General features: G+C 42.5%; 49 protein-coding genes (1 of these 49 running past the window's edge). 36 read left to right on the top strand and 13 right to left on the bottom strand.

Annotated features, from left to right (window positions below; genetic code table 11):
- The 13 genes from M0R33_RS19075 to M0R33_RS19015 form a co-directional block, all read left to right on the top strand.
- Positions 1 to 370, top strand: partial view of a hypothetical protein gene (locus M0R33_RS19075; protein ID WP_292573060.1) — the final stretch only. It extends 905 nt beyond the left edge of the window; 370 of the gene's 1,275 nt are visible here — the last part of the coding sequence; the start codon falls outside the window, past its left edge; the stop codon is at positions 368 to 370.
- Positions 371 to 412: 42 nt separating this feature from the next.
- The gene (locus M0R33_RS19070) at positions 413 to 1,516 is read left to right on the top strand and encodes a hypothetical protein (RefSeq protein ID WP_292573058.1); all 1,104 of its coding nucleotides are present in this window, start codon (positions 413 to 415) and stop codon (positions 1,514 to 1,516) included.
- 73 nt (positions 1,517 to 1,589) lie between these two features.
- Positions 1,590 to 2,180: a hypothetical protein gene (locus M0R33_RS19065; protein ID WP_292573055.1), complete on the top strand. Its 591-nt coding sequence runs from the start codon at positions 1,590 to 1,592 to the stop codon at positions 2,178 to 2,180.
- A gap of 90 nt (positions 2,181 to 2,270) precedes the next feature.
- Complete coding sequence (locus M0R33_RS19060; RefSeq protein WP_292573052.1) at positions 2,271 to 2,792, top strand: hypothetical protein; 522 nt, start codon at positions 2,271 to 2,273, stop codon at positions 2,790 to 2,792.
- A gap of 143 nt (positions 2,793 to 2,935) precedes the next feature.
- Positions 2,936 to 4,090: a hypothetical protein gene (locus tag M0R33_RS19055; RefSeq protein ID WP_292573049.1), complete on the top strand. Its 1,155-nt coding sequence runs from the start codon at positions 2,936 to 2,938 to the stop codon at positions 4,088 to 4,090.
- A 105-nt stretch (positions 4,091 to 4,195) separates the two neighbouring features.
- Entirely contained in the window at positions 4,196 to 4,795 is a 600-nt protein-coding gene (locus tag M0R33_RS19050; RefSeq protein ID WP_292573047.1) for a hypothetical protein, read from the top strand.
- Positions 4,796 to 4,864: 69 nt separating this feature from the next.
- Positions 4,865 to 5,992, top strand: a complete 1,128-nt coding sequence (locus M0R33_RS19045) for a hypothetical protein (RefSeq protein WP_292573044.1) — start codon at positions 4,865 to 4,867, stop codon at positions 5,990 to 5,992.
- 338 nt (positions 5,993 to 6,330) lie between these two features.
- Complete coding sequence (locus tag M0R33_RS19040) at positions 6,331 to 7,251, top strand: hypothetical protein (protein WP_292573040.1); 921 nt, start codon at positions 6,331 to 6,333, stop codon at positions 7,249 to 7,251.
- A 50-nt stretch (positions 7,252 to 7,301) separates the two neighbouring features.
- Positions 7,302 to 8,717 (top strand): hypothetical protein, encoded by a 1,416-nt coding sequence (locus M0R33_RS19035; protein ID WP_292573037.1) that lies wholly within the window; start codon positions 7,302 to 7,304, stop codon positions 8,715 to 8,717.
- Positions 8,718 to 8,787: 70 nt separating this feature from the next.
- Entirely contained in the window at positions 8,788 to 10,188 is a 1,401-nt protein-coding gene (locus M0R33_RS19030) for an F-box protein (protein WP_292573035.1), read from the top strand.
- 56 nt (positions 10,189 to 10,244) lie between these two features.
- A complete protein-coding gene (locus M0R33_RS19025; protein ID WP_292573032.1) occupies positions 10,245 to 11,564 on the top strand; it encodes an F-box protein in 1,320 nt (439 codons plus the stop codon).
- Between the two features lie 137 nt (positions 11,565 to 11,701).
- The gene (locus tag M0R33_RS19020; protein WP_292573029.1) at positions 11,702 to 12,814 is read left to right on the top strand and encodes a hypothetical protein; all 1,113 of its coding nucleotides are present in this window, start codon (positions 11,702 to 11,704) and stop codon (positions 12,812 to 12,814) included.
- 219 nt (positions 12,815 to 13,033) lie between these two features.
- Positions 13,034 to 14,077: a hypothetical protein gene (locus M0R33_RS19015; RefSeq protein ID WP_292573026.1), complete on the top strand. Its 1,044-nt coding sequence runs from the start codon at positions 13,034 to 13,036 to the stop codon at positions 14,075 to 14,077.
- Between the two features lie 67 nt (positions 14,078 to 14,144).
- On the opposite strand, the gene M0R33_RS19010 is transcribed toward M0R33_RS19015, so the two are convergent.
- Positions 14,145 to 16,013: an aminotransferase class I/II-fold pyridoxal phosphate-dependent enzyme gene (locus M0R33_RS19010; RefSeq protein WP_292573023.1), complete on the bottom strand. Its 1,869-nt coding sequence runs from the start codon at positions 16,011 to 16,013 to the stop codon at positions 14,145 to 14,147.
- A gap of 25 nt (positions 16,014 to 16,038) precedes the next feature.
- On the opposite strand from M0R33_RS19010, the gene M0R33_RS19005 reads away from it, so the two are divergent.
- The 7 genes from M0R33_RS19005 (at position 16,039) to M0R33_RS18975 (ending at position 23,981) form a co-directional block, all read left to right on the top strand.
- A complete protein-coding gene (locus M0R33_RS19005) occupies positions 16,039 to 16,485 on the top strand; it encodes a hypothetical protein (protein ID WP_292573021.1) in 447 nt (148 codons plus the stop codon).
- Between the two features lie 64 nt (positions 16,486 to 16,549).
- The gene (locus M0R33_RS19000) at positions 16,550 to 17,626 is read left to right on the top strand and encodes a hypothetical protein (protein ID WP_292573020.1); all 1,077 of its coding nucleotides are present in this window, start codon (positions 16,550 to 16,552) and stop codon (positions 17,624 to 17,626) included.
- Positions 17,627 to 17,663: 37 nt separating this feature from the next.
- Positions 17,664 to 18,668, top strand: coding sequence for a hypothetical protein (locus tag M0R33_RS18995; protein ID WP_292573018.1), 1,005 nt, complete (start codon positions 17,664 to 17,666; stop codon positions 18,666 to 18,668).
- Positions 18,669 to 18,706: 38 nt separating this feature from the next.
- Positions 18,707 to 19,768 carry a hypothetical protein gene (locus tag M0R33_RS18990; RefSeq protein ID WP_292573016.1) on the top strand — a complete coding sequence of 354 codons (1,062 nt, stop codon included), beginning with the start codon at positions 18,707 to 18,709 and terminating at the stop codon, positions 19,766 to 19,768.
- Positions 19,769 to 19,852: 84 nt separating this feature from the next.
- Positions 19,853 to 21,121 carry a hypothetical protein gene (locus tag M0R33_RS18985; protein WP_292573014.1) on the top strand — a complete coding sequence of 423 codons (1,269 nt, stop codon included), beginning with the start codon at positions 19,853 to 19,855 and terminating at the stop codon, positions 21,119 to 21,121.
- A 93-nt stretch (positions 21,122 to 21,214) separates the two neighbouring features.
- The gene (locus M0R33_RS18980; protein WP_292573012.1) at positions 21,215 to 22,552 is read left to right on the top strand and encodes a hypothetical protein; all 1,338 of its coding nucleotides are present in this window, start codon (positions 21,215 to 21,217) and stop codon (positions 22,550 to 22,552) included.
- A gap of 73 nt (positions 22,553 to 22,625) precedes the next feature.
- Entirely contained in the window at positions 22,626 to 23,981 is a 1,356-nt protein-coding gene (locus M0R33_RS18975) for a hypothetical protein (protein WP_292573010.1), read from the top strand.
- A 134-nt stretch (positions 23,982 to 24,115) separates the two neighbouring features.
- On the opposite strand, the gene M0R33_RS18970 is transcribed toward M0R33_RS18975, so the two are convergent.
- Both M0R33_RS18970 and M0R33_RS18965 read right to left on the bottom strand, forming a co-directional pair.
- Complete coding sequence (locus tag M0R33_RS18970) at positions 24,116 to 24,643, bottom strand: hypothetical protein (RefSeq protein WP_292573008.1); 528 nt, start codon at positions 24,641 to 24,643, stop codon at positions 24,116 to 24,118.
- Between the two features lie 65 nt (positions 24,644 to 24,708).
- Complete coding sequence (locus tag M0R33_RS18965) at positions 24,709 to 25,386, bottom strand: deoxynucleoside kinase (RefSeq protein WP_292573005.1); 678 nt, start codon at positions 25,384 to 25,386, stop codon at positions 24,709 to 24,711.
- Between the two features lie 575 nt (positions 25,387 to 25,961).
- On the opposite strand from M0R33_RS18965, the gene M0R33_RS18960 reads away from it, so the two are divergent.
- Positions 25,962 to 26,498, top strand: coding sequence for a hypothetical protein (locus M0R33_RS18960; RefSeq protein WP_292573003.1), 537 nt, complete (start codon positions 25,962 to 25,964; stop codon positions 26,496 to 26,498).
- A gap of 188 nt (positions 26,499 to 26,686) precedes the next feature.
- Here the strand turns inward: M0R33_RS18960 and M0R33_RS18955 are convergent, their stop codons facing one another.
- Complete coding sequence (locus M0R33_RS18955) at positions 26,687 to 28,825, bottom strand: hypothetical protein (RefSeq protein ID WP_292573000.1); 2,139 nt, start codon at positions 28,823 to 28,825, stop codon at positions 26,687 to 26,689.
- 100 nt (positions 28,826 to 28,925) lie between these two features.
- Between M0R33_RS18955 and M0R33_RS18950 the strand changes: the two genes are divergently transcribed.
- Positions 28,926 to 29,990, top strand: a complete 1,065-nt coding sequence (locus tag M0R33_RS18950; RefSeq protein ID WP_292572998.1) for a hypothetical protein — start codon at positions 28,926 to 28,928, stop codon at positions 29,988 to 29,990.
- 271 nt (positions 29,991 to 30,261) lie between these two features.
- On the opposite strand, the gene M0R33_RS18945 is transcribed toward M0R33_RS18950, so the two are convergent.
- Complete coding sequence (locus M0R33_RS18945; protein WP_292572995.1) at positions 30,262 to 32,517, bottom strand: hypothetical protein; 2,256 nt, start codon at positions 32,515 to 32,517, stop codon at positions 30,262 to 30,264.
- A 101-nt stretch (positions 32,518 to 32,618) separates the two neighbouring features.
- On the opposite strand from M0R33_RS18945, the gene M0R33_RS18940 reads away from it, so the two are divergent.
- From M0R33_RS18940 to M0R33_RS18920, 5 genes are all read left to right on the top strand, one after another.
- A complete protein-coding gene (locus tag M0R33_RS18940) occupies positions 32,619 to 33,161 on the top strand; it encodes a hypothetical protein (protein ID WP_292572993.1) in 543 nt (180 codons plus the stop codon).
- 54 nt (positions 33,162 to 33,215) lie between these two features.
- The gene (locus M0R33_RS18935) at positions 33,216 to 34,250 is read left to right on the top strand and encodes a hypothetical protein (RefSeq protein WP_292572990.1); all 1,035 of its coding nucleotides are present in this window, start codon (positions 33,216 to 33,218) and stop codon (positions 34,248 to 34,250) included.
- Between the two features lie 282 nt (positions 34,251 to 34,532).
- Positions 34,533 to 35,372, top strand: a complete 840-nt coding sequence (locus M0R33_RS18930; RefSeq protein WP_292572988.1) for a hypothetical protein — start codon at positions 34,533 to 34,535, stop codon at positions 35,370 to 35,372.
- A 72-nt stretch (positions 35,373 to 35,444) separates the two neighbouring features.
- On the top strand, positions 35,445 to 36,368 hold the full coding sequence (locus tag M0R33_RS18925; protein ID WP_292572986.1) for a hypothetical protein: 924 nt from the start codon (positions 35,445 to 35,447) through the stop codon (positions 36,366 to 36,368).
- A 37-nt stretch (positions 36,369 to 36,405) separates the two neighbouring features.
- Positions 36,406 to 37,194, top strand: coding sequence for a hypothetical protein (locus tag M0R33_RS18920; RefSeq protein WP_292572983.1), 789 nt, complete (start codon positions 36,406 to 36,408; stop codon positions 37,192 to 37,194).
- Between the two features lie 69 nt (positions 37,195 to 37,263).
- Here the strand turns inward: M0R33_RS18920 and M0R33_RS18915 are convergent, their stop codons facing one another.
- Complete coding sequence (locus tag M0R33_RS18915) at positions 37,264 to 38,193, bottom strand: TIM barrel protein (protein WP_292572980.1); 930 nt, start codon at positions 38,191 to 38,193, stop codon at positions 37,264 to 37,266.
- Positions 38,194 to 38,238: 45 nt separating this feature from the next.
- On the opposite strand from M0R33_RS18915, the gene M0R33_RS18910 reads away from it, so the two are divergent.
- Entirely contained in the window at positions 38,239 to 38,814 is a 576-nt protein-coding gene (locus M0R33_RS18910; RefSeq protein WP_292572976.1) for a hypothetical protein, read from the top strand.
- Positions 38,815 to 39,005: 191 nt separating this feature from the next.
- Complete coding sequence (locus M0R33_RS18905) at positions 39,006 to 40,382, top strand: DEAD/DEAH box helicase family protein (RefSeq protein ID WP_292573077.1); 1,377 nt, start codon at positions 39,006 to 39,008, stop codon at positions 40,380 to 40,382.
- Here the strand turns inward: M0R33_RS18905 and M0R33_RS18900 are convergent.
- Positions 40,379 to 40,642, bottom strand: a complete 264-nt coding sequence (locus M0R33_RS18900) for a hypothetical protein (protein WP_292572974.1) — start codon at positions 40,640 to 40,642, stop codon at positions 40,379 to 40,381. The two genes, M0R33_RS18905 and M0R33_RS18900, sit on opposite strands and share 4 nt — an antisense overlap.
- A gap of 277 nt (positions 40,643 to 40,919) precedes the next feature.
- Between M0R33_RS18900 and M0R33_RS18895 the strand changes: the two genes are divergently transcribed.
- Positions 40,920 to 42,419, top strand: a complete 1,500-nt coding sequence (locus M0R33_RS18895) for a hypothetical protein (protein WP_292572973.1) — start codon at positions 40,920 to 40,922, stop codon at positions 42,417 to 42,419.
- 93 nt (positions 42,420 to 42,512) lie between these two features.
- Positions 42,513 to 43,034: a hypothetical protein gene (locus M0R33_RS18890; RefSeq protein ID WP_292572970.1), complete on the top strand. Its 522-nt coding sequence runs from the start codon at positions 42,513 to 42,515 to the stop codon at positions 43,032 to 43,034.
- Positions 43,035 to 43,329: 295 nt separating this feature from the next.
- On the opposite strand, the gene M0R33_RS18885 is transcribed toward M0R33_RS18890, so the two are convergent.
- Positions 43,330 to 44,010, bottom strand: a complete 681-nt coding sequence (locus tag M0R33_RS18885; protein ID WP_292572968.1) for a hypothetical protein — start codon at positions 44,008 to 44,010, stop codon at positions 43,330 to 43,332.
- 223 nt (positions 44,011 to 44,233) lie between these two features.
- On the opposite strand from M0R33_RS18885, the gene M0R33_RS18880 reads away from it, so the two are divergent.
- The gene (locus M0R33_RS18880) at positions 44,234 to 45,580 is read left to right on the top strand and encodes a protein kinase (protein WP_292572965.1); all 1,347 of its coding nucleotides are present in this window, start codon (positions 44,234 to 44,236) and stop codon (positions 45,578 to 45,580) included.
- A gap of 118 nt (positions 45,581 to 45,698) precedes the next feature.
- Here the strand turns inward: M0R33_RS18880 and M0R33_RS18875 are convergent, their stop codons facing one another.
- Positions 45,699 to 46,307: a hypothetical protein gene (locus M0R33_RS18875; RefSeq protein WP_292572963.1), complete on the bottom strand. Its 609-nt coding sequence runs from the start codon at positions 46,305 to 46,307 to the stop codon at positions 45,699 to 45,701.
- 173 nt (positions 46,308 to 46,480) lie between these two features.
- Here M0R33_RS18875 and M0R33_RS18870 point away from each other — a divergent pair, with 173 nt between their 5' ends.
- On the top strand, positions 46,481 to 48,421 hold the full coding sequence (locus M0R33_RS18870) for a hypothetical protein (protein WP_292572961.1): 1,941 nt from the start codon (positions 46,481 to 46,483) through the stop codon (positions 48,419 to 48,421).
- A gap of 69 nt (positions 48,422 to 48,490) precedes the next feature.
- Here M0R33_RS18870 and M0R33_RS18865 read toward each other — a convergent pair whose 3' ends face one another.
- The 3 genes from M0R33_RS18865 to M0R33_RS18855 all read right to left on the bottom strand — a co-directional run bounded on the left by M0R33_RS18865 (position 48,491) and on the right by M0R33_RS18855 (position 52,373).
- The gene (locus M0R33_RS18865) at positions 48,491 to 51,376 is read right to left on the bottom strand and encodes a hypothetical protein (RefSeq protein WP_292572958.1); all 2,886 of its coding nucleotides are present in this window, start codon (positions 51,374 to 51,376) and stop codon (positions 48,491 to 48,493) included.
- Positions 51,377 to 51,443: 67 nt separating this feature from the next.
- A complete protein-coding gene (locus M0R33_RS18860; protein ID WP_292572956.1) occupies positions 51,444 to 51,941 on the bottom strand; it encodes a hypothetical protein in 498 nt (165 codons plus the stop codon).
- Complete coding sequence (locus tag M0R33_RS18855) at positions 51,942 to 52,373, bottom strand: hypothetical protein (RefSeq protein WP_292572953.1); 432 nt, start codon at positions 52,371 to 52,373, stop codon at positions 51,942 to 51,944. It abuts the gene before it with no gap.
- 192 nt (positions 52,374 to 52,565) lie between these two features.
- Here M0R33_RS18855 and M0R33_RS18850 point away from each other — a divergent pair, with 192 nt between their 5' ends.
- The 3 genes from M0R33_RS18850 to M0R33_RS18840 all read left to right on the top strand — a co-directional run bounded on the left by M0R33_RS18850 (position 52,566) and on the right by M0R33_RS18840 (position 55,610).
- On the top strand, positions 52,566 to 53,309 hold the full coding sequence (locus tag M0R33_RS18850) for a hypothetical protein (protein ID WP_292572952.1): 744 nt from the start codon (positions 52,566 to 52,568) through the stop codon (positions 53,307 to 53,309).
- Between the two features lie 64 nt (positions 53,310 to 53,373).
- Positions 53,374 to 53,796 carry a hypothetical protein gene (locus tag M0R33_RS18845; protein ID WP_292572950.1) on the top strand — a complete coding sequence of 141 codons (423 nt, stop codon included), beginning with the start codon at positions 53,374 to 53,376 and terminating at the stop codon, positions 53,794 to 53,796.
- Positions 53,797 to 54,293: 497 nt separating this feature from the next.
- Positions 54,294 to 55,610, top strand: a complete 1,317-nt coding sequence (locus M0R33_RS18840; protein ID WP_292572947.1) for a hypothetical protein — start codon at positions 54,294 to 54,296, stop codon at positions 55,608 to 55,610.
- Between the two features lie 143 nt (positions 55,611 to 55,753).
- Here the strand turns inward: M0R33_RS18840 and M0R33_RS18835 are convergent, their stop codons facing one another.
- Positions 55,754 to 56,545, bottom strand: a complete 792-nt coding sequence (locus M0R33_RS18835) for a hypothetical protein (RefSeq protein ID WP_292572946.1) — start codon at positions 56,543 to 56,545, stop codon at positions 55,754 to 55,756.
- Between the last annotated feature and the right edge of the window lie 1,126 nt (positions 56,546 to 57,671).

Genomic DNA, 57,671 nt, shown 5'->3' with positions numbered 1-57,671 from the left:
TGGCGAATCGTTATTTGGATTATCCACCATTTGTACAAAACAAGAATATTATTCGGCTCTCATACGTTTTGATGCCGGAGATAATTCTTGGCACGATGTTTATCGAATGAGCTACGATCACGAGAAAATAAACATATACAATATTCAAGGCTTAGTTAAGTGGAATGGTAAGCTCGGCGTAGCCTCGACGCCTTCGGCGGAGCTCCACGTAATAACTTACCATTGGTTTTATGGATTGAGCATCGCAACTGTCAATTTAGATTTAACTGACCGCAACACGAGAAGTATTTCCCCGGATGATCCAGAGGTACTCAGCTGTGTGACTTTGCCTGTGCCATTCGCGCGCGTATTGACAATGTTCACGAATTGAAAATTATGTGTCTTTTTTTGAAATAATGCACATATGAATCATATGGCAGCCACTGCTCATTTTGCCGCGAATACCAATCGCGCGCGAGCTATTCAGCTCATTGCGGCAATCACGCAAGAAGAAAGCCCGCTCGCACTCATTTCGCCTTTTGAATTGCGATGCATCTTCGAACAATTTGCAAAACCACTAATCATCATCGGCGCGACAAAAGTGGATGTCGGCAAATTATCGCCAGAAGAAACGCGCGGATATATGGTTCATAGCGGCATTGCGTTATATAATTTAGATTTGTACACAATTGACGGCACATTGCAAGATATTCGCCGTGAAACAATTTCGACAATGCAAATAAGTGGTCGACCAATTAATAGATTATTCTTTGCGCGATGTGATCGTACTTTATACACGATCAACTCCGTTCCTCGCGGGTGGGCTGCTGGCTATCAGGTCGCATCTAAAATCGCAAAAAGTGTCGGTGTCTGGGAAACTGAATACTTCTCGCGTAGAACAACGCGCACATCTGGTCCAGCGCCGATTTTCATGTCATACAAAAATAAAATATATGCTATTAATCTGTATAATAGTTTTAAAACGCGCAACCAAATTAAATTCTTCGATCCGGACATTCGTCATTGGCAAATATTAACATTTGCGGATAAAAACTTGCTACAAAGTACCGCCGATCGCGAAATATCGTATCCATGCTTTGCGGGAATGATAGGTGGAAGATTGTACCGTTTTCAGAATCGAACTAATATATTGCACTTATTTGATATTGACGCGAGAGAAATGAATGAAATAACGACGAATCGCGTGATTGACTTTGATTTCGCATATGAAATGATAACCATTGGAGAATTATTATTCGGATTATATACTTTTCGCAGGGATGGTCATTTTACTATCGCGCGATTCGATCCGCGAAATAATACGTGGAGCCTGGTGGAATTCCGCAGAGATGCGCATATGATTGTTCATCAGAAGGATCGCATCATGCTTGTTAACCGGCATCAACAGCTGTGCTTAATCTTATGCAGAGGTGATTCATCGGTTGAACTCGTGGCGATAGATCCAGAAAGCGGCACAGTTACCTCTGAGACAATATCGGCAAAAATCGCAAATCCAATATTCGCGTACGCAGAATAGGTGTCTGCAAAGCGCTGACACCGAGGAGCCGTTGATATTTTTTTGATTTTAAGCACAACCAAAAAAGAAATACATGGATTCGCTCGGCGCGCTCCATATTGTCTGCATTGAAAACAAAGAGTCGAGAAATGGTCACGCATATCTTGCGATTTGTCATATCAGTCGCGCAGGTTTCAGTATCGAACGGCTTGCCAAAGTGAGCCTCAATAATAAACTATTTCTTGATTCGCTATTCATATTTATGGATAATGCACTGTATGTATTCGATGGCAATTTAATCGATAACGATTTACTTTGGAAACCGGAAACACAATATCCAATATGTGTCGCTAAATTTACGTATGATGGAATATGGAAAACGGAATACAATGTCGTCATTAGTGAACGAGAGGAACGCGATCTCAAGTCAAATGGATGCTATGGATACAATTCATATGATGCATCAGTATCCATAGAGCTTGATTGGAACGGACTTCTTTGCAACGTGGATGCGCGCAGTGGAAAATCAATCAAAATTAAAACGCGCAATCCTAAAACTGCGAAAGTTAAGCTATTCGTATTGCCGAAAAGATTTACAAATCCGATATTGGAGTTCGGCGAAGCCTCGACCTCGCCGGAGGCTCGAGCACGAAGTGCGACCGCTTCGCTGGAGTTCGTTCCTTGAAACAAGCGGAAGATTTTAAACGCGTATTACGCATGGGTATCTTTTTTTTTGATTTTCGTTTCTATATAATCAAAAGGAGGCAATTTAACAATGGCATCAACTTCGAGTGAAACGCTTAATATTCTCTGCGTTGACGGAGGATATACCAACAACGATTATGTGTATCTCGTAATATGCCATCTCAATCGCGATGAATTCAGCGCTGAAGTAATCACAAAAGTACTTATTAATGAAAAAATACTCAGCGCGAAACGTTTCGCGTTCGCAAACGATGCTTTGTATATATTTGAAAACAAGTCGCTTGTTGATTTGGACGTACGCCCTAAATGTATTGCCAAAATTGTTCGCGACGGCACTTGGAAAATAAAGCGTGATCCTATCATCGACGAGCAAGAGGAACGCGATCTTAAACTGGTTGAATTCAACTGCAATTTGGGTCCGAAATCCACACTGACCTTTCCAAAACTTAATTGGAATGGTCTGCAGTGTGAAATTGCGTCTTCTTTTGGCAACGCAATCAGGATTAAGACAATCAATCCGAAGACCGCAAAGGTCGAGAAATACGCTCTGCCAGAAAGTCTATCTCACGTGATATTCATGTTCACTTCTTAAAATGCGCTGACAATCTTCAGAACGCATTAACATCTTTTTTTGATTTCTGCATAATCAAAAAAAGAAAGCCGTGGCAACGTTGCGTCAAAAAACATCTTCGCATTGGCGCATTCTTTTTGAATACCTACAATATAAATTAAATAATGGAAGACAGTTCTAAAATTTGCCACTCTAAGGTTATCCAAGGCGATGCCTCAGGCACCATTGAGGAAAGCGCGCCATCGCGCCCAGAACCACACATCGCGCCACATGCAGCGAACTCCCGCGAAGGGGTCGCTGCTTCGCAGTGCTCGACCCCTTCGCGGGAGCCTTCGGCGAACTCAGATAACGTTAAGTCACTTAATATTCTTTGCATAGTTGACAATAGAGCGAAGAATTTACTGATACTCGCCATATGTAGAATACGTGATGGAAAGTATTGCCTCGATCTAATTACGTGCGCGCCAGTGACCGATCCACTGTTCGCGGAATCCACGGTCTTTACATGGGTGAATGGTTCGCTTATTGCTATTATAGGCGAATTGCCACTGGAAACGCATCCAGATCGCTTAATCAAATTCACAAAGTGTAGCGAGAATGACTGGACAGAAGAAATATTTGATTCTGATTTACTTGTCCCGCGATGCGCAAATTTAGTTTCAATTGCGCATGAAGGGTCAGTTTTTATTATTGGAAATGTCGGTGGTAGAATATCTATCGGCGAACACAATAATTGCGATGGTGGTATACGATATGATGATAATTGCGCCGAATGGCAAAAATTAATAGCCGATGGAAAAACGTATCAAGATACTCCAGTTGAACAAATTACAGCTGGCATGATAGGTGGAAAAATATACATCTTTAATTTCAATATCGAAGAGTTCCGCGTGGTTAATCCTACAGATAGAAAAATCGAATTAAAGCTTTCCAATCGTGGGTTTGTGTTTAAACGTTCAAACGGTCTTGCTAATATTGGAAATTTGTTATTCGGGGTGTGTCAGAAACGGCGAAAAGATGGCGATTATGCAGAGTTCCTAATGCGATTTAAACCGGCGGACAATTCATGGGAGCCGCTTTATCAGCTACATGATTACGATCAGCATAAACCATTGCCAAATAGAAATTCAACATGCATCGCTGAATTTAACGGAAAAATGTGCGTGATATCGAGCGAATCATTGAGCGATGTTTGTCAATCAACGCCACAGCAACTACGTCATGTTATCCTCGAGGAAATTGACGCGGATGGTTGCCATTCTCGCGTATCCTATTTACCGGAAAATTGCCTTTGTGCTCGGCTTGCTTTTATTGCTTAACGGAGCGAGATGAATTTCAAATAATGGCGAAATTAGTACTGCTCAACGTAATCCGCAGGATATTTTTTTGATTGCCGGATATAATCAAAAGAAGATCCACATAAAATGGCAGCAAGCATCAAATGCAGCACGCTTAATATTATCTGCATTGAAGATGCGAAACTCAAGGATAATCACAAGTACGTCGTGATATGTCGGCTCAATCACAGCGGACTCGAAACGAAAAGAATCGCCGAATTAAATATCGAAAGCGAAATGTTCGGAGACGCGATTTTTACTTTCGGAAATGATACGCTATATATTTTTAGTGATAAAACTGACACATTATGCATTTCTGATGACGTAATCTACGATGATCTGCCCATCGAGCAAAAAGTGCGCCGCGCTAAATGCATCGCTAAATTCGCGCTCGGCGTAGCCTCGACGCCTTCGGCGGCACTTAAAAACGCGTGGAAACTGGAACGCAATCCAACTATAACCGAACAAGACGTATCAGATATTAAAACATTCGGTTGTTATGCTCGGTGCTATTATGGCAGCTCATCAATCACTTTAAAAATCGATTGGAATATGTGCCAATGTCGCGTCAAAGCGCTGGCGGGCAAATCCATCAAGATTAAAACGTACGATCCAAAGACGGCGAAAATCGAGAACTTCGCGTTGCCGAAAAGTTTCTCAACCCCGATATTAATCTTCGTATCTTGAGACTTGCATTCTTGCGGAGATTTTTAAACGCATCTTTTTTTTGAATAATGTTTCCATAAAATCAATCAGATGGCAGTTTACTTTTCCAAAGATTGTCGCGCTCAAGCGACCCAATTCACTGCGGCAATTACGCAAGAAGAAAGCCCAATATCGTACCTCAATCCATACGACGCACAGTGCATATTCGAGCATTTACGCAGTGTTAAAACACTCAATATCATTTGCATAGTTAAAGATGAAGAAGATGCAGGTCGCTTACTGCTCGTTCTATGCCAATTTTACGACAATGCGTTTCACGATGATACGATTGTAAACGCACCCGCAGATGACGCCCTCTTTGCAAATTCAACAGTTTTCGCATGGATGAATGGCGCGCTCTACGCGATTCTTAGCAACTTGCCTTTAGAAACGCATCCAAATCGCGTTGTCAAATTTACGAGATGTGGTAAACATGATTGGGACGAAGAAGCCATGGATATTGACCTAAGTGTTCCGCGCTGTGCAAATCTTACACCAATTGCATACGAAAAATCAACTCGGCGAAGCCTCGACCGCGAAGCGATAGCTGCGACCGCTCCCGCGGAGCGATCCGCGGGAACTTTTATCATCGGAGTCTCTGACGGCAACATATTTATCAATGATTATCGCGGTGGCAACAGTCCGCCTCTTGATACGAATTGCGCAGAATGGCAAAGATTGATTGCAGCCGAGAATCACCGGATAGCCAATCCAAATGCAGATGTGGAGTATTTCGCCGCTGGTGTTGTTAATCAAAAATTATTTATATTCGCAGATGCAACAGCGTATGTCCGCGTAGTTGATGCAACCAATGGAAGTTCCGAAGTAAAAACGGCAACTGAAACTGTATACGGGATATCGCACAGATTGGCAACTATTGGCGATTTTCTATTTGGAATATTCCGCATTTCGCCGGGAACAAATAATGAATATCTGGCGCGTTTTGATCCGACAAATAACTCATGGAATCTGATATGCCCGCTTAATGGCGGCGCACATAAACCGTCTTCGACATTCCTTGCTGAATGGGGCGAAAATAATATCTGCATCGTTACGAGCGAAAGTACGCATGAATCGCAGATTACAATTGAGGAATTCGATGTGCGTGACTTCAGTATTCACACAACCACAACTTTGCCGGCGATTTACATGGACGCGAAACTTGCCTTTGTTTCGTGAAACAAAGGCGCAAATCAATCTTTTTTTGATTAAAGCAACCATATAATTAGAACTGAATAATGGCAGAATTAAAGTGGGCGAGATTGATGGTAAGACAACACCTCGTTCGATTCTACTAATTTGGCTCATTTCGAAAAAGAATACTATCTAATTCAGTCGCGTAATGATCGCCAGTTATCGTAACTGAATTCGATACTAATTACCGCGTATGTAACTCTGTTGCGCTTCCCGATAATTGCATAAAAGCAGTATACGCATTTACCACTCTGGACTTTATTATATAGGTGCGCGAGTGGTGTTCTTTTTTTGAATCTCGTACGCGTAATATTTATCAAGAGATGACAACACGCTTGGATTTTCTAACGCCGTTTTGCGAGTGGCTATTAGATAAAGAGCCGCATGGAATCGCGCAGATTTTCCAATTGCGCCTCATTTCGCACGAGTATAACGCAGTGATTGATAATTTTCTCCAAACCAATGCCAGCAAAATAGTTGCGAAAATACTCACGATATATGAACGAGAAATGAGCATTCATCCTCTTTCTATCAATAGCGGACAACCGCCGCCACACATTGGCGAAAGTATGATTGATGAAATAAGCGATATGTTGCCATTTCCTTCGCCGCGAAATTTAGTCGACGCGATGTGGGTCGTCAAAATACCAATAAAATATATCTGCCTATTAATGAGTACTATATTTCCACCGCGCCACACGCGCCATACATTGGGCAAAACAATATTCATGCGGATTATTGCGCAAGAAGAAGATGATGGAATACTGGAAAGTGAGTTACACGGCATGTATTGCGATTCTGTGGCGTTTGATAGCCCAGTGGGCGAAACGACTTACGATTGGAGCGTATTCTTGCCACTTTTCGCAAAGATGAATCATCATATCATTGCGAAAATCTTCGAAAGTGTTTTAAATTCGCGCGTGCGCGTCAATAGCCCAGTTCTGTTCTCGTGGGTTTGGCACGCGATGTTCCATTTCTTGAAAACGAGCAACCGCACCACTGCGGTGGATGGTCTTTGTGTCTTCTGCGATTATAATGTAAATATCCTAAGATTGTTCGCGAAGTCATTTGTATCGTCCGGCTGTAAATTCGGTGATGCGTGCAGCATATTGGCGGATACGGCGCAAATGATTGAAAAAAATCCGCAAAAAGTAAAACCAAGTTTGCTCGATGAGTACGCGAAGGCGAGTTATGTGCAAATTCGCAGTGATATCCCGCCGATTGACTTATCCGCGTATTTCTAATGCCGCGAGTGGAAATCTTTTTTTGAAATGCGCCATTCTAAGCAATAAGCATGGATAACTTCGACATTTGGCAAATTATTCTCGATTATTTTAATGCGCGCTTACTCGCGCATTGCGCGCAGGTGTGCACTACTTTTCGCAAACTCGCACAAGATATATTCGATAGAAAGGCAAAAGAAGCGTATAACGATGTGATAGCTGCAGTTTCATTATTCCGCTCGGAAGACGATGAATCCAGAGGTCAATCTGTATTTTGCGCTTTTGAGCGTTTTGGCGATTGGTGCCCCGAACACTGCGCAGAATTCATGCGCGGCAGAATAGACTTCGATAAATACGTACCACCGAAAGATAATCACGCTCAGGATGACAATCACCCATTCAATACGATGACAGTATTTCTTGATAACCATTTATTCCCATCGATAGATGCCGCACGCGGTGTGACCGGAATTATCACCGCGCTCAATGGATTTTTGCGCGATCCACGGATAATGCGCTGTGACCGCCCACATCAATTTCGCCCCAGATGCTCGATATTCACGACGTTTTGCGCTGATGTTCTATCCAAACGCATAACTATTCAAAATGCGGATGTTGTATTGCAATTTCTCGATGATATGCCTTGCAAAAAAACAGCATATATATTCGACAGAATTATAAGCAACGCCGTAATGATACAGTACAGAGATAAGTTCGCGCGAAGCGCTCGAGCCTTCGGCGAATTCGTCGTAATTTCTCTGGAAGCAGAATATCACGAAGCCATAAATCTCCCGCTCGAGAATTGGGCACTTCTCGATAAAGTTCTCGCATTTGTGAAAACATCCAAAACAGGAAAAATCGAAGATACAGATGGGCAAGTTTTCCCGAGCGATTCTCCACATCCACTCTTCGCAATTTATAATTTCATGCATAATCAGCCATTCATCGAAAAATACGAGCCGCATATTCCAGAAAAATATCAACATCGCATTCCTGAATTTATTTCCTATCATGGCGGTAAAATATCTGATTTAGAAGCGTTCGCAACTCGGAAATCTTACGCGAGATTTGATGCGATTCACACTTTGCGATTCGCATTAGATTATCTTCCATACGCCAATATCGTAGATTGGGCAACATCGCGAATCATTGCAGACCATGGAGAGAATGAAGCAAGGAAAATAATAGCGAATTATGTTGAGTCTGAAGAAAAAATTAGACAAAGATTGCCAGAAAATCGCATATGCTGGATATTGCGGATAGTCAACTTTGAATCTGTGGAAAAAAGCGAACACTTTGTGCGCCGTATTCTGCATCTCCAAACAGTTTCAGCAGAAACAGCGAATACGGCAGCCGCATTTATACGCAGAAATAATATTTTGGCAATCGCACAATTCAAAGCAGATTTTGCAACATTTGTCGAGCAACTAATTGGAACGCCAGAAGCAAAAGCTATTCTCACACGCGAACTGTTTGATGCAAAATAGCCAGTGGTTCGCGCGCCAGATGTAGATTTTTTTTGAATCTACTTGCACTTAAAATTATCGTAGCATCATCATGGACAATTTCAGCAGTTGGCAAATTATCTTCGAATATCTCGACGCGCGCTCGCTTGCGTGCTGTGCGCAGGTATGTACGATGTTTCGCACTATCGCGAAAGATTTATTCAAAAGAAAGTCGAAAATCGCATATGACGAGCTGATTGCATTTCTCGTCGAAAATCATGATAAAACTGAGAATCACCTATTGTACTATGGCGTACACAACATATTCGACACTCTTCCTAGCAATGACATTATCGGTCATTTTGGCGAATGGTGTCCGAATCGCTGTGCGAAACTCTTGATATTTGCGATATCGCAAATATCGCCCGCGGATGGAACAATCAATCGCGAATTCTACTTTTTAGAAAATAATATTTTCCACAAGATATGGAAGTATCGCGGTATTATAAGCATGATTGCCGCACTGAATAAGATTTTAAATTCGCCGCAAATAATGCGCTACGATGCGCAGCGACCCAATTTCACAATTGCATCATTTTGCGCGAAAGTATTATCATTTCGCATCACATCGCAAAATGCGCTTCGTATTTTGCAATTCCTCGATGCCATGCCATGCAGCAAGACTGCGGATATATTTGACTATGCGATAGGGCACGCCATCTTTTTACAAAATGGATTGCACCCGTATACCGGAGTTACAATAGAAGCGGAAGTGGATATACTCGATAAAGTGCTCGCATTTGTAAGTACATCAAAAACAGAAAAAATAAAAGTTGCCGCTGGAATGCCATCATTATTCGACGAACCACATCCACTCTTCCATATTTATAATTTCTTACATAATCAACAGTTCATCGAGAAGTACGAGCCGCAAATACCGATGGAATATCGGTATCGCATTCCGGAGTTTATTATCTATAATTCCGGCGGAGTACCGGAATTGGAAGCGCTCGTTTCTCGGCGAAATTGTCATTTTGACGACGTAAACACATTGGAATTCGTATTAGTTGATAATCAACAAGATAACTACGATATTGCAGACTGGTTAGTTGCGCGCATCACTACAACCCATGGAAAATGCATTGCGAAAAAAACAATCGCGCATGTATTGCGCCATGAAACTTTCCAGTATAACATGCCAGAAGAGCGCATATGCTGGATATGGCGAAATGCAAGTTTTGACGCAGCAGAGAAAAATCTACGATGCGCGCGATACATATTGCGCGCGAATATTCATCCCTCCGTAGAATTCGCAGAAATTGCCGCCGCATTCGCGCGCGAACATAATCTTTTCTTGAATGAAGTCTTTAAAAATGAACTCACCGCGCATTTCGCCAATCATCCGGAGATTTTGGCAATTTTCAATCGCGCAGAGAGCGCCGATACGAGCTCCCCCGGAGGGGTCGAGCCGAAGGCGAGCTCGCCTTCGGCTCGACCGCTGCGCGGGAGCTAAACACGCGTGTAGTTTATTTTTCTTTTTTGAATCTGTGCAATCTCCAGGACAATAGAATGGATAACTTTGATAACTGGCGATATATTCTTGATATGCTCGATGCGCGCTCGCTCGCACGTTGCGCGCGAACATGCACTGTTTTTCGCGACTACGCGAGAGATTTATTCGAAAGAAAGGCGAAAGAGGCATTTAATGAAATGCTTCTTGCACTTCCGCATTTGTCCTATTCATACAGCGAAAAACCATCCGAATCTGTGGCAAACGCAGATTTAATTGCGCGCTTTGGCGAATGGTGCCCAGAACGCTGTGTTGATTTTGCTGATGCGTTTCATGAAATACAGAAAAATCGCCCAGATGCGATGTATTATTCATTACTATTATCGCTTCCATTCATTACTATTATGGAATTTTATCTCGTTCCTTCAATCGTCGAATCGCGAGGAATGCCATTTCTTCTGCGCGTGGTAGATAATTTTATTCACGATACGCGCATAGTAAATTTCGGTTATCCTGATGAATCAAATGCATGGAGAAGACCCCGGTTAATGCATGCTGCAATGTTAGTATCCAAGCATATTACAGAACAAAATGTATCTCTTGTGCTGAAGTGGCTCACGACAATGAGAGGTGTTAATACAGTAAAAATATTTAATTTCGCGATTCAAACCGCTGCAGAGCAAGAAAATGAATTGCTATTGGAAAAAGTTATGTCTGCAGTGTCATCTTCCTCATTACACGGAAAACACGATTATTTCTTCCCGGGACATCGTCTTGTACTGCAAATAATATGCAAAAGCATTGAATCAATAGATAAATATGGTAAATATATCTATCATGGATACATTCCAGATGCTGTTGGCATTATTGCGGCAGAATGTGATGTCAATCGAATGTGCGCGCTTGCCAAATTTCATCCAGCGCGTGTGGAAGGTTTTGCAGTTTTCGGCGCACTGAGCATAGGCAAATTCGAATTTGCCGAACAAATAATCGGCATGGTTGACACACTTAAAGATTTTCATCGTCGCCAACTAATTTCAGTGATTCAGAATTTCATTGCTTACCAAGCCAAATATGATATGGATTTTGGGCGAACAATAACCATCGGTTCGCCAGAGGCAACAGCGCGATATGCCGCGCTACGCTGGATTTTGCGAACTGCGGAATTTCAAGATAAACAGCACCTCATATCGAGCGCGAATGCACTGTTAAATGAGATGTGGTGTTTGCCATTTATCAATGAAATAGTTATATTCTTGAAAGAGCGCGGTTTGCTCGCGGATAACGATTTTATGGAGCATAACAAAGAAAAGTTCGATGATATCACACGCCGAGTACCAGAATTCGCGAATATGCTCGCTCGCGCAAAGGCGGAATAAACGCGCGTTTATCCTTTGCACAAAAGGCGAATATTCACAGCCAGACATCGCCGCTGAGATTCGTTCGATATGCAAGCTATCCGCTAACTCAAAAAAATACTCATTTGCACGCGTTTTTCCACGGGTATAGTCTTTTTTTGAAATTTAATCATCAGTTTCAATCAATGTCGAGCGCGATTTTCCGCGAAGCAAAGCGCAAACAAATCGCCACTGTATTCGCGCTCGGGCAAATTAGCCCGGAAAGCCCGCTATCATTGGCTGGTCTTCCGTCATTTGGCTTCTTTTTCAAATTTCGCCAATATATCGCAGGACCGTTAATATTCAACACATTCGTAGATGTAAGTAAATTCCCAATAGTTACGAACTCGAGAAAATTCGTCTTTCCGAGCGAATTGTGTCCATATTTGCCCGATGAAAATCGTCTATTTTCATTTAGTAACGATAATTGGCTTAGCCTGATTTTGCAGAACATTTCGATTGTGCTCACGAGTTCTGGTGTTCCGTCTGAGGCATTTTTCCTTCGAGAATTTTATTTTGCTCGGCAACGAATATTTTTCGGAAATCAAAGCGAGTTGGTTTACCCAGAACTATCGCCGATTATCCCCGCGCACTTTAGCGATAAAAAAATAATCATCAATGAATATCGCGCAGCTCTAACTGCAGCGATACTGGATCCGCCGCATCGCAACTGTTTGCCGCCGTCAGAATTCGAGAATACACCGCCTTTCAATCAAATGCAATTCTTTGCCGATAAAGCGGCTGGGTGCATTTGTTTCATTGACGGCAATCATGGCGGTGATTATATTAGCATTCCGATTGATGAATACTTCGCAGATTATCGCAATTGTAATATCATTCCCGCGAAAAATGTCGTGTATATTTTTAGAGATAGGTCGAGGCAAGTTTCATGCTTCAGTAAATTTACTCAAAAAATGGAATTTATTCCGCTAATACCGCCATATGATTACCCGATACATCAATCGGCAACTTCGTACAAAGACGATTTATTTGTCGCGGATGAATATGATACATTCCATTTTATTCACGCTGAATGGCGATGGGAAAGTTTGCCGAAGTCGACACAGTATCGCAATGGCGTAGAATATCTGTGTTTTATTCGCGGATATCTATGCGTAATAGGTGACGATGATAATAGCGAGTATTTCGATGGCAAAGAATGGCACAATTTATCAGTTTCATTCCATAATGACGTTCGAAAAATATCTATTCTTGGATGTTACCTGGCATAAATCGCATTTGCGGATTGAAAATCGCGCGGTGGCATTTTATATGGTAGATATCTTTTTTTGAAGCGAGTTGTTACTCAAAAAATGACTTCTATGCGATTGAAGCCGCCATTGATAATAAATGACATTCAAACGACTGCAGTCCATTTTCTGACTTCTCTTAGTTACGAAAATAGTCCGATATCACTCGTTTCGCAAGAAGTAGTATACATCATCTTCGAAATGATGCGCGTAACAAAGACACTCAACATTATTTGCACAATAGCAGATTATTCAAAACGTCAGTCTTCGCTGGTGGTGTGTCAAATCGATAATTGCGGTGACATTCGCTGCGAGACAATCGTGCAAAAGCCGACAAAAGACGAACTCGCCGGAGGCTCGAGCGCGAAGCGCGAACTTTTCCACGCAACTTTTGCGTGGTTGAATAGCGCATTATATGCAATTAATAGTACACTGCCCACGAGACGCAAGCCATATTATGAGAAAATTACAAGATTTACAAGAATAAGTGCGAATCACTGGGCAGAAGAGGAAATGCAGAGTAAATTATGCATTCCGCGCATCGAGCAGATATTATTGACGCATCGAGACCGAATTTACGCATGTGGGCAATCTTATTCTTCGGAGCATGCGAAAATTCCGCCAGAATCGCGGCACGAAAGCGATATCGAACAATTTGACGCAAAAATAGGCGAATGGCAGCCGCTGATTTTCCATAATTACAAAAAAATCGCATTGAATTTCGATGCATTATGTGCAAACAATTTGGTATCTGGCGTGCTTGGAAAAAAGATATTTTGCTTTAAAAATGGAACGCAGGATTTAACTGTATTCGACATCGAGAATAGAAGCTACGAAAAAATAAAGTTAAGTCTGGCATCGAATTTCAAGTACATGCTGAAACAATTAGTCACCATTGGCGGAAAATTGTTCGGCATTCAACGGATTCTCGTTGATGTTCCGCTTCCAGTCGGTGTTCCAATTCAGTTTGCTCGCAAAATATACGAAAATATGATTGTGCAATTTGACGCACAAAGCAATTCATGGCACGATTTGTATTTATTGCAGTGTAAATATGGATTTCTCGATGAGGCGCGTGCAATAATTGGCATCCTCGAATGGAATCAAAAATTCTGTATCATTCTGGAAAGTGTCATCACGCATAATATCGCAATCGAAGTTGCCAATTTTGCAACTGGCATATATGAGCCGCCGATTAATTTGCCAACAACGATAACCAACGCGTTATTCGCATTCACCGCGTGATTTCGCGCATCAATTTCTTTTTTTGCAAAAAATAATTGAGTCACACGTAAAGTGGCAGCTCGCGCGATTACGAATGCGGAATTAATGCAGAGAGACTACTTATTTCGAAGCGATTCTCGGCGAAATTAAAGATTGGCAAATCTTTGTCAATTTCCGCCGATTTGCGCAAGAGTATTCGTATCCCGCAATGTGCTGGCAAATCTGTCGCCGCATTATCGCCAATAGCGATGTGTATTTTTTCCGTAGGATAGAAGTCTGGCTTACAGCAAAATATGATTTCTTTTGCGATTGGCGGCGCAAAATTGCGCGCAATTGTCGCCATATCCGGCATTATCGCGTGACTTTCGTCTATTAAATCTCCGCACGCATCAATTGTGCAAATCGCGCTCGAATCAGCGACAATAAGTGGAATTTGATTCCGCGCGAATATTTTCGCCAATTTTACTGTTCTCGCCAAATCGAACCAGAAATTACTTACCATAATGACTGCATCGTACGAAGTATTGCTTTCGCCATCAAAATCAACATCACATCCGAGCGTGTTAATTATCTCTTTGCGATAATCATCTCCTTCCGCCGCGATACAATAAATGCTGTGAATTTCGTGTTGCGCAATATAGTCACGAATGAAATTTAGCGGCGTCAAAAATTCGCAATGAATGCTACGAAGCAGTGTTAACGCGCTTTTTGTTGAGTTATTTGTAATAATAGTTGGATGAAATGCATCAATAAATCGCTGCGCTTCTTCTGAAATCGCCGATTGCGCATCCGCGCGCAGAGTGCCATCGAGGTCAATTCCGATTGCGCGCGCAGCGCGCAAAATGCATGGTAAATTAATCGCACGAATGATATTTAACACGCGGTCATTTATTTCGCGCGATTGAATGCAAATTCGCACGCAATTGGCAATATCGCGCGACTTATCGCGAATGAGGACGCCCATTTTTGCAAATCGCGCGCAGACATTCGCGGGATTGCGGCAAAAGAGCAAATAGAAATTGCCATTCTGAATATTAAATGCAAATATTTCTGCATTCGAAAAACAAATCTTCGGCAACACTTCCGCAATATGCGCCGATTCCGCGAGATATTGCGCCTTCATTGCCGCGTAAATCTGCGGCTTCCAATGCGGCGAATCATTCAAAGCGAAAAGAGCGGCTTCCATCGCGAATGGCGAAACACTTTTCTCATTGTGCATTTTCCGCAGATATTTCGCAGTATCCCGATGCGCGATAATGTAGCCTATTCTTAGCGCAGCTAACCCGAACAATTTCGAGAAAGTGCGCAGCACAAGTAAATTTGCCGGCATCTCATCGGAAATACACGAGTCTTCTTTCTTTGTAAATTCGATGTATGCCTCATCGCAAACAAAAATAGATTCTGGATGCGCGACGGCAAGCGCAGTAATTTCCGCCGACGGCACGAGGTAACCGAATGGCATATTGGGATTAACAATATAAATCAATGAATTGCCGCGAATCGCATTTGTGGCGCATATTTTTTTCGTAAATTCGGATGTTGATCTGATTTCGCGGCGGTCGATGCTCAGACATCCAGATTGTTCGAAAAATAGCTCCGCGTGCGGATATGTCGGCGTCGGCAAAATCACGCGCGTTTGCGGCGAAATTAGCGCATCACAAATCAATTTAATGCCGGCATCCGATCCGGCAGTCAAGATAATATCTATCGGCGCAGATGGATTTATGCGAGCGTATTCGCGAATTTTCGCGAGAAGATGCGGATTTGTCTGCGGATATTGCGTAACGTTAATGCCAGCGAATATTTCGCGCAAAGGATAATAACCCGCAGCGGATGGATTTTCAAGAATAGCGAGATTGATTAAATTTTGCCGCGAGGTATTCGGTAAAATATACGGCTCGCCTACACAGCGCGGATTTATAGGAAATTGGCAACGTGGCGCGTCGCGTGAAATCATTGCGAGGCAAAATATATAGATAAGTATGAAAACACTTTCAATAACAAACCAATTATTTATTCTTGTTCTGCTTTACATTATCGCGTATGCTTACTCGTTGCAATTCGCAGTCGCGCTTAACGACTGTAACTCGAAAGTCTGCGAGAAATTCAAATCAGCGCATGAATCCTGCCTTCTTGATGTGCCGATGAACATGGGCAATATTCGCGATAAATCGTATTACATCGGGCGAATGACACCGGAAAAATTGAAGCGATTGAGCCACTGTGGGCTATCATTTTGGAGCGCGACTCATTTCTCGCTTTATTGTGCTATTGGAATTTTCTGCCCGGATTTATTCTGGCTTTCCTTCGCAATCGGCTCATTTTTCGAAGTATATGAGCATTTCGTGCTGGATTGCGGTGCGCTCGATGATATCTTCCAAAATACGATGGGATTCTTCGCCGGCAGATTGATAAGATTGGCAATGTAACGATTCCAAATTCGCAGTTACCGCAGATTCTTTTTTTGAATCTTAATTATTATTTCAATAAAGCATGGATACTCACAGAGTTGACGACACTCGGCAAAGTGTTCAGTTAGCGGCAACACAATTTACAGCGTATCTAACGCGCGAGGAAAGTCCGATATCACTTATTTCGCAAGATATAGTGCAAACTATCTTTGAGCAAATAAAACACGTAAAAAAGCTCAATATTGTGTATATCGATGCATTCGATGAACCGTCGACGCTTATTATGATTTGCCAGATTGATGGCGATAATATTCACCACGAGGTCGTTGCGATTTTACAAGAAGATGATGCGTATTTTCGGGGAATGCAATTTGCGTGGTTGGACGATAAATTATATGTATTTCGCTATTATCCTGGAACTAATCAGTATATCTCCAAGCATGTCATAAGATTCACAAAAAGATATGCGGGTTGTTGGCTCAGAGAGGATTTTACGAGCGAAATGTGTGTCGAGCGCGATTTCCCGGTGTTAATTTCCGATCAACATAGATTATATGCCGTTGGCGGTGTAGACAGATATTACGGTCCGTCGGATGATTATAAATACTCGGTCGAATACTTCGATATAGAGACGCTTGGATGGCAGCTATTAATCAAAGGAGCCGTCGCGCCACAATATTATTCTGCCGCATACCATAATTCAGAAATAGCCGGAATTATTGGCAGCAAACTATTTTATTTTGAGACAGACAGCGATCGCGCGGTTTCATTTGATATCGAAACGAGATGCATCGAAAACACGAAAATGCAGAACAGACTTGATTTAAAAGATTCGCACGGCATGCCATTTGTTAATATTGACGGAAAATTTATCGGGGTTCATCGCATCGGTGACAAATTAATATTGATGCAATTCGATGCTGCCGTGAAATCATGGCGCAAATTATGTATTCCGCATGATGACAAACACGAGCCGATAGCATCTTACAAACGCGCTATACCTGTCGAATGGAATGGACAATTCTGCTTGGTTACTGGAAACTGCATCTTTATAATTGACACAAGTTCTGGTGAATGCGATGCTGTGGAAATTCAACAAGAAGATACATGCCAACTTTACTGGAATTCTACAAATCCAGTGTTCGCGTTTACGACTTAAGTCGTTTTTTTGAATTGAACATCAACTACAAACAAGAATGAATGACCTTGCTATTATCGACCCATTATGTTCCGCGCTATTGAGTGAAGATTACGGCTTAGCGCGGGTATTTCAATTGCGCCTACTTTCGCGCGATTTCAATGCGCGAGTTTCGGAATTCCTACGAATACATGTTGGCGAAATTGTCGGCAAAATTCTCACAATATACAAACAGGATGTGTGTCCGGAAATCGCCCACGAGCAACGGTGCTGGACAGACTCGCCGAAGGCTCGACCGCAACGCGGGGACTTATTTTCGGAGCCAGAGTTGCCGCAATTGGATTACTGCCACATTGCGGAAGAAACAATTCGAAATGCCACATTTCCATCACCATCGAATCTCGCAGAAGCGCTTTATCGCGCCGGCTTACCAATCAAACATCTTATTCGCACTATTTACCGCGCATTTTATCTTCAAACTTGCACAATCAATGTGGGCGAATTTACATGCCCGACATTAATCAAATCAAGGCAACAATGCGCGAATGTAGGCGAAAAACTCTTTAAACAATTAATCACACAGAATCGATTTAATATCGACTTATCGGTTGATGACGAAAAACTGGACGATGAAATTGCAATTATTCGGTGTTATTGTCTCGAATCCGGACTTATTCCTGAATCGATTCAGCGTGATTTGCAGAGATTTTTGCCCATATTCACACGGATACATCGCGCGGAATTGCGGCAATTGCGAAAGATGTTAATCAAGAATCAGCGCGAAATTGCCTGCAGTCCCGCAACCATTCATTTAATCGCATGGACATTCATGTATGAGGCGTTTGCTGATACATACAATGAAAATACTATTAATGCGTTGTGTGTTTTCTGCGACTACAACCCGAATATTTTCGAGTTATTCGCGAAGCAAATGGTCTGGCAGCACTATAAGAAGCGCGGCTTATTGCGGTTTTTATCGGACGTGGAAAAACGCATTTACGAAAATCCGCAAAAAATGCTGCCGAGCCCAATGGATAAACCAATAACGTGGAATTCAACATAAGTTCTTTTTTTGAATAGAACAATTGTGTAAATCAAAGAATGTGTGAATACGCGGCAATTATTGACCCGTTGTGTTCTACAATACTAAGAGAAAAATATGGTTTATCGCGGGTATTCCAATTGCGCCAACTTTCGCGCGAATTCAACGCGCGAGTTTCGGAATTTTTGCAAACGCATGTAGGTGAAATTGTCGGCAAAATACTCGCAATAAGTGAGCAACAAATCATCCCTGAAATCGTTAATGAACAGTTCACACTCTTACTCGATGAATTCAAAGGGAGTGCGTCGCAGCCATCTTTGCACTACATATTAGATCTGGATTATCGGCATATTGCTGATGAGGCAGTTCGGCAAATCCTCGACGGCTCCGCCGGAACTTTTCCTTCGCCATCGAATCTCGCGGAAACATTCTATTATGCGGGTTTACCAATCATACATATTATTCGCGCCGTAAACAATGCATTTTACTTTCAGCTTTGGATTCAGACTGATGAACCGGATATAAATCCATCTTCCCGCGAATACTTCTGTTCGAGGCTAAATCCGGTGGAAACCAAACAAAGGCGAATAAAAACTGGTAAAAAACTCTTTCAACAATTAATCGCGCAGAACCGATTCAATATTGATTTATCGGCAGATGACGAAGTATTGGATGAGGAAATAGCAAATATTCGGGATGGATGTCTTACATGGGAAACTGGCGAAAATCCGTCAAATCGTGACCCCTATGGTGGCATTCCGTATCCAATTCTGCAAAACTGGCAGAAATTTCTGCCCATAATCACAAGATTACATCGCGCAGATGTGAGACGACTTCATACTCGAATTATCAAACATCCTCGCTTATATTCACGTGATTCTGAGATTCACTTAGATGCGTGGAGATTCATGAGCCAAGTTCTCGAGATGTGTAACTACGATGCCGCTGAGAGTCTTTGCGTCTTTTGCGATTACAATCCGAATGTATTCTTTCTATTTGCGAAAAATCTGTATCGGGACAAATGGAAAACATGCGGTTTGTTGCGATTCTTAGCCTTCACCGAGAATCTCATCAAAGAAAATCCACAAAAAATGAAGCCGAGTCCCGTTGATGAGTGGTGATCGTGCGATATATCGCGCACATAAATTCGCCATTTTTTTGATTACGTGAATTATCAAAAAATAATCAATCATCATTCTCTCGCAATGGCAGACTTTGGTAGCTCCCGCGAAGCGGTCGAGGCTTCGCCGAGCTGGCAGTGTATTTTTGATATGCTTGATGCGCGCTCACTTGCGCGCTGCGTGCAAACATGCACTACATTTCGCGATTATGCACGGGAAATATTCGAGAGAAAAGCCACGCGCGCATTTTACGATTTGTCATCATTTATGACAAGCCAACATTACGATCAGCAAACAATGGAATATATTTCCTTTGATGATTTAATTTCACAATTTGGCGAGTGGTGTCCCGAGCGTTACGCAGAAGTTATGATGTCATACGAACAAATATCCGAACATAAAAACGAATCATTAATCGCGCATATCTGGCTTTTTCATCAAAAACAAGGACATCTATTATTAGCTGCGATAAATCAATCGAGGGGTACACGCATACTTTTGCGCATCATGCTCGACTTAATTCGCAAATTACGAGAAATAAATATTGATTGTATACCGCAAGATAAGAAAAATGAATTTCTTACTCTTAATGCGGCAGTCTTCATTGCAGATTACCTTACAGAACAAAATGCGAATCTTGTGTTAATTTGGCTTGAAAATCTCCCCGATAATAATATGCTTACCGTATTCAGCCCGTCAATAAATGCGGCATTAATCAGCAAGAACGCAATACTTCTCAAAAAGATTATATTAGCAGTCGCATCTTCGTCACGATGCAAACAAAATTTTTCGCTTCCGAATGAAATGCGCGTAGCAAGAGCGGTGTGTCAAAATGCGCTCACGCTTCAAAAATGCAGAGAATTTATTTCGCTCGAGTCAATATTGAACTTTTTCTGCGAGACCATTGGCGCGAATAAATGCGAAAAGATAAAAATTCTTTTCGCGGCGGATGATTCGCTACTTAGCTCCACCGGAGGTGTCGAGGCTTCGCCGAGCTTGAGCGAATATGCCATTTATTGCGCATTACAAATGTGGGATACGGTTTTCGCGGATTGGTTAGTAGGAAACATTCCATCTCTTCGCGATTTTCACAGTCGCCATCTAAAAGACGTCACGCAACGATTTTACCGATTGATGCCGAAGGATCGAACTATGCGCGCTGGTTGGATTTGGATTTTCCGAAATGCAAAATTTAGCGATGAAAAAAGCGCACTTCATGAAGCAATGAGTATCCAGTACTTAAATACCGAAATTGGATTTATAAACGGATTTATTCTATTCGCATGCGAACATAATTTATTCGCATATCCAGAATTTACACAATATATCCGCAATAGATGCCAGTATTATTAATAAACTGCGATTCATTGCCCAGTGACGCTTTGTCCGCGGGCGGACGAGAGAATTTCATTTTTTTGAATCGCAGTTTATTAACAAAATAATACAATGAATATTTTCGATAATTCACCGGAATATTTTTCAAGTTGGCAGTGTATTCTTAAAGTACTCGATGCGCGCTCATTGGCGCTCTGCGCCCGCACGTGCACAACTTTTCGCGATTATGCGAAGGGGGTATTCGAAAAAAAGCGCAATATCGCATATGGTACAACTTTAAGCTTTTTAATCTTCGAGTTTTGCGATAGGTGTAAACAACCGCCAGATAATGACCTTTATAATAATTCGGAAGATTGGCAAATTCGCGCGCGTATCGTGGGAAGGTATTTTGGTGAATGGTGCCCAGAACGCTCTGCGGAACTTATGATCGCATATTTAGAGGAAAGGGGATTAAAATCCGCCGACACAGAAACAAAAGAGAGCGAAATTTTATACATGAACTCGATAATTGGAGATATTATATTCATCGCGATATTCGAATCGCGAGGAATGTCGGAATTATTGCGCTATACACGCGATTCTATCTGCGAAATGTGCAAGACACTCGATTATAAATCAGATGAACAATGTCGCGAGATGACAAATAATTTCGCGAAATACGCGACGGATCGTATCACCGCGCAAAATGAGCATCTTGTTTTGCCATGGATTGAACATCTCCCCGGTTATTCGTTAGATTTGTTCAATTTCGCGGCAAATACAGCAAGAAAAAATGAAGCTCTTCTTGAGCGCGTTATGGATACGATCGTTAAATCCACATTAGATCTGCGTAATTACGTATTTCCACACATTCATGAATCAAGTCAACGACGTATGGCGCGCATTATAAGTCAAAGTGTTGAAGCAATTAAAAAATACGGGCAATTTGTCTCACCTGATTGCTTGCAAGATGCAGCGCGTATTATTATCGCGGTAAATGGCGATACTGATAAACTGATGGCACTTGAAGAATGCTGTCATTTTCGCGACGACTCCGTGATTTATTATGCGCTTGCCGCTGGGAGATTTAGTCTTGCTGCTTGGATGCTTATGCACATCCGGATACTTTATAATTTCCACAACTGGTCAATGGATCATATCGTGAATCGGTATTATTCCCTCGTAAATGCGACAAAGGAAGGCTGGCATTGGATATTGCAGACAGTATATTGGAATACTTTAGAAAACAATCATATTACTTTGCAAAACGCGAAATTTCTATTGTGCAACTACAGAAGTATCGGCTACATGGATGAAATCATTCTTTTCATTGAAAAACACGATTTATTCGCAAATGCGAAATTCTTGAAGACAGTATCTAAAGAAATTGGCAATATCCGCAATATCAGTCCAAATGCGGCGGAGTTGCTCGAGTGCACTATTCGCGAAAAGAACGCACCGGTGCATTAATTACAATTTGCACTCTCCCCTTTCCGGCGTTGAGTCTCTTTTTTTGAATTGTATCATTTTATAAAATATAGTGATGGATATCAGTAGTAATCCTAATGAAACACTCGTTACAGCATCAAGTTGGCAATGCGTACTTGAATCGCTGGGAACGCGCTCTCTTTCGCGAATCGCAAAAACATGTAAACCATTTCGCAATTATGCGCGCGAAATATTCGAAAGAAAAAACGCAGCCGCATATAATAAGTTGCTTTCTGATATGTTGTCTTGTGATTTCTTTGATAGTGATACTCGTCGCGACATTCCATATGCCGCAGCGCGACAATTTGGCAAATGGTGCCCCGAGCGCTGTGTTGAATTCGTAATAGAATGCGTATCGTCGCCAGCTTTACGCGGACGGCGATATGAACGGCTTGCATTTTCATTACTAAATATAAGTGTTGTGGGCATTATTGTATCTGCGGCAAATTCATCCAGGGGATTCGATTACGCACTGCGCTTAGTAAATGGGTTTATCTTTAATGCGCGAATACAATCTCTTGGTGATGATCAATATGATTTCTGTGGAAATTTTTCACCAGCAGAAACTGGCGCGATGCTTATATCGCGACACATTACGGAGCAAAACGCGTGTATCATTTTGCCATGGTTAGCCACGCTCGCGCAGAGTGAACATGGCGCAACAATCGCAGTGTTCGACGAAATTATCGCAAACGCAATCGAACAAGAAAATGAAATTCTCCTTGATACGATTATTGCGTTTATTTCAAAATTACAACTTGGCGAAGCTTCGCCCGCTATGCGGGCACTCTCTCCCCGAAATAAGGAAGACCAAGAAAATCCATTTACATCTTCACTGCTTAAATGTAGTAATATGAAATTCATCGAAAAATATGAAAAATTTATTCCGAAAGCGGAATTTCCGACGATGGTTCGCGATATTGCCTGGGAATGTGATGCAACTCAGCTGGCGAACTTTTGCCATCGGCACCCTTCATTCCGATATATGGAATCTGTACTATTCAACGCGATACTCGATGGAAAATTCGAAACGGCGGATAGAATGATTATAGAGTTTGACCAATTAAGCACTTTCCATCATGATAGCGTTCGAGAAAAAATGCCAATGTATCATGCACTTACTAAGTGCAATCCGCCAAAAGAATACATAAACTGGATATTGCAAAAAGCCGAATTTAGCGATGAAAGACATCTTTTGGATGATGCGTCATGGGTCGTTTTTAACTGTTTTGACGAAGATTTTACAATCGAAGCAATTGCTTTCATAAAAAAACACAATTTATTCTCGAATCCAGCATTGGTGCGGCAAATTCAGTGGCATACGAATAATATTCGGCTAAACTATCTGCCGAAAATCGCGCAAATGTTGGACAGAGCGATTGCGGAGAATCGCGGCGGAATTCCTATTTAAACAATGGTGAATAATATATGCCAAGCACTTGATTAGTTGACGCACGCATGTCCGCCCGTCTACTAATCTTGTTGCTTGGTCACTTTTTTGTGGCGATTTTCAAAATCGCCACAAAAAATAATGCGACTTCACTGCTAATTTCCTGGGCAAATTTTGCAGCAATGCGTCATTCGCGCAACAAACGCGCGAATTCGCGCAAAACGCGCTTTTGGCGGCGGAGCCACATCTAATTGTTGCGCGGACGATGCACTTGCCGCGCTTGCCGCGCCAGTTTCACTTTGCGATTTGCCGTTTCCCTCGATTATCTCTTGACATTCATTGTGCGTTTTAATATTAATCTTGCAATCGTTAACTCGTTGAAGGCTGATGATAATATAATTCCTAAAATAGAGCACGAAGTAATCATCGCCGATGAAAATTTTTCTTGCTTTTTTTGGGTTGTCATCATTCGGGCTCGTATCAATAACGCCGCTATGAATGCCATATTCTCTCGGAAATGGCATTTGCCGCCTAAAACTTGCATCCGTAAAAAGTTTAGTTTCAATTTCCAAATCATCATATACAATTTCTATAAATCGCTCAAAATATGGCGTTGTTTCGAAACTGGCATCTTCCGCATATACAAAGTCAGTATATTTAAAACGATGAACCTCTCTTGGCATCTTGACTTTTCTTTATTAATCGGAATTCAATTTTTTAGTCACAAAAAAAGATAGTCATCTCGCGATTAAAATGTAATTGGCAATTTGCGAACAATATCAGCGGATTTAATCGCGTCAATAACAGTTGAAAGTGGCAAATAATCTGCATTCCAATCGATTCTCACGACAGGAATACGCGTACGGATATCCTTAATCCAGCTTTCATATCCATCGCGCAGCGAGCGCAAATAATCGAGTGAAACATCCTTCTCACACTCTCTGCCGCGTTTCTGCATTCGCGCAAACGCAGTTTCCGGCGTTACATCCAAATAAAGAATGATATCCGGGCGATGCAGAAACTGGCACATATTAGAGAATAGCGAAGAATAAGTTGCAAAATCCAAATCGGAGATATTTCCGCTATCGTGAAGCATTGAAGCGAAAATAGGGTCTTCGTAAATAGAGCGGTCTTGCACAGATGATTCGCCGCTCCACACGATTGATTGATGTTGCCTGAAGCGCTCGTTCAAAAGATAGACCTGCATAGGAAAACCGAACTTTGCCATATCTTTGTAAAATAATGGCAGATAGACATTTTCTTTCACCGGCTCATAAATCGGCGTAAAATGTAGCGCCGCAGACAACTGCTGAACGAGCGATGTTTTGCCGCTTGCGATTAAGCCGGAAACAGCCAAGAACAGCCGGCGATCGCGATAAATCTCGGCATAATCACCGCGTGGCACATTCACCGAGATTGTCGCCATTTTCGCGCTTATATAAATTCGGGGGTAATTCTTTCAGAATGCGAATTGCGCAACAAAAAAACAATCAATCGACGCGCGTAGCGCGCGAGCCTTCGGCAAGCATAATTCGCGCAATACACGCGTTACTGGAAGATAAACTCACTGCCTGGACGAGTGAATTACGTACGGATGCTCAACGACCTCGGGATTCAGCGCTGCGGCAATTTCGTCACTTGGTCCGCAGCCGAAATCATGGATATGATGCGCTGCTATTGCCTCGGTCTCCGGGTCAACGCCAGATGAAACTCCAGACGGCTGATGCCCTAAAATCGGCGCATCGTGGATAATATGTACGGGGATTGTCTCGTGGTGCTGCGCCATAACGCAAAAACGCTCGCTATAAACACGCTAAAGGCTCTCCTTTTCGTAAAAGCTCCACCGGAGGTGTCGATGCTTCGCCAAGCCCTCAATTCAACACTACCTTTCTAATAAAGATTAACGATTTTCAAAAAAATAATTCAGATGGAATCACCACTGGTCCGTCTTTTTTTTGAAATAACGAACAACGAGAAATACAATCGCTTTCTAAAATCAATATGGAGCCAAAAATCACAACGCGCGTTTTATCGCTTAAAATGCCGCCTTCGTGGCAATATGTCGTATACCATTTTCGCAGCAATTTTGACGAAAAGCCGAGTGATATGCCAATGGAGACGTTCGTAAATTCCGAACTTCCTGAATTTGGCGGCGCTGTGGAGTGTTTCGTCCATTCGCACTTTCAAAGTGCTGACGGCGTTCATATCGAGCCGCAATATGAGCAAAATGGAACATTCCGCAAAATTGTAAACGCGCTCGCATCGCGCGGAGAATTTCGATGCGATAGGCAGACTATCTGCTTGAAATTTCCACGCCAGACGAGTATTGCAAATTCTATTCGTGGCATTGGACGAAGTGGCATAAATACACAATTGGCAAATATTTCCATTATCACAATAAAAGAATTTGATGAAATATCGGTTCTTATTTTGAATGATGAGGATACAATGCGTGGATGCATCTCATCTCATGTTGAAACATGCTGCGAATATCGTTTGAATAATGTCTCGCCGAAAACAGTATGGTGCCAAGTTTAGAACGGAAGTGGAAACTCCCGATGTGCGCTTCGGTTTTACCTCTGGGGCAAGAAGATTTCGTCCATTTATTTTTTGTATGTTTTCACCAGTAAATCCCGCTCAATCGACGAATAATTTTGTACATTTTTGCGCAGATGGTTTATAAACCATCTGCGCAAAAAAATAATCAGCGCCGATAATAGCGGCAATTAATTAATCACGAGCTTAAATGCTAGTCTCTCAAGGAATAATAGGATTCGATCCGTGATTGATTTGTGGCGAAGTATATTGTCCATTAGTGCCCGAATTTCTTCATTTTGTGCAAACACGCGCATACAGGCACAATCTGGCAAAATTGTCACAAAGGAATGAAGTAACATAAATGTATCTGGCGAATTCGTGACAATTGCAGTGGTGAATGCGGTGATAATTTCATAATCGAAGAGAAACGCCAATTTGATGTAATGCCTATCTTCCCATGAATTCGCGGGCGGACAATAATTGCGTCGCGCGTCTGCGATTTGCTCATGCGCAAGATTGCAAAAATCACAACGATTCATGGAAACATAATGCATAAATCTTTGGATTAATGGATCCGCAAGCATAAGTTTACATGCATAATCTACTTCTTTATCTATAGCATTACGCTCGCTTGGCGCTATTCTACCGTTACCCGAAAAGAACGGCTTAATGACACATCGTTTCGCGTAATCTAAATATTCGTCGCGATTTTTCGTCTTATCCACTCGATTTCTGGCATCAATGCATAGATGACATACATCGGAATAGTATCCACCATCTTTTGGTAATCCAATAGCGGAGAATTGCTCCAATATGAATCGACGCTGATCAATGGTGATATGCGAACAAACTGAAAGCATCGCATATTCTCGGGGAAAGACGAGTGATGGCTCTTTTGTTGCCGTTTTGCGCAGAAATTCTATCGCTTTTGGTTTGTGATTAGCGACGGCAAATGCGAAAAACGCTGCATTTGGCGTTTTGAAGACCGGAAATAATGCGCAAACACAGTGTATAATTTTACGCAGCCCACTCGTATGTATATCATCATCAAGCGCGATGCATTTTCCTTCCGCGAGCAAATCTTGTTCGATGCGTTTTCCGTAGCGATCCGGATCGTCATCGCGCATCAGTAATCCACAGCGATCGTCGATAATCCGAAGTAATTCAGCTGTGGTATTGTCCATTTCGTAAACGACGGCAAAGTGATTACCATCTCCAAATTCCTCCATGTTTTTCGATACCCAATCCAATGCAGCGAGGAATGGAATATCCTCATTTAGAATCGCGATTTCATACAACGCGGTGAATAATTGTGGGTGCTGAATAAAATACCCAACATCGAATGCGGAGTCGGGATCGACATACCTATTTATGAGCAAACTGCGGACTACATCATCATCTTGCGGAAGACCATGATCTATACTCCAGTTGTTGACCCGATTCCAAAATCCCCACATTTCGTAAAGAAGGTGCGTATTTCTCGCATGAATAATCGTCTTGAGAATGACGCGTTGATATTGACGCCAAATTATATCACACGCATCATTACTGCCTGAATGCAGTAAACAATGATTCATTTTTTCGAAACTTATTATCTCACTGAATGTTGCGATATTTCCATTTTGAATATGATTACGCAACGTGCTAATACTTTGAAGACAGTGCAATAAGTCAACATTCGCAGGATCACGATACTGAGTTGTTCGCGATTTTCCCATTTCGTATTCGCGCAAAACGCTGGTCAAAATATCGAAATAACATTCGCGCACTCGGATGCCAGCGTTAAGAATGTCCAATATAATTCTGCAAATAGTGTAGCATTTTTTCTTTGTTATTTTTGGATCACCCTTCAGTGTTGCAGCAAATTCGGCGCGATGGAATGCAATCGCAATACCGCAGCATTCAGCGGCGCATTCTGCTGAAAGTCCGCCTTTCGTGTGTAAATTGCAAAATAAACGGACTATTTTCGCAGTTTGGCAATATTTGCAAATGAAAGCTGCAATCGACGAAATATGATTAGTATCAGATCCGACCATTTCGACATAATCGTGAAATACGCCATTGCGCACTGGATGTGAAATGATTGCCCGTACGATCGCACCGATTAATGGCGTACTTACGCGGTTTGCAAATAAAATCTCTTCCCTGCCAGCCTCCCACGTATAGCGTGCCCAAACAATCGAATCCGTGAAAATATGAATTTGCTTACGCATTCTTGCGCAAATTTCGCGCCATTCGCGACAAACGCCGCTCAGAATCGCAATCGGCACACTTTTCGCGGCAAATGCGAGAATCCGCATTTTGACTGTTTCATCCAGCGTTTCCATTACGCACAACAATCGCACTCTTATTGTTTGGACGCATCACAATTCAAAAAAAGAAATGATACTATTCTTTTGAATCTGGACGAACGCCAAAATAGAGCCGATGGATACTTTCCCACAAAATTCATTTTTGATTCGCTATATTCTGCAATTCGCAGACCCATTGACATTATTTCGCTGCCAGCGCGTTTCACACGCGTTTTTAGCAGCGGCAAATGAAACAATCATTTCAAGGAGTGGATTAATGTTTATTTGCAAACTCTTTCGAGAAGCAGACGCTGCGGATGAATGCGAATATCGCGCGACACTGAAAGATTTCGACAATAATTCTCATAAATTCGCTGCGAGTCGCGCGGTTGCTGAATTCGGAAATATGAAACTCATTCGCCAACTAAAACACAGAATGTCATTCTTTAGCGCAATGTGGAATTGTATCTTTCTGCATGCTTGCGAGATTGGTAATTTTGAAGTCATGAAGGGCACGAGAAAATATGGCGCGAAAGTAAATGATGAGATAGGACTTAAATTGGCATTGATTAATTCTAATACTCGTATCATTGATTATCTTATAAAGAAAAATGTTCACGATAAAGATTTTCGCTTCGGTCATATTGTTTATAAAGCAGTGAAGCGCGGGTGTAAATGCGGCGATACTATTTTACAATTCCTTCAAGCATTTTCAAAGAAATATGACTATACATCGCCTAACATCAGTATTGCCGATGCATTTCGGATTGGCAATATTAAATTAATCGATTATCTGTATAAACGTTCTTGTGGATTCACTGATGATCATATTGTTTTAGCATTAGCGGTAATATCCGGCTCCGATGAGCTTATCCAATACGTATTATCGCGTATACGAAGTATACCCCAAGAAAAACGCGACCAGTTTTTTACTGATAATATCCATTATTTCCATAGTGAAAGCAAAGACCTAACGAAACTTGCGCATCTTTTCGATTTGGTCGATGAAATGGTTCATCTTGATTGGTTCAATATAATTACGACATATGCTAGTTCTGGGGATAAAGACGCACTGGTATTTATAGTCGAGAAATGTCGTGGAATATATGAGATTCCATGGGAGCAACTTTTGATGGATAGCTTCATCAGCCCAGAAACTAAGCAATTCATCAGAGAGCGCTTTATTGGCAATGCGGCATGAAAAAACAATCGATAAGAAAAACTATTATCGATTATCTTTTTTGTTCGAATGATGAAATGCACTTATTGCGGCAAATATTTTCTAACAGTGCCTTAATTTCGCAAACGCAGCCTAGAATCGCAATCGGCACACTTTTTGCTGCAATCGCGAGAATCCGCGTTTTAACTGTTTCATCCAGTATTTCCATTACGCGCGAATATTGAACTCTTATTGTTTGGACGCATCACAATTCAAAAAAAGAATCGCTGCTTTTTTCTCAATTCGCAATTTCTCATAGGATTTTCTTTAGCAAATATGAAGTAAATCTTTCAGTCCAGGATTGCTTATAACGGCGAATATTCTCCAAGATTGCTTTAATTTCATCACCCTGAGCGATTGTGTATATATCTTTGTATCTATCTGATGGAAATATCCCAAAGGAATAGAATAATAAAAACACATCCGGCGCGTTTGCGACAATGGCAGTGCTAAGTGCTATTGCAAGCTCGTAATCAAAGAGGAATATTGATTTGATATAATGAGTTTCTTCCCATGAATTTGCAGACGGGCAATAATCGCGGCGTTTCAGCGCGAATTGCTCGAGCGCGAATTCGCATAAATCCGCGCGATTCAACATTGCACATTGTCGCAGAAAATGAATCAATGAATCGCCGATATTAATACGTACCATCGCTTTTTTTAGGTCCGTCATTGCGGCACGCGCTCCGTTCATTAAAGTCATCCCCGGATTCATAATCATCGGAGCCACAAACCCAAATGCATATTCGATGAGTTTTCCAGAAATCGTTTTTCTGGGCACTAAATATTGCCACATGTGTTCATGCGGGAGCGCAAATACAGAGCCATGAAAATAATCATCCTCATCTATTTCCCATATCGCAGGAAAATATTCTAACACTGCTCTGCGCACATTCGCCGAAATATGCGGATATATTTCCGCTTTTGCGTAATCCATATTGAAAGAGACAGTTTCATCTACTTGATTGTTATTAACTAAACTGCGCGTAAATTCCAGGACAACTTTTTTGTTTTGCGCGATAGCAAATATGAGCATCATTTCCACTGGCACGTTTGATATCGGAAATAATATGCAGGGTATCAGTGATTTTTCTATAATTTCGCCATCTGCGGATATTCGCGAGATAAATGGATTATCGACTAATAGAATATGTGTACCTTCTTCAATTTTACCACACAGCGGTGAATAATCAGTCAACACCAATGCGCAGCGATTATCAAGGATGCGAATCATTTCCGCCGCATACTCATCAATATAAATGTTCAGTGTAAGGACACTATCGCACTTGACGGCATTTTTTGATACCCAATCTAATGCCTCGAGAAATGGAATATCTTCGCTTAGTGTCGCTATTTCGCATAATCCCTTAAATACATCATATCGCTGTATGAATGAAGCACTGGACGGAAATATATTATGGAGAAAACTATCTTCCTCATATAAATGTATTAACTCCTCGTTTCTGAATAAATCATGCACGGCATCATAATCATCGCCAAATGTTTGCCTTGCGGATTGATTACCAAGTTGGTCTTGCGTTTTCCAAATCTCATAAAGAAAACGGCTATTTCTTGCTCGAATGATTGATTTGATGGTGATATGCCGATAGCATTCCCACGCGATGCCAATATCCCCACAACTAATAATCGAATCTTGATAGTTTTCGCCATCAGGTAAAGAGTTCCGAATGCGCTGCGCGAATTGCACCATTTGCGCGACTGATGTAATTTCTTTATCTTGAATTAATCTGTTCAGCATGCCGATATTCATCATATTTTTTCTTCCTCTTGAATCGATGGTGTGCAGAAATTGCCGTATATCGCGCCCATCATCAAAATCGTCGAAAATCGCTGTCAATACATACGACTTTTCAAATATGATTTGTTTTGCTGGTTCGCTGATGATCTCATGTAAACCTGCGCGAAATAAATCAATAATAATGCGGCAGATTTCACTCATCTTTTCACGGCATGCTTCTTTAACGGCAAGTTCATCTTTGGGCATAATGTGTTTATCGCTCTTTTTTGCGACGAATTGTAAATCCGCACGGTGATTTATAATCGCCATATCGCAACATTTCGCTGCAATTTCGGCAGCCAGTCCGCCTTTCTCGCGCAAATTGCAAAATAGGTGTACTAATTTACCAACGCGGCAATATTTGCAAAGAAAAGCCGCGAGCGGCAGAATATTACGATTAGGATTATTTCCGACCATTTCGGCATAATCGCGAAATATGCCAGTACGCGTTGGATGTGAAATGATTGTTTGCGCGATATAGCTCATAAGCGGTGCATTTACGCGTGTGGCGAATAGGACTGCATCACTATTCGCGTCCCACACATATCGCGCCCAAATGCGCGCATCAGCGACTCCAACGCGAAGTTGAGTACGAATAACCCCGCAAATATCGCGCCATTCGCGGCAGACACTGCGCAATATTGATATCGGTATGCTGTTTATAGTGAACGCGAGAATTCGCGTTTTGACTGTTTCATCCAGCGTTTCCATTATGAATTTGCGAAGTTCTCTTTATAAATCAAAAAATGCGACGAGGCTTCGCCGAGCGTTTTTCAAAAAATTGAAAGAAAGCGGTCCTAATTACACAACGCATGGCACTAATACAGCCGCTTATAAAATTCACAAAAACACTTTCTGCCCTTGCAGAAGAGCGCAATTGGCTGCTTCAAAATGAGCAATTCGCCCTTGCGGCAATCTGCTTCGAAGTCGAGTTGTTCCTTTCGCCGAAACGCGCTTTAGACTCTGGAATGCCATTCGCAATTACGAAGATTTGTAAAATCACGCCAATGCCATCGGACACAATTTATTATAAATTTGTTGTTCTTGAAAAATGCTGGAAAGAAGACAAACAAGAAATGTCAATCGAAACGGTCGGTATGACTATAACGCCAGAGAATTTCTATATTCATGTTATAAATTTCGCAAGGCGGGAAGATATGGCGCATATTCGCGACCCAGATTGGTTCCGGTGGTTCGCGAAAATCGGCACTCGCATCGTTGGCATTCTTGCAAACGGAAAAAATACGATTACCGGCTTAAAAATTGATAATACTTCCCGTCGCGCGCTATTAACGTGCGTTGAAAATGCCAATCCTGATATCCACGCAACTTGGAAGGTCGAGATAGCTGCATAAAACGCGAGTCTGCTAATTCTTTTTTTTGAAATCAGCCCGGCAAGTTCAATCAATATGTGTGATATCCAGTCGATGGAAGTCAAAAACACGAAAGCCACAGACATATTGCAATCTGCGATTGATGGAATCTGCAGCCAATATGGCTCAATAAAAGGCGCGTGGGATATCGTGACAATTGCGCATAATGTTCGGGAATGCGAATATAGGCTTTCTGAAAACAACAGCGAACATATAACAATTCATGCCGAAATTTTCCAAAAAATAGCCGAACGCTGGAAAACTTTATCCATTATAGAGGCGCGCATTGAGTTAATAAATTTCATGAGATGCTTGCGCTATTTTGATATTTCGAAAAAATTAATCGCCATTCCATTTCGTCAGCTCGTGGAACGCGCCGATTTTACTAATATTGGAAGGATGGCATTTCACGATTTCTTAGAAAATTCACAAGGCACGCAATCGACAGAATGCGAATTAGCCATCGTTGAAATTCTTACATCAATGAAAGCAAAAAATATATTTGCAAACTTACCCACAGTTTTGCGCGCGTGTCGAGGTCTTGGGCATGGACCACTAAATCAATATTATGATGGAATACTTAACTTGCTCATATCTACAGTATTGTCGTCTCCTGGCTCAGAAAGCAAGATTTTCAATTGTGTGAACTTCGCAATTGAAAACGGCGCAGAACTATTCAATGAAAGCGACCCATGGGCAACTATTGATGCTGCGCATCATCTTATTATGGGGTGCGAAAACGACCGTATTGACCCCGATGAAGAAATACAAAACTTGAATTCGCGCGGATCGCTCGATATTGCGATAAGTTTGTCTTGCAATCAAATAGATGTGCCGAAAAACGTAGTCGACCAACTTGCCGGCATTCTCTCAAAATGCATGCCACGCCAGCAAATAATCCAGCATCCGGTCGCAAAACGCATTCTTGCGCAAGCGAAATCGGCATTCGCGCCGATAGTCATCGCCACTACGATGCCAAGCAAAATCGCGGATTCGCCATTTTCAGCATTAGGCGGTGATATATTTCTTACTCGCTGGATATGGGAAAGCATTCATTCCGAACTCTTCTAAAAAAATATCTCTCTTTTTCGAATAATTCGCGCCGATGAGCAAATGTATTAACGATTATCGCAGAGACGCGAGAAGAATTCTTTTTTTGAAAAACAGTTCAATAAGGTCAATTAACGGGGTATGAATCTCGCGGCTGTTAGAAATATTGCTTGGAATGCGCCGAAATACGCATTGGATGCAATAGCATTTACTGATATTATTTGCGATTGTAAACCCGCATCACGGCACACTTACGGCGCACATTCATCATACATTTCAATCCATAAAAATGCATTTCAGAAAATGGCAAAACGCTGGGAGACTCTAACATTCATGGAAGCGCGAGCTGAATTATTACATTTCATGCGGTTTGCAAATCTTTATATCCGAGATGAATTATTCATTGATCCAGTTCTCCGTCTTATCGAAAATACAAAACTCGCCAATGTTGGAACGCTCGTTTTTCGACCATTTTGCATAAATCTAACCAACCATACCGACGTTTCGAAATGCGATATGATGCTAATTGACATTCTTGTCGCTAAACGCGCGAAAAATATATTTCCGAATTTACATTTAGTTTTGCATCATTATCGCGAAGTAACGAATGTTCGTGGATGTAGAGATTTCATTTATTTTCGCGATGGTATATTTGCTTCGCTTATGGATATCTTTTTCGAAAATAAAGACTGCGGCAAAATTGTCGAAGATTGTGTAAACTTTGCATTTGCGAATGGCGCAGAGTTATTCAATGAGAGCAAACCATGGGACACGATAGATAATGCCCGGTTTATCGCGAGATGCGATGAAAAAGTAATGTTATCCGCAAGCGATATCGCGTTTTCATGGTTAGTTTTCCATGACTCCAGTACAATCGCGCAAATAGCAGACTTTATTGAACATGGCGAATCCGCGAATGTGAGTGGTGAGACGAAGGCTCACGTGTTTCAGCGAAAGCAAGCAATACCTGGTTGGCGTTCTGCCGCGAGATGTGTACTCGCGCATGCGAAATCTACGTTTGTGCCGATAGTCGCTTCCTCCGCGATGCCAAGTAAAATCACGGATTCGCCGTTTTCGGCGCTCAATAGTGATTCGTATCTTCTTCATTGGATATGGAAAGGCATCTATTCTGAACTATTTTAGCAACGAAACGCATCTCTCTTTTTTTGAAAAACGCATCCCAGTAAATTTATCAAAGAATAGTCAATTTCCGCAATGGATACGCCGCCGTCAACCATAATACAGCCTGAAGATGTTCAGCAAGCGCTTGCAGCCGCATTACAAGAGCTGAGCAATTCGATTCCGAATTCTGTCGTCGCACGCCAAGCATTGCGCATAGCTTGCTCTAAGAATAGTATAATGGGCGCGATTCTCGCGATTGCAACTGGCGCGCGCAATTATTTCGATGCGCTGGATATTGCGTGTAAATGCGGCTCGCTGAAGTGCGCGGAACTCCCCCGGAGGGGTCGAGGCTTCGCCGAACTCATCCTTCTTGTTCTTGAACAGCCTATAAAAACTATTTTCCTTAATCTTTGCGTACGCGGCGATAAAATCGCAATGAAATTCATCATCGCGCGTGAGGCTTTGCCGAGTCGTTTTCCTGTTTCGCGAGATGAGTGCCTCGAAGGAATGCGTATCGCGCAAAAGAAACGTCTTCTCGATTTTGTAGAGTGGCTTCGCGAAAGATATACGGCGTTTTGCCGCATTACTCCCGGCGAAAGAGAAATTACTGCGGAAGAAATTGAGCCGTTTTCCGACCCAATTGACGCAAATCGCGCGCTGATTGCCGCTGCAAATTCCGGTGATGCGAATGGCATTGTGATTGCCGTGAAAAGTGGTGCGAATGAACTGAATCGCGCACTGTCAATTGCTTGCAGAATGGAGCATTCGCATATTATCGCACTTTTGGCAGAAAGTGGCGCAAATGATTGGAACGAAGGCGCGATGTGCGCGTGCATTGGCGCAAAAAATAATCGAACTCCCCCAGAGGAGTCGAGCCAACGGCGAACCGCAGCGCTGCAAATTCTCAAAGATATGATCGCGCGCGGGGCAAGCAAGATTGGCGTTTATTATGAGATTGCGCTTGCGAACGACATAACTGAAATGGTTGAGTATCTCGATAATATTCTCCAAGATTAATTTCTTTTTTGAATCGCTAACCCTGATATTCAATAACATGAAGAAACATGATACAATTACTACTGATATAGATGCCGCTTATACACTTATGCTCGTAACTATTCCTCGACTTGGTTCAGATTCGTGCATCGGTCTTAATGGTATTGGCAAAGATGTTTTAACTTCTATCATAAAGATACTGATTCCGCCGACACGTGACTATAAAAAATGTTGCTTTGGGAGAGCCATTTATGATTCCGGACCGGATATGTCAAGAAACTCGCCAGATGGGCATAATAATGAGTTGCAATTCATGTGCTCTTATTGCGGATGCACAAGTTGCGAAATATGGAGTCCTAAAACGGCAGGTAGAATTTGCTCGACCGTTACGTCAAACTTTTTGCTACAAGTTGCAACCCACATATCCGAAGAAGGATACTGCATACATCGTGGCGAGCTCGTACATTATTGCAATTCGTATTGTCTTCGCGCAATCGAAGAATTACTTCGCACACATACGATTGTGAGCATAGGGGAAAGTGTCCCTGGTTTCGAATACTTACGGCTCTCTATGTTTATATTTGGACCATCGACACTCAATAAACCGGATGGCATTGGTTCGAAACTTGATTTGGATGTATGGATTGATAAGCCATTCGAAACACTCCATTCGGAGCAAATGAGATACAGAAGTTTAAAAATTTGCAAAGATTCGTTCATTGAAAAACTACAATGTAGCGATTCATATAGGAGTTTGCGTTATATCGCCAGTATGTTACATGATACAATTTCAACACTCGGAGATACAGAGCGGCGCATTGAAGACGTTCTTCGGATGTGCGATTAACGCTAAAGAAATCGGAGATGGGCATCTTTTTTTGCACAAAAAAGAAAACTCGCAGATAAATCGCGCATTTCATTGCCGGCGGCAAACGAGCTGCAAATCTCTATCGATTTCATTGATGCTCTCGCCATTCGCGAGCGTAATTTCTTTTCCAGTTCGCTCAAGAATAACCACACATCCGTAATCATCCGCGAAATCCAGAATCTCCTGGAATCCCGCGTCCAGTGGCGAATCAGCAAATCCGCTCCAAATCGCGCCAGTGCCAATTGCGCAGTGAACATCTCTGCCGGTTCCTATCGGCTCTGTGCTATCATTTAGATGAAACATTATCGGCATATCATCTCGAAGCGCATCTAAATATGCAGACATGCCTTCGCGCGTTGAAATATCGACGCCACATGCCCATAAATGCGCAGTGTCAATGCATAAGCCGAATGCTGCACTATTCGCGGATTCGGCAAATAGCGAATTCACGCGCTGAACGTTTCGCGCGAATCCGTTCTTTGCGGATTCTGTTTCGAAAAATACAGTCGGATGGAAAACAGAAGTCTCATCTTCGCGGCGAATTGTCTGCACGATATTGAGCAGTTTTTGGCGCGCTGCAGTATCTGTATAACATGCGTTTTGCGCATGCATTACAAAATCAGCGCCGAGAACCGCGCATTGCGAGAGTTGCGCGCGAATATGTGCGTAAATGCCGCCTCCGCCATTGCCTCCACCATTGCCGCCGCCGAAGGCGGCGGCGACTTGTTTTCGCCACGGAACATCAATATATGCAGAATGCGCGATTAATTTGGCGCCATGCTTTTCTCGAACTGCCGCGAGTTGCGCAATTTCTGCATCATTAAATAAAATACTCCATTGTCGCGGATTGCTTAAGAAAATTTGCATCGCTGGAGGATTATCGCAATAGTGCTCAACTAAATTATAGGCTTCATCCAGAGTTTCAAAGAATGGGCGCTGCGCAGTGGAGTGCCGACAATGAAAACCAACTGAAGCCATAAGCGTGGATTATATATTTTACCAAAGAAGAGCAATTCAAAAAGAATGACAGATATGCTGGATGATATGACTGCTGGTGCACAAATATTTCATGGCGAATGCGCGCGCGTGCTCTGCGAAGGCGATGAAGAGAATTGCAGCGGCGCGAGAGATTTAACGATTGAAGCACTGCGCAAAATGTGCGCAACTATTGCCGCCACAAATGGATGCCGCGAGAATGATGTGCGCTTTCATTTTGTAAAACTTCTAGACAGCAAAGGCATTACGCGCATTGATGAAATTAAATTGGTGTTTTATTCTATGCCGCTTAGAGAGCCGAGTTTGTCGTTCATAAAAGGGCATTCCATTCGCGTAAAAGTGCCACAATGGATTGTTGATAATCTTAGCGCAACAGACAGTAAATCCGCACAAGCCGCCAGTACAGCGCTGCAGCAAAGTGCTTCGCGCGAATTGAAAACAGATTCAGATACAATAATAAACCCACCGCGCGATACGCAGCCATGTGTGACCCCGCCAGAAGTCGCGCCACCACGGCGCCAAAGGAAGACAACAAAGAAAAGCTCGCCTTCGGCGCGACCGCTGCGCGGGAGCCCGGCGAAATCATTACTCCACTTGAGGTAAATGCGCCAAAATATAAGCCGCCGGCATATTTGCGCACAGAAGGCTTCTTAATCCGGAAAACCGATTTAAATGCCGCATTCGGCGATAGAGTCGGCGAATTTTACGCATCGCTTACAAAGCGCTACGACCCAAAAATAGGCGCTGCGAAGATAGTAAGTGTTTATCGCAATATCCGCGATAAAGGCGGAGAAGTGTTTATTTCTTTGCCCAGAGGAATACGCAGCGCAATTGCAGAACATTTTAATATTCTTGTCGCATTTCCGCCAGTGCGGCGAATCACACAGCCGATTGCGCAAGAAGAATTCCTATATGAATCGCAAAAAGTGCTCTTAGAAGCAACAACTTCTGCGCTTGTGAATAATCCCGCACAAGTTGGCAGCGCAGTGCTGTATTTGCGCGCTGGATGGGGCAAAAGTTTCATTGCGGCGGCGATTATTCGTCGCCTTTGCGTGAAAACGCTCTATATTGTGCCGACAATCGCGCTGGCGGCGCAAATATCAACAGATATGAAAAGCGTCCTTACGCCGCCCATAGAGGGCGAGAAATCGGCGTTAATCGCGAGTGTTATGGATTTCTCGCCGGAGAAAAATGACATTTGCATCGCAGTCATCAATTCCGCTGTGAAAGCCGCGGAGGATAATCCGCGCTTCTTTTCGAATTTCGATTTGGTTATTTTTGATGAGGTTCATCAATATTGCACAGAAAAGCGAATGAGTGTCTTTTGGTGCGCAGCAAAAGCAAGATGGAATCTCGGAATGACCGCAACACCAAATGACCGTCGTGATGAATTTGACTTTATATTTCAGAAGCATCTATCGCCGATTATTGACGCTGCAAAAGTGCCAGGATTCGAATATCCAGAAAACTCATTCAGCTGTTGTGTACAAGTTGTGAATTATTATGGTCCCGAAAATCTCACGCAGAATTTGACGCACGATGCAACTGGCGAAATATTTGTCCACTTTATGTACGAGCAAATGGCGCGCGATGCATTTCGCAATAGATTTATTCTTGAAAAGTGCGATGAATTACTCAAAGATAAGCATAATGTATTCATCTTTGCTGAAGAACGCAATCATCTCGAACTGCTCTATTCGCGCTTTTGCAAAAAACATCCAGAAATCCCATGCGGATATTTTGTAGGTGGGATTTCTGATACAGAGCGGAAAGACATTATCGAAAATGCGCGCGTAATATTCGCCACATATTCATACGGCGGCACAGGAATCTCAGTTGTACGAATGACAGCAGAAATATTCGTGTCGCCGCGTTATTCGGCAATGAAGCAAATTGTGCCGCGAATTATGCGGAAAGGTTCCGATGAAACGAAAAAAAGAGTAATTGTCGATATTGTAGATTCCAAAACGTGTCTAAAACATCAATATTTCAAGCGGCGAACTGCGTATGAATATTACAGCTGCGAATACAGATATTCTGTGATTCACGCGCCGGCAGTTGGCGAAATTGAACTCGCCGAAGGCGCGACACCTCCGGTGGAGCTCGCGCAATGTGCTCGAACCGAAGGCGAGCCCGGCGAAGCCGCGCGCTCTCCGCGCAATGTTGCTTAAATCGCGAGTGCTTTTCTTGCGGCATCTTCCGTTAGTTCGTTATTCTGCCAGAGATTATACAAGAGTTTAAATTCTACTATATTTGATGTCACATTTTCGCGAATGAATTTATCGTAAGTTGGCGCATCATGGACGTAAAACCACTTTGCGAGTGTATCGGCTTTCTCATCCAAAGGAATGAAAGACTCGCGATGTGAGTATTCGCGGAATACAATCAAAATAATGACAACAACCAAAATGCAAATCAAGATTTCACTCATTTTTTATGCCACACGAAGCGCTCCGAGGTCTCCGCAAAACAGCACTCTATATACGAAAGCGCGTTATTTTTTTGGAAAATCTATGGCTCGCGCAAAGCGCTCAGTATTCGCTAAAGGCGGGCTTTGCGAAGGAAAGCCCGTCTTTAAAGCTCCCGCGGAGCGGTCGAGCCGAAGGCGAGCTCAGCGAAGCCTCGACACCTTCGGTGGAGCTCGCTGCGCGGGAGAGCACTGAAAAGGTATGACTTTTTGAAAATAACGCTTCAAAAATTAAAACGTCATGAATAGTAAATGTCCTTCGATAACTTCACAGAGTCTCACCTATAGAGCATTGGCTTTCCGTAAAGCGTATAGTGAGCATATCGTCGCGTTGCATTCGCTCTTTCAAAGAGGTATTTCCAAAGAAAATGAGTCAAAGAGTGGTGGGTCTACTGAGGATTTAGAAACCTTGGCAAGACCCACTGAAGGTATTAAGGTGTTGCCGAGTCTGAAATATCACGTACGGTTACCATTGCCAATCAGTATTTTTGACGAACTTTGTTCAAGTATGTATGCGATTCTGTCACCCCACGAGTCAATACTCCATTGCTTTATTCCTTACGAACCAATATCTATTACAAAATGCGAATTCGCCGGCATGTCGTACGAAATAGCGCCAAACATTTTGCTCCGGATTATTTGCCAGCGGATAGAAACAGCCCAAATTTTAGGGGAGTATTGCGAATTATCTTCGGGGAATAGTATTTTCGAGGCGAAATTACGTTGGCTCGCGAAAAATGCGTCCAAAAATTTCCTGTCATATTTGTTCAGCAGCAGTGATTGCTCGCAGTGTTTCGACCGCCAAATCGCAGTACTAGAACAAAATACGCTTATTGTCATTTTCGCAAATAAGTGGCTGCGCGAGAACTTTTCGCCACGTATCCGCGAAAAGACGCGAATCTATCGAAAAATTGCCCGCGGAAAATCTCCAGATATCGAGCATTTTCATCCGAAAAATATAGATTTCGTAATTAGGATAGCACTAATGGCGCCGAATTACGATTTCGTTCGGAAAATCGCTGCTGGAAGACCATTATCTATTGATGTATTGCTCCACGTTCCTGACATTACGTGTTACGGATATGATACGCATCTATTGGGTATTTATGTAACGGCGTTTTTAGTCAGGAGGAAAGATGTTATGGACGATGTGACATCTATTTTTGATGGACACATTCGCGAAAATGCCGCCGCGGGAATATTGGAAGTGAATCCCACGATTCTCTTGGCGCGTTTATTGCCAAATATACCCGGTACTTTACTCCCTGTTGTGCGCCGAGTAATTAGTGAATGCCCTAGTAAAGCACTGCGCGATTCACTGCCTTCAGATAATCGTTGCGCCGTTGTGTCACCGGATGCGATGCGGAATTGTTCTGCCAATATTAATGCCAGTTTAACGCCTGCAGCAGTTGCAAAAATCACAAAAGAAATATATCGCAGAAATTGTACCGAATATTTCCCATTGTGCGATTATTTATGCCTTGCCAATGAAGACCCAATGGTACGCCAACAGCAAATACTATACAAGATATATTTCTCATTGTTCCGCGCACATGCAATTGAAATCGTGTGTGAGGGTGGTAATATTCATTGGAAAATAAAAGATACAGTTGTATTGGATAATTTGATACGTGGCATAATTACGGCGCCGCCAGAAGCGTCGATGCTTCGCGATGCTTTCACAATTCTGCTAAATAAAAAAATACGGAAATTGCAGTCTAAAATTCTCTGTCGTGCGTGAAAAACAATTCTCTTTGCATACCAATTCGTATCGCCCATTGAAAAAGGCGTATATTCATTTTTTTGAAGTCAGGCGGATGAATCTTATAAAGAAATGCCGGAAATCATAACTAAGGATGATTGTCCAAAAAATGTTCAAATATGCATCGCGATTGGGTTTATTCTTAGAGACCATTTCGAAAATTTCCATGGAAAAACGATTATCCGCGGCGAGTTCATCGAAAATGAAGGAGAGTTAGGGCAGATTTTAGAACATTTTCGGCTAACCATCGAAAGTGGTGGCAGAACTATATTTCAGCGTGTTATTGCGAAACTCGTGCCGCGAATTTTCCAACCAGATTTTGAGATTGTAGAAGGAAAATTTACGGATGATGGAGAAGAAATAATAATCATGAAATATTCCCCGACAGTTCATCCGCGTAATGCAGATGTGCGAATTGGATTCGCTGCTCTTTCCATTTTGCTGGAAAAAGGCGCTATTATTCATCGCATTTTTCAAAAGATAATATCCAAGGAAGAGGGTAAAGAAGAATTATTCATCGAATATAGTGCCGATGAGGAGCATGAAATTATCAAAGAAAAATCAGTTTCCGATATTCTGAAAACCTATTTCTGAAGGGGGACGAAGCGCTAAATGCCCGAGCGAAGCAAGGGCATTTAGCGCTTCGTCCCCCTTCGACCCCCAAAGGCATTGCACACAGATGCTAATCACTAATAGTATTTGCGCAATTTGTCGCCGGTGATTTGCAATATATTCCTCGGAAAACCGCGATTAAAAAACATGCAAATTACTGGAAAATATTCTGGTTATTTTCTATTTTTTGTAACTCATTTTTTCATTTCGATTCACTGCAAATCCTCGGCGACAAATTGCGCATTGCGTATCAAAAAAAGAAATTTGCGACGAGTTTTCAACTTGCGGTGCAAAGAGAAACTCCAGGGGTGTCGAGCCGAAGGTGAGCCGCGCTTTCTGCTTGATTTGCCGCCGCATTTGGATGACTGTCGCTCATTGAATCGAGCGATAAACGTCGTGTTGTCAAATGAAAATCGCCTTGCATCGTAAATAATTCGCCTCCATGTAGAATCAAAATAGGAAAATTTTCATTGCACGATTCGCCGTAATTGCGGCAATCTATAATCGCAAATTGTTCCGCTGAAATGAAATATCCAGAGAACAAACTGTCAACGCATCGCATAATTTTTGAAAGTGATATCGCGCGAAAGAACGCGGTGCATACAAACTGCGTATTATCGCGAAAAAGATGCTCTCCAGCTATTTTATTTGAAAGAATCGCCGCAACTTCGCAGAATTGCTCATTGTCTTTATAATCCGGCAGTATTAACATTGAGTTTTCTTTGATAATCGCGAAAATCTCTATTCGCGCTTGCTGTTTTTTGTCATTGAAAAATATTGGCTGAGATGGACTTTCTTGAATATAATCTATATCAAGTGTGCCATTATTTATCTCGTAGCATACAAAGCGAAAACGCGGTATTTCAAGCGAAATAAAGGCTGAATGCGGGACTCCCGCTATTGCGTTTCGCGAAGTGCCAGGGCGCAAAAAGCACTGACTCTGCGAATTTGCGTCCATTTATATCCGATTGCCCGCCACAATTTCAAAAGAAGAGGCATTTGTCCTTGCTCCAATCCCCAAAAAAGATGCGCGCCACTTGTCTAATGAGTTGCTAATATGGTAATCACACTCTCTTTTGAGGCAATAAAGTGAAATACGATATTCCTCGATATATAGAAGGCTCGAGCACCCAAATATAGACAGCGGGCTAAAGCGCGCGCATTATAAAACAATCTTCAAAATGGAAAAAATAAGTGCCGGCACTTATGGCGCTGTTGTCGCCGTGAATGGTGCAATCGCACAAAAACACTTTTTCAAAACTGCATCTTTGGGCGTTCCCTTAACAGCGCTCACGGAAGCGGCAATTGTGTCATCATTAAATCATCCAAATATCATCGCGTTTAAAGGCGAAAATATCGCGGATGCGGCATCAACACTTGACATGGAATTAGGCAATAAATTGTTCTATTTCCACGAACCAACGCTCAAAGAATGCTTTGGCATGGACGGCAATACACAACTCGATAGAGAATATGCAGCCGCTAATGGAATAAAAGCAGTCATCCCGCCATTTAACGAAGAAAGATTACGCGCGATGCTATACCAATTGCTGAGCGCGACTGCATATATTCACGAAATGGGCATCATTCATCGCGATATTCGACCCGATAATATCGTATTGGTCGGCGATACGCCGAAATTAGTCGATTTTGGCTTAGCTGCATTTTCCGCCGGATATTCTCGCGCTGTGTATACTTGCCCGCCATTTATGCCGCCAGAAACTTATGTATTTTCGCCATATTACACAACTGCAGTAGATATGTGGGCATTGGGAATGACTTTTCTTTGGATGACAACGGGGCTCACGATTCCGCCCAGGAATTTCTCTCAATATAATTGCATTGTTTCTCTCGCGTATATGTTCGGAGTGCCATCACTTTTGCAGCGCGAAATTGCGAAACGCTATGGAGTGATTATTCCTCCTCAATTTGAGGCACAATGGAGCGCTTTTTCGCGCGAGAAGATTGCGAATCACCAATTGCGAAAACTCCTCGGGAGTTTGCTCGAATGCGAACCATCGGCGCGAATTTCGGCGCGCGATGCGCTAAATCATCCGTTTTTCATTGGAGAGCCATATCGCCCTATCTTTATCGAAAGAAGTCCATTTTCTTGCGAAAGTGGAGACAATGGCGCGCGAACGATTTATTGCGATGTTGACAAGTTCGGCAGTGTGTTTCGCGATTTCGAATTGCGCGCAAAAATTCTCAATTGGCGACTAAAGACACTTATCGGCTGCAAAGTGATGTATTATCACGCGATTGTTGACTATCATTTCGCATGTGAATTAAAGGTGCTCTCAGCGACAATCATTTTTCTTGCGCATAAATTGTTCGAGTTTCGCGTATTAGTGCATTTTAAGTGGTCTGGCGCAAGAGATGAAGATATTCTCGCATGTGAAAAGCAACTCGTCAATGCGATTGGCGCGCGAGGACTATTTGTGCTTCTGCATCGATTTTCTCACTTGAACATTCCCGTCAGCGATTTGACAATATCCGGATGTGATAAATTTATTCAATGCAAAAAATGAAGGGGGCTCTCGCCCTCGCTTCGCTCCCACGTTGTGGTCGCTGCTTCGCAGTGCTCGGGCTTCGCCCCCTTCAACCCCTAATTCGATATTTCCGCTACTATATCGGGTTCGTTCTCGATTAAATAACCATCTGCTGCATTCCAAGTGCCAAATTGTCGAATGCTGCATTCTGCGGAGTATCTGCAGGGCTTAATTTTTTTCTCTTTGTATCATATGTTAATTTAACTATTGTTAGAGTATCTGCATTTATCTGCGTGATGGAAAGTAATTTATATGGAGACAAACCAACGTCATCATGATAATATGTGCGAATTCTATCCGCAAGCGCGAAAACAATGCCGAGTGTCATTTCGGAATCAATCGCTGCAAAACAAATGCAATTGTGATGCAGATTATCTGTGTCGCGTAGCACAGATAGGATGGATTGAATCTCCTTTTCGAAATACATTCCATTCTGCACAACGAGTCCGGATATGATTTCTCCATCTTGAAATTTATATACTTTGCCGCTTTCTGCTAAGTCAATATCGCGAAGGAAAAGGCAGATAATTTTGCAAGAGGATATTTGCCGCGAAATCTCCCATTCCAACTGAACGATATGTGGAAGAAGTTGCGCGGGATTGTCAATGTCAAATATAACGCAGTTCGTGTTCTCAATGCCAATCGTCGTGCAACTCGGCATGAGTGTTTTTTCTTTGTGATAAATCCTTTCACGTGCGCAATCCATTCTGTTGATTTTTAGAAAGTCAATATTTCAAAAGAAGGGGGACTCTCGCGCAATGCCCTCGCTTCGCTCGGGCATTTAGCGCTTCGTCCCCCTTCATTTTGAAAATTAATCATCTCAAAGATAATTGTTGCAGATTATAAAAAAGGAAAAGGATTACTTATAAATTCTCTCCAATGGAAGAGGCTCGTTTAAGAGAAGCCTGCATAACTGGCAACTATAAAGCTGCAACGCAAGCGTTAGTGAGTGGCGCAACGAATGTCAATAGTGCACTATTTCTCGCGAGCACTTATGGGCACCACGAACTTGTGCTTTTGATGCTATATAGCGGCGCCACAAATATAAATGATTCATTCCTCAATGCGTGTTCTGCTGGACAATATGAAGTTGTTCGCATTCTTGTGCAATTTGGGGCAAAAGATTTCGCTGCCGGAATTAGGATAGCAAATCTCGCATTATCAAGTCCGATGCAGGCGCGCGGTGCACACCAAATAATCGCACATCTCTATTCGATAATCCAATGCGATATGAAAGCGCTAAATGATGTATTTTTGAGTGCTATCACAGCCGGGCAATATGATACTGTTATCGACTTTGTGAAACGTGGAGCAACGGCGTTCAAAGAAGGGCGAAATTTAGCGCAAAATCTATTGAAAGATGAAAATCGCGCGGATCTCGGCGCAAAAATAATCGCGTATTTAGATGATGTAATCGCTCATCGTAGAGAAAATTTACGCATGATTGATTACGGCGAACTCCCGCGCAGCGATCGAGCCAATGGCGAACTTCCGCGCAGCGGTCGAGGCTTCGCCGAACTCCCGCGCAGCGGTCGAGGCTTCGCCGAACTCCCGCGCAGCGGTCGAGGCTTCGCCGAACTAAATCCATACCCCGATAGTAGAATGCCGGTTTCATATCACGCAAAATTAGAAACACCTTTGGCGAATTTGGGCAAAGATGCACTGACATTAGCGGATGAAAAACTCGATACCCCAACATATCAGCAAATCATCATGGCAAATAACGCACTTTTGTTTGCTTGCCAATATGAAGATATTCGCGCAATTGATGCGGCGATTACAAATGGCGCTGAAAATCTTTCCGAGGCATTGGAAGTTGCGCAAAAGAATGGCAAAGAAGAAAATGCAAAATATCTTATCTCTTGTGGCGCAAAATCGCTTTCAGAACTACAACTGGCGGCAATGGAACACCAAAGTCTCGAAATGGTGCAAATTCCGCCAGAATTACTTGCTCCATCGAAAATTTATTCGCCCCCACAGGAGACAATAGCCACTTTAGATGATGTGCCTCAGTGCGCCGCTGCTGCGGCATGCGCTAATAATACGCAAGTAGAATCCGCGCTCTTCTCGCAAATTGACGAAATTACAGAAAGGGTCAAACAACAAGCGCGGCAATGTAGCGATGCGAATGAATTGCGCAAAAGAATGGCGGAAATCACAACGCAGATACCATCATCATCCACTGAGAATGTCGCAGCGTCACCGAGTCGTTTTCGCGAATTGTGCGAGAATCAGCAAAAACCACTATGGGATCGTTTCGTGGATGCGCGCAAACGTGCTCGTGGAGCCACAACTGGAGCAATTACGTGCGCCGCAGCAGAACCACGCGTAGCGATTGAAAATCGCGCTTTGCCGAGAATCGCAAGTGTTGCGCAAGAGCAATTACCATCTCCAGACCAATTACTTCTTATTTCTTGTATCACTGGAAACATTGGCAATATTAATACAGCAATTGTCGGCGGGGCAAAAGCAATAGAAGAAGGTTTTTATAGAGCATGTGAAGCCGGACAACTCGCCGCCGTAAATGAAATGTTAAGTTTCGGTGCAAAAGATTGGAAAAAAGGTTTATTAATCGCCGTCAAAAATGGATTTGTCGCAATTGCGGATTTACTCTCGAATGTAGAACATGGCAATCTCAATGAAGCACTTTATATCGCGCGGATGAGTAATTTTCAAGAAATGGCGGATATGCTGTCTGCCAAACTCGCGGCAAAAGAAAATCGCGCCCCATCAGGGATGGCAGTCTCTGAGGCACCACAAATTGCGACTTCTGAAGCACCGCAAATGAATTTGCCGGAGAGCAGCCGCGCATTTGTCTAATCTCAGCGATTTTCATCGTGACTCTTTTTTTGAGAAATGCCAAAAAAATAATTCGCGATTTGTGTGCGCTTATATGAAATAACACACGTCGATTACAAATGCGGCATTACCTGCGCCGGCAAACGCACCACCAGTAGGATTCGCTCCAACGCGAACTGTTACGTGCGATGTGTTGGAAACTACGCAAGTTCCAAACACATACGCTGCGTTATCGAAAACCCCACTAAGCGGAATGTATTTATCTTGTGCAGGCGTATATTCTGCGGCTAAATCGTAATCTGCAGTATCATCATTTGTTCTTAGCGTTGCGATTGCGGCTGCTGTTGCAACGCCAGTAACAAATGTTGCTTTCAGATGGACACAAAATCCATTTCGCTCAATAGTGAGAGTTGTATCTTTTGTTGTGCCAACTCCCCATGGACCTGTCCATTTGAGCGGAATACCGGCTGGATTATAATAATTGGACAATCTGCCAACTTGCGCACCAAAGCCAATAGATGCGCAAACAAACGGCTTATCGCAATTAAGCTCTGTTGCTGCGGTTGTAGATAATGTTGCTTGTTGACTCGTTGCATAATTTTCGATTAATAATGTAGATTTTATCGTTGTACAGCCTCCAGCTGGGACAGTTCCGGGCGATGTAATGGTTAAATTCGCTGTAGCACTTTGAATCGTGCAATATCGCGCAATATCATTATTGTCGTAGACGCGGATTCCTACATCGGAGATATCGAATTTTGTAATAGGTTCGACACCAACGGCAAATCCAATAGCGAATTGAATCGCGCCAGGGCTCAATTGCGTGTATGAGGCTTTTACAAATGGGTCATCATCAGCCCAAACGCCGCCACCATCATACAATCCCGCAAAAGAAAGAATTCCGCGCGCATTACTCGCATCTTGATGCAGTCGGGTCTTTATATGAAAGCCAAGCGGCGTTATTGTCGCGACAGTAGTTGGATACACGTTAATGACTGACGAAGCATTAAAATCTATTTCGCCTGGCAACATCATTATGAGAGATGTTTGTAGCGCTGCGTTGTTTGTTGTCCAAACATCAGCAGCATCAATAAAACCATTAAACGAAAGAACTCCACGCGCCGCATTACTCGTTAAATATGTTCCCCCAAGAATAACTCGAAGTCCATCTGGTATGACTGACGCGATTTCTGTTGGCAGAGTATTTGCAACTGCCGCAAGAGCAAAATAAATCGCCGGTTCTGGTATCATTTTGATATACGAGCCTTTTTGCGCAGGAGATAAATCTTCTGGTAAAATCCACGTACCATCGGCAAAATTGATTTTTCCATAGTATGTAAGCACACCATAACTCGTGCCAACACGAAATTGCGACATGTATGAATCAAATGCGCTCGCAAAAAGAACGGCTTCGATACTAAATCGCGTTGCGTATGTTGGCGTAATTGTTACTTGCCCTGTTACATCAGCGATTGATATCTGAACATTACGCGCGATATCGTCCTTCGCGAAGAGAGAGAAATTTGCCGGCGCGAATGATGCGACTTTTGTCGGCGCTGTGGAATCAACGCTATTAGCAAGAAAATCGATTTCGCTAGGCAATAATTCGACGATTGATGCCAATCGCCCAGGCGCAACATGATCCCACTGCCAAACATCGAACGCGTCGTAATATCCATCAAAAGAGATGTATCCATTAGTATTCGCGATGCTGCCAAGATGAATCGAATTGGCGACAAAATATTTCGTAGTAATAATATTGTTGCCGGTTGGCGTGATATTGAGATTTCCGCCTGCGTCAGTGGCTAAATTCGTGTAAATAACGGCACTCGCGGGGAAATGCAAATTAAAATCGCCATCAAATCGCAGCAAATTATTCGTCGTTGTCAGCATGCTCGCGCCTGCATCATCAATAGCAAATGTGATATCTTTCGTTCCATCTGGACTATATATCGCAAAACTGCCCGGAATGAGACTTGCGTGTGTTATCGGCACTCCTGGGGCGATTGCACCTGTCATAAAATCGATTCTGCTCGCCTGCAAATTCAAAAGCGATGTGCCAATTCCGCCGTTTGCGGAAGTCCAAACGCCGTTCAGAAAAGTGCCGTTAAATGCAACATATCCATTTGTGCCGGTAAACGAAAGCGGCGCTGCGTTTGCGAGCCGTAATCCGCTATTTCTCTTTGTGACATCCGTACCAGTTGATTGGTCAATTCCTAATATTCCATTTGCGACATCAAGAGAAAAAGTAGTCGTTACATCGCTTACTCCTGCATTTGCAAATGTGAATATTGGCGTTGCAGATTTTGCGGTCAATGCGGCGAATGTTGGAGTTGCGGCGATTTTCACTGTTTGATCAAGATAACTATCAATCGTCGCGTGTGTTAATGTGCCGGCACCGACTAAATCTTGATGCTGCATCGTATTGCCGGAATGCACATAGCCGACAGCGGGAACTAATTCATAAGTATAAAGAAGTTTCGTGGTTTTATCGAAAACTGTATCGCCTTCTGCTGGAGCATCTTCAAACCAAGTCAAATCCGCGAGATATTCGTAAATTGACCATTGATTCCAGCCGAAGCCGGCAACACTGCAGCAATAGCGATCGCCGACTGCTGGCGCGACTGGAAGACCGCCAGATGCGTCATAAAAATTGAGAATCGCTTGCTTATATGAATCATGGAGAATGAGAGATTCTATCGCATCGTCAACATATTTTTTCCTTGTTAAATCATCATCAGTTGCGGGCGCAACAAGAGAACGAACACCATCATTAAAAGTCTTCATGCCGGCAAATGATTGTGCCGCAATTGACACTGTTCCGCGATTAACTGCTGATGCATCGCCGATTGTTAAGATTTGCGTAATAGTGTTGTAGGCTAACGGCGGAATTGCCGTAATTGCTGCGGCGCCGGGACCCCAAACTTCAGCAAAATAATATTCTTCGGTGAAATTTATTGGCGGTGTTATTGCCATCTTTGTCGTATATATTCTGTCCGTGTATTTGAATTAACAAGGAAATGTGAATCGGCAAAAAAGCAAATTACAAATCCGCGAGAGAAACTCGCGATTCGCTTTTGTGGATTTTCTCGCAAGGATGGAACCGATAGTAATAAAGTAGACTCGTGGCGATTAACGCCGCGAAAACCAACGCAACTGCGATGGATAGCGCAACAACAAGCCAAATAATCCACTGGTGATTTAGCGCACTAAATAAAGTTATGTATCCAGAAATGCGAACTGGTGTTAGATTATCATTTTTGATGCGAATTATAGTTCCATTTGGATAATTACAATCAGCATCAAATGCGAGCGATTTTCCCCGTTGTTCGCCGCACGCATCACTGGATGGTAATACATTATTAGAAAAAGAAATATCAATCAATTCTCGCGCGGATATTGAATATTCCACGCGGCGAATATTTCCAACTACGACAAGCGCGATGCTGTCTTTCGGCTGAGTAGTGTTGTCAAAATCATAGCGGATTTGCCCGGAATTCGCAATGATGAGTGTGATGAATGAGACGATAGATGTCGTCATTTATATTTTGGGGTGATTGATTTTTAATGCGGCAATTACCGCGATTAATTTCGAATTGTTGCGCGCATATCGCAAAAGTTGCGCCGCGAATGGCGCAGGAATTTCATGGATGTTTGCAGCGATAATTGCCGCGATTTTCTCGTCATTCGCGCCACAAGCGGCGAATAATGCAGCATAGAAGACGCGTGAACCGTGCGGAAAATATTGCGCCAACCACGTGACGATTTCTGCCTGATGATGTGTGATGGCAATTAGAAATCCAAATGCGATTTCCTGCGTGGTGCATTTTTCGAAAAGATACTCAGCGAATTCCATAAATCCACATTCACATGCGATGGCGAAATAGCCACCGAATTTCACGGTGTTTGGCGGAATCGCGTCAATTGCCGAATGAATTGAATTTGCAAAACACGCGGATAAGAGCGCGTTCATTTGGCGAAGTATTTCTTCTTTGTTTTATGATATTAGTTTTCAAAAGAAGGGGGGCTTTCGCGCAATTCCCCTCGGCTTCGCCTCGGGGAATTTAGCGCTTCGCCCCCCTTCAACCCCCGATAATGTGAAATTCGCATTGTTCGCGTGCGTTCCTTGTTATTTTAATTTAAGAGCGAGGATTCATTATAACGAATGGCAACACTAAGCCAATTTAAAATCATTGCGCGCCTGGAAGATGAAAAGCATAACGTATTCACAATTAATTCTGGCAAATGCAAAATTAAGATAAATAGTATTTCATTTCGGTTGTCTGATGCCGTTCAAGAAGTGGATTTAGCATTCTTGCTGTATGATGCGGATAGACTTTCTTTAGAGACGATATGCGATGAAAATAACAAATCTGGAGTGTTATATGCCCGCGCAGAGTTCGGCGGAGCCTCGACCGCTTCGCGGGAGTTGCACGGTGGCGGATGTCAATACAATCTTTTGATACAAGGAAATAATGAATTGGAGAGTTGCAGTGGTAGAGTGCGCATCAGATGCGCGATTCGTTATCGTATTGCAGATACATTTTATCGGTTGGCTGATATTATTGATGGACCAATCACGGTAAGTGGCGAATTTATATCGCGAGATTGCGAAAATATGCCGCCGGAAAAAATAATTCCAGTCGCGACATTGCAGATGTACGAAGCATCACGCGCGGGAGATTCACTTGCGGCACTTCTCGAAAGAGATAACCATCCCGTGGTTGTAAGTGCGAAATATTGTGAAAACGCGATGCCGCGAGAATACGTCCCAGCAGCACTATCAAGTACTGCGGATATTTCATACTCGCGATTGAAACGCTATTTCCGCGATAATCCGCAGCGTGCTGTGCGCATTATTGAAGGAACTCTCGATGTGATGCGCGGCACAATCGCGGATTCGCAATGAACGCGCGCAGTGCATTAATTTCTTTTTTTATCAATTTAATGTTGAATTTAGCAAACTTATAATCATGGCGAAATTCGAAATAGGCGGCGAGATGAAACAGTTCAAAATCGCCATAAATGCGAATGAAAGAGATTTTTACACGATTCCGATTACTAATTGTAAATGCGAATTCAAAGTATTGAGCATCGCTTTTTGTTTGGATCGGTATATTCCGGACGTCAACATTTTATTCTTCTTTCTTGATGCGGGCGGCAGTTTAGTAAACCACGATCTTGATGGAACAGATATGGCATTTCATACGGAAATTCGCAACAGTCCGCCCAAAATTAAATTTGATTTTGAAACAACAGCAAAAAATACGATAACGTTACGCAATGGGTGCGCAGCGCTAAGATGCGATGTAAGATGCCCAGATAGAAGTACGCGTAAGCTATTAGATATCGTAGATGGAGAGATAATAATCGAAGGTACATATTGCGAACGCTGAATTGCGGATCCTCTTTAACATGATTTGGCTACCGGACACTCGCCACTTCGCGAAAATAATCCGCCGCAGTTGCGAGAATTAGGCGATATATTCTCATCATTGTTTTTTTCGAAATACACAAGATGAATTCCTATTATAAATCTCATTTTGTAACTACTATAAAGCGGAATGTCGTCGACAAATAATGCGACGATGGTGATGCCAAGTCGCACTGGTGGCGTTATTGGGGCGAAAGTGCCGGTTGATGCGCTGAAATTCCCTTGCCCGAAATGTGGCAAATCTTTCGCGACAAAACACGGCGTTACGCTGCATCAAACGCGGAGCAAAACTTGCCATCGTGACGTAGTTGTTGCTTCAAAGCCATGAACATTAACTTTTGACTCGCGATCGCGCTGTGGGAGTAATTCTTTTTTTGTATATTTTCAATTTCGTAATTTGAACAACACAATCACTTTTCATATAACAATTTTAATCGCGAGAATTTCAGAGCGCAAAAAATGGCAACATCACATGAAGTAATTGTATCGACACTTATTGAGTCAAATGTCGCAATCATTACGACGGAGATTAATGCATGCCGCGTTAATTCATTGGATACTTTTGTAATAAGAGCGCAACAACCGCGCACATTCACTTTGCAGCATGTATTCGTCGATTTCGACAAAGACGCACAGATTCCGCCGAAACTCCAAATGATACTCAATTTCGCTGATTTACCAGAAAGCGAACAATCTGCCGCTGTTGATTTTGTGGCGAATTTCACAAAGAAAAATAATACTTACTCATTTATCCCGGATAAAGAATCGCCAATACTTCTGAAAAAAGGATTTCTGCGCATGAAGTGCATTATCACGAATGCCGATAACGTCAAACTCGCCGAAGGCTCGACGGCGAAGCCGGAACTAAATGGGCAATTGTCCATTTACGGCGAGGTTTCTATCGATCGCAATGAAGCGAATGCAGAATTAGAAAATTTCGTACGCTTGACAAATGGTTGTCCGTTTCACACAACTGGCGATGATTCCGCGAGAGGAGAATCAGACCCATTTACGGATTTGCGAATGCGTCGCATGCTTCGTCGGCGTGGCATTGCTGAAGAGCGCGAATTCTTGAACCCAAAAGAAAGCGAATCATCATATGATGATATTGTAAAGAAACATCTGAATCAAGGTAGCCTGCTGCTACAGCGATGCGCTTATCGCAACGGAGAACCGAATACATTATTTATCTCCTTGCGAAAGCAGATTCAAGATATAGCGGACATTGTCAAAAATCATCATGAATTCGATGATGGAATTCTTATTGCATTAATCGCGGCGTTAAATGCGGCGGTAAATGATGCGGAGAAAAAAACGGCAACCGCGAATGTAGCACTGCAAATTTGCAATAAAAACGCGCAGACACCAAAGGATGCAATTAATCCGCATCCATCTATTGCGCCAGAAAAACAAGCATTTGATGTTGCGGAATACATGGTCAGAGCCACACTCCAACCAGATTCGGATGCAAAAAGCGCGTCTGCAATAAATAATACTGCAGCGCTGCCAACTGGCGATAAAAAAGCGCCGATATTTGATGATGCTACTCGTTTACGTCCGTTTGATGTGCCGGAAAATCAAGAATTTGACTATAAAGGACACCTGTTTAAAATTGGATTCCAACCAGATCCACAAAGCGCACCAACAACCAATAATACCACTGCCGCGGCGCCGCCACAAGTTGACACAACTGATTCCGATGTGAAAATTGATGAAGCGCGGCTAATGGAGAATTTAAGCGAGGCAAAACGCGGAGACCCTGAATATGACCAATAAAGATTTGGCATTCTAATTGCGCGCGAAAATACTCCGGGGTAATTTATTTTTTTCTTTGAATAAACAGCGAGAACAATCGCGTTTGCGATTCTTTTTTTTGTAAAAAAGAAGAAATGTGCCATGAATGGCATGCAAAATTCGCGCTAAAGGAGGCGATGCATAAATGCGTTAATTTGCTCATCTTTTGCAAGTTTTAAATCTTGAAGTTTGATTCCGAATTGTTTAATGAATTTGTACGCGAAATCGTATTGACCATTATCAATCGCAACTTGAACAATTTCTGCTATAGGCAATGTGATGGCAAGAGTTGCGAGCCCGAAGATATATGATGCACTTATTATATTGCCATATTTTGCCGCCGTTTTAAGACTTTCGACATAATCGAGTTTGACATCTATCAATTTAAGTAAATCTTTAAGAAGAGAATCCTTATCGCACTTAATCGCGGCTGAAATCGCACAGCCAAAATTCATCAACTTTCCTCTGCCATCCGACAAGAATGAGAGTTCTTTTAGAAGTTGCGCATTCTGATATTCAGCAGCGCAATATATGAGCGATTCGCGCGTCACGATTACGAACGGATGCGAAATACTCGTAATTTCAATCACCGTATTGATATTGCCACGTTTGCATGCGGTTTTAAAAACTGCCCAAAAATATTTGTCGCGTTCATCTGATTTAGTGTACGCATTGGAAAGTAATAACATGATCTCGCTGTTCGAAACGCGATTGCCATGAGCGATTTGCACAATAGAATAAAGCTGGGCAATATTTCGACGACCATCACCATACATATAATTTTCGCAAAGCTTGATTAGTTCACTGATATGCTTATTTTCGTGAACAATCGCGGCTATTGCCAGAAAGTCGTCCTTCGGAAAACAATCCTTTAGTATTTCGCAATATTCGCATGGGGAAGCTACTATTGCTGCCATCTTCTCTTGGATTTCTGCTCTTATAATGATTAGATAATGGGAGAATTCAAAAAGAAGAATGACTTTCGCAATCGCTTCGTCCGGCTTTGTCTCCGTTACATCAAACTTGATATTTCTTGTAAAGAAGGAATATCTTAACGATTTTTCGGTCCAAAAAAAGAACGATTCGCGCGCGCTTTCTTATTAAATTTCGCGTTCGTGTTGAATATAAGGACAATCACGCAATAATGGCAACAGCTATAGATACTCATTCGGAAATACATGAAAACCCAGAAACACTAAAATGGACCTGTGATAAATGTCATGTTAATTATTATTCGAAAAGAAGTTTCATTCTCCATTGCTTAAAGAGCCGAACATGCGGCACGAAACAAAATGTGGATATACACGATCTAATTTCGCCGAGTGTTTATACTACGCGATTCGTGGATACATTCGGCATGCATTTATTTGACACAACGGAAGGCGATCCAAAGACAACCGCAATTGTACGAATCATGGTCCAAAATCCATTAGATTTCTACGGAGAAATAAAGCGATTTCTCTGGAGTTTCGCGCCAAATCCGCCGACTCAAAATCCGCCAGATGCATTCACTGAAACAATTGATGGAGAGACATTTTCTGCGCAATTCGACCAGTTAATCACGGAGTTTATAAGTCATTTCTCGGGCGATATAAACAGGCTAATCAGTAAATATTCGATATACCGTCTTGTCAAAGTTTTTCCTTGGGACAACTATAAAGTCGTTATTCCTATTTCGATATAATGATTATGACGCGGATACTTCTTGCTCAGTGTAAAGTCGCTTCTGTCGAGCTGCAAAATTAATAAGGTCATCCAAATCGCGCATATAACTAAAATCATGCCAATAACGCACTATTTGTTCTTTGAATAATTGGCGATAATCATGCGATTTCGCGTCGATTGATTCCATTTTTTCGAAGCATTCGCGGACGATATCCTTTAGATATTTTCTGAGTTTATCCGCGAAGCTTCCAGAATCCAAGTAGACCGTTACATCGAACTTGATATTTCTTGAAAAGAAGAACTATCCGAGGCTTATCCGTTCATTTACCTTTCAGCCTATAAAGGCTAATTAGCAAACTCCCGTGAATAAGCAAGTTT

This window comes from Methylomonas sp. (genome assembly GCF_023228165.1).
GTDB lineage: Bacteria > Pseudomonadota > Gammaproteobacteria > Methylococcales > Methylomonadaceae > Methylomonas.
This window is presented reverse-complemented; position numbering and strand designations above follow the sequence as displayed.

Coding starts and splice junctions, on each gene's coding strand:
- M0R33_RS18950 (WP_292572998.1), top strand. CDS start 28,926: ATGGATACTTTCCCACAAAATTCATTTTTGATTCGCTATATTCTGCAA.
- M0R33_RS18885 (WP_292572968.1), bottom strand. CDS start 44,010: ATGGACGCAAATTCGCAGAGTCAGTGCTTTTTGCGCCCTGGCACTTCG.
- M0R33_RS19050 (WP_292573047.1), top strand. CDS start 4,196: ATGGCAGCAAGCATCAAATGCAGCACGCTTAATATTATCTGCATTGAA.
- M0R33_RS18945 (WP_292572995.1), bottom strand. CDS start 32,517: ATGGAAACGCTGGATGAAACAGTCAAAACGCGAATTCTCGCGTTCACT.
- M0R33_RS18990 (WP_292573016.1), top strand. CDS start 18,707: ATGTGTGAATACGCGGCAATTATTGACCCGTTGTGTTCTACAATACTA.
- M0R33_RS18895 (WP_292572973.1), top strand. CDS start 40,920: ATGAATAGTAAATGTCCTTCGATAACTTCACAGAGTCTCACCTATAGA.
- M0R33_RS18875 (WP_292572963.1), bottom strand. CDS start 46,307: ATGGATTGCGCACGTGAAAGGATTTATCACAAAGAAAAAACACTCATG.
- M0R33_RS18890 (WP_292572970.1), top strand. CDS start 42,513: ATGCCGGAAATCATAACTAAGGATGATTGTCCAAAAAATGTTCAAATA.
- M0R33_RS19000 (WP_292573020.1), top strand. CDS start 16,550: ATGGATACTCACAGAGTTGACGACACTCGGCAAAGTGTTCAGTTAGCG.
- M0R33_RS18840 (WP_292572947.1), top strand. CDS start 54,294: ATGGCAACATCACATGAAGTAATTGTATCGACACTTATTGAGTCAAAT.
- M0R33_RS18855 (WP_292572953.1), bottom strand. CDS start 52,373: ATGAACGCGCTCTTATCCGCGTGTTTTGCAAATTCAATTCATTCGGCA.
- M0R33_RS18935 (WP_292572990.1), top strand. CDS start 33,216: ATGTGTGATATCCAGTCGATGGAAGTCAAAAACACGAAAGCCACAGAC.
- M0R33_RS18865 (WP_292572958.1), bottom strand. CDS start 51,376: ATGGCAATAACACCGCCAATAAATTTCACCGAAGAATATTATTTTGCT.
- M0R33_RS18955 (WP_292573000.1), bottom strand. CDS start 28,825: ATGGAAACGCTGGATGAAACAGTCAAAATGCGGATTCTCGCATTTGCC.
- M0R33_RS19035 (WP_292573037.1), top strand. CDS start 7,302: ATGGATAACTTCGACATTTGGCAAATTATTCTCGATTATTTTAATGCG.
- M0R33_RS18995 (WP_292573018.1), top strand. CDS start 17,664: ATGAATGACCTTGCTATTATCGACCCATTATGTTCCGCGCTATTGAGT.
- M0R33_RS18965 (WP_292573005.1), bottom strand. CDS start 25,386: ATGGCGACAATCTCGGTGAATGTGCCACGCGGTGATTATGCCGAGATT.
- M0R33_RS18925 (WP_292572986.1), top strand. CDS start 35,445: ATGGATACGCCGCCGTCAACCATAATACAGCCTGAAGATGTTCAGCAA.
- M0R33_RS18930 (WP_292572988.1), top strand. CDS start 34,533: ATGGCAAAACGCTGGGAGACTCTAACATTCATGGAAGCGCGAGCTGAA.
- M0R33_RS19005 (WP_292573021.1), top strand. CDS start 16,039: ATGAAAACACTTTCAATAACAAACCAATTATTTATTCTTGTTCTGCTT.
- M0R33_RS18835 (WP_292572946.1), bottom strand. CDS start 56,545: ATGGCAGCAATAGTAGCTTCCCCATGCGAATATTGCGAAATACTAAAG.
- M0R33_RS18920 (WP_292572983.1), top strand. CDS start 36,406: ATGAAGAAACATGATACAATTACTACTGATATAGATGCCGCTTATACA.
- M0R33_RS18970 (WP_292573008.1), bottom strand. CDS start 24,643: ATGCCAAGAGAGGTTCATCGTTTTAAATATACTGACTTTGTATATGCG.
- M0R33_RS18860 (WP_292572956.1), bottom strand. CDS start 51,941: ATGACGACATCTATCGTCTCATTCATCACACTCATCATTGCGAATTCC.
- M0R33_RS18850 (WP_292572952.1), top strand. CDS start 52,566: ATGGCAACACTAAGCCAATTTAAAATCATTGCGCGCCTGGAAGATGAA.
- M0R33_RS19030 (WP_292573035.1), top strand. CDS start 8,788: ATGGACAATTTCAGCAGTTGGCAAATTATCTTCGAATATCTCGACGCG.
- M0R33_RS18915 (WP_292572980.1), bottom strand. CDS start 38,193: ATGGCTTCAGTTGGTTTTCATTGTCGGCACTCCACTGCGCAGCGCCCA.
- M0R33_RS19010 (WP_292573023.1), bottom strand. CDS start 16,013: ATGATTTCACGCGACGCGCCACGTTGCCAATTTCCTATAAATCCGCGC.
- M0R33_RS19025 (WP_292573032.1), top strand. CDS start 10,245: ATGGATAACTTTGATAACTGGCGATATATTCTTGATATGCTCGATGCG.
- M0R33_RS19015 (WP_292573026.1), top strand. CDS start 13,034: ATGATGCGCGTAACAAAGACACTCAACATTATTTGCACAATAGCAGAT.
- M0R33_RS18880 (WP_292572965.1), top strand. CDS start 44,234: ATGGAAAAAATAAGTGCCGGCACTTATGGCGCTGTTGTCGCCGTGAAT.
- M0R33_RS18975 (WP_292573010.1), top strand. CDS start 22,626: ATGGATATCAGTAGTAATCCTAATGAAACACTCGTTACAGCATCAAGT.
- M0R33_RS18845 (WP_292572950.1), top strand. CDS start 53,374: ATGGCGAAATTCGAAATAGGCGGCGAGATGAAACAGTTCAAAATCGCC.
- M0R33_RS19060 (WP_292573052.1), top strand. CDS start 2,271: ATGGCATCAACTTCGAGTGAAACGCTTAATATTCTCTGCGTTGACGGA.
- M0R33_RS18900 (WP_292572974.1), bottom strand. CDS start 40,642: ATGAGTGAAATCTTGATTTGCATTTTGGTTGTTGTCATTATTTTGATT.
- M0R33_RS19055 (WP_292573049.1), top strand. CDS start 2,936: ATGGAAGACAGTTCTAAAATTTGCCACTCTAAGGTTATCCAAGGCGAT.
- M0R33_RS18960 (WP_292573003.1), top strand. CDS start 25,962: ATGGAGCCAAAAATCACAACGCGCGTTTTATCGCTTAAAATGCCGCCT.
- M0R33_RS19070 (WP_292573058.1), top strand. CDS start 413: ATGGCAGCCACTGCTCATTTTGCCGCGAATACCAATCGCGCGCGAGCT.
- M0R33_RS18940 (WP_292572993.1), top strand. CDS start 32,619: ATGGCACTAATACAGCCGCTTATAAAATTCACAAAAACACTTTCTGCC.
- M0R33_RS19045 (WP_292573044.1), top strand. CDS start 4,865: ATGGCAGTTTACTTTTCCAAAGATTGTCGCGCTCAAGCGACCCAATTC.
- M0R33_RS18910 (WP_292572976.1), top strand. CDS start 38,239: ATGACAGATATGCTGGATGATATGACTGCTGGTGCACAAATATTTCAT.
- M0R33_RS18985 (WP_292573014.1), top strand. CDS start 19,853: ATGGCAGACTTTGGTAGCTCCCGCGAAGCGGTCGAGGCTTCGCCGAGC.
- M0R33_RS19040 (WP_292573040.1), top strand. CDS start 6,331: ATGACAACACGCTTGGATTTTCTAACGCCGTTTTGCGAGTGGCTATTA.
- M0R33_RS18980 (WP_292573012.1), top strand. CDS start 21,215: ATGAATATTTTCGATAATTCACCGGAATATTTTTCAAGTTGGCAGTGT.
- M0R33_RS19065 (WP_292573055.1), top strand. CDS start 1,590: ATGGATTCGCTCGGCGCGCTCCATATTGTCTGCATTGAAAACAAAGAG.
- M0R33_RS18870 (WP_292572961.1), top strand. CDS start 46,481: ATGGAAGAGGCTCGTTTAAGAGAAGCCTGCATAACTGGCAACTATAAA.